Annotated in this window: 52 protein-coding genes and 1 pseudogene (2 of these 53 only partly in view); 23 read left to right on the plus strand and 30 right to left on the minus strand. The window is 70.3% G+C overall.

Going from position 1 to position 56312, the window contains the following annotated elements:
* Window positions 1–1576, plus strand: partial view of a thiamine pyrophosphate-binding protein gene (locus ACFYWX_RS03715; protein WP_389422321.1) — the 3' portion only. The gene continues 293 nt to the left of window position 1, outside the view; the window shows 1576 of its 1869 coding nt (coding positions 294–1869); its start codon lies off the left edge, out of view; the stop codon is at window positions 1574–1576.
* Window positions 1569–2078, plus strand: a complete 510-nt coding sequence (locus ACFYWX_RS03720) for an inclusion body family protein (protein ID WP_389422322.1) — start codon at window positions 1569–1571, stop codon at window positions 2076–2078. Before ACFYWX_RS03715 ends, ACFYWX_RS03720 begins: the two co-directional genes overlap by 8 nt.
* Before the next feature lie 151 nt (window positions 2079–2229).
* Here the strand turns inward: ACFYWX_RS03720 and ACFYWX_RS03725 are convergent, their stop codons facing one another.
* Window positions 2230–2937: an SDR family NAD(P)-dependent oxidoreductase gene (locus ACFYWX_RS03725; RefSeq protein WP_389422323.1), complete on the minus strand. Its 708-nt coding sequence runs from the start codon at window positions 2935–2937 to the stop codon at window positions 2230–2232.
* A 144-nt stretch (window positions 2938–3081) separates the two neighbouring features.
* Here ACFYWX_RS03725 and ACFYWX_RS03730 point away from each other — a divergent pair, with 144 nt between their 5' ends.
* Window positions 3082–3804, plus strand: coding sequence for a TetR/AcrR family transcriptional regulator (locus ACFYWX_RS03730; protein ID WP_389422324.1), 723 nt, complete (start codon window positions 3082–3084; stop codon window positions 3802–3804).
* A gap of 35 nt (window positions 3805–3839) precedes the next feature.
* Here the strand turns inward: ACFYWX_RS03730 and ACFYWX_RS03735 are convergent, their stop codons facing one another.
* Together ACFYWX_RS03735 and ACFYWX_RS03740 are read right to left on the minus strand one after the other, a co-directional pair.
* A complete protein-coding gene (locus ACFYWX_RS03735; protein ID WP_389422325.1) occupies window positions 3840–5372 on the minus strand; it encodes a DEAD/DEAH box helicase in 1533 nt (510 codons plus the stop codon).
* Window positions 5373–5463: 91 nt separating this feature from the next.
* Window positions 5464–5667 (minus strand): cold-shock protein, encoded by a 204-nt coding sequence (locus tag ACFYWX_RS03740; RefSeq protein ID WP_010032345.1) that lies wholly within the window; start codon window positions 5665–5667, stop codon window positions 5464–5466.
* 636 nt (window positions 5668–6303) lie between these two features.
* On the opposite strand from ACFYWX_RS03740, the gene ACFYWX_RS03745 reads away from it, so the two are divergent.
* The 3 genes from ACFYWX_RS03745 to ACFYWX_RS03755 all read left to right on the plus strand — a co-directional run bounded on the left by ACFYWX_RS03745 (window position 6304) and on the right by ACFYWX_RS03755 (window position 8504).
* Entirely contained in the window at window positions 6304–6582 is a 279-nt protein-coding gene (locus ACFYWX_RS03745) for an ATP-binding protein (RefSeq protein WP_389422633.1), read from the plus strand.
* Window positions 6583–6672: 90 nt separating this feature from the next.
* Window positions 6673–7713 carry an ATP-binding cassette domain-containing protein gene (locus ACFYWX_RS03750; protein WP_389422326.1) on the plus strand — a complete coding sequence of 347 codons (1041 nt, stop codon included), beginning with the start codon at window positions 6673–6675 and terminating at the stop codon, window positions 7711–7713.
* Window positions 7710–8504: an ABC transporter permease gene (locus tag ACFYWX_RS03755; RefSeq protein WP_389422327.1), complete on the plus strand. Its 795-nt coding sequence runs from the start codon at window positions 7710–7712 to the stop codon at window positions 8502–8504. The genes ACFYWX_RS03750 and ACFYWX_RS03755 overlap by 4 nt, the downstream gene beginning before the upstream one ends.
* On the opposite strand, the gene ACFYWX_RS03760 is transcribed toward ACFYWX_RS03755, so the two are convergent.
* From ACFYWX_RS03760 to ACFYWX_RS03785, 6 genes are all read right to left on the minus strand, one after another.
* Window positions 8482–11685 (minus strand): ATP-binding protein, encoded by a 3204-nt coding sequence (locus tag ACFYWX_RS03760; protein ID WP_389422328.1) that lies wholly within the window; start codon window positions 11683–11685, stop codon window positions 8482–8484. The genes ACFYWX_RS03755 and ACFYWX_RS03760 overlap by 23 nt on opposite strands.
* A 155-nt stretch (window positions 11686–11840) precedes the next feature.
* Window positions 11841–12179 carry a helix-turn-helix domain-containing protein gene (locus tag ACFYWX_RS03765; RefSeq protein WP_389422329.1) on the minus strand — a complete coding sequence of 113 codons (339 nt, stop codon included), beginning with the start codon at window positions 12177–12179 and terminating at the stop codon, window positions 11841–11843.
* A gap of 658 nt (window positions 12180–12837) precedes the next feature.
* Window positions 12838–13152: an SCO5918 family protein gene (locus ACFYWX_RS03770; RefSeq protein ID WP_389422330.1), complete on the minus strand. Its 315-nt coding sequence runs from the start codon at window positions 13150–13152 to the stop codon at window positions 12838–12840.
* A gap of 61 nt (window positions 13153–13213) precedes the next feature.
* Window positions 13214–13516, minus strand: coding sequence for a CBS domain-containing protein (locus ACFYWX_RS03775; protein ID WP_389422634.1), 303 nt, complete (start codon window positions 13514–13516; stop codon window positions 13214–13216).
* 125 nt (window positions 13517–13641) lie between these two features.
* The gene (locus ACFYWX_RS03780; RefSeq protein WP_389422331.1) at window positions 13642–15120 is read right to left on the minus strand and encodes a DEAD/DEAH box helicase; all 1479 of its coding nucleotides are present in this window, start codon (window positions 15118–15120) and stop codon (window positions 13642–13644) included.
* A gap of 178 nt (window positions 15121–15298) precedes the next feature.
* Window positions 15299–15502 (minus strand): cold-shock protein, encoded by a 204-nt coding sequence (locus ACFYWX_RS03785; RefSeq protein ID WP_192232086.1) that lies wholly within the window; start codon window positions 15500–15502, stop codon window positions 15299–15301.
* A gap of 530 nt (window positions 15503–16032) precedes the next feature.
* Between ACFYWX_RS03785 and ACFYWX_RS03790 the strand changes: the two genes are divergently transcribed.
* Window positions 16033–17379 (plus strand): hypothetical protein, encoded by a 1347-nt coding sequence (locus tag ACFYWX_RS03790; protein ID WP_389422332.1) that lies wholly within the window; start codon window positions 16033–16035, stop codon window positions 17377–17379.
* A 459-nt stretch (window positions 17380–17838) separates the two neighbouring features.
* Here ACFYWX_RS03790 and ACFYWX_RS03795 read toward each other — a convergent pair whose 3' ends face one another.
* Window positions 17839–18498, minus strand: a complete 660-nt coding sequence (locus ACFYWX_RS03795) for a response regulator (protein ID WP_389422333.1) — start codon at window positions 18496–18498, stop codon at window positions 17839–17841.
* Window positions 18477–18737, minus strand: a complete 261-nt coding sequence (locus tag ACFYWX_RS03800) for a sensor histidine kinase (RefSeq protein ID WP_389422334.1) — start codon at window positions 18735–18737, stop codon at window positions 18477–18479. Before ACFYWX_RS03800 ends, ACFYWX_RS03795 begins: the two co-directional genes overlap by 22 nt.
* 132 nt (window positions 18738–18869) lie before the next feature.
* Between ACFYWX_RS03800 and ACFYWX_RS03805 the strand changes: the two genes are divergently transcribed.
* Window positions 18870–19742 carry an FtsX-like permease family protein gene (locus tag ACFYWX_RS03805; RefSeq protein ID WP_389422335.1) on the plus strand — a complete coding sequence of 291 codons (873 nt, stop codon included), beginning with the start codon at window positions 18870–18872 and terminating at the stop codon, window positions 19740–19742.
* 197 nt (window positions 19743–19939) lie between these two features.
* On the opposite strand, the gene ACFYWX_RS03810 is transcribed toward ACFYWX_RS03805, so the two are convergent.
* Window positions 19940–20206, minus strand: a complete 267-nt coding sequence (locus ACFYWX_RS03810) for a hypothetical protein (protein WP_389422336.1) — start codon at window positions 20204–20206, stop codon at window positions 19940–19942.
* Between the two features lie 227 nt (window positions 20207–20433).
* On the opposite strand from ACFYWX_RS03810, the gene ACFYWX_RS03815 reads away from it, so the two are divergent.
* Together ACFYWX_RS03815 and ACFYWX_RS03820 are read left to right on the plus strand one after the other, a co-directional pair.
* Entirely contained in the window at window positions 20434–20964 is a 531-nt protein-coding gene (locus ACFYWX_RS03815; protein ID WP_389422337.1) for a DUF2182 domain-containing protein, read from the plus strand.
* Between the two features lie 157 nt (window positions 20965–21121).
* Window positions 21122–21856: a DUF899 domain-containing protein gene (locus ACFYWX_RS03820; protein WP_389422338.1), complete on the plus strand. Its 735-nt coding sequence runs from the start codon at window positions 21122–21124 to the stop codon at window positions 21854–21856.
* A 17-nt stretch (window positions 21857–21873) separates the two neighbouring features.
* Here ACFYWX_RS03820 and ACFYWX_RS03825 read toward each other — a convergent pair whose 3' ends face one another.
* Together ACFYWX_RS03825 and ACFYWX_RS03830 are read right to left on the minus strand one after the other, a co-directional pair.
* Window positions 21874–22647, minus strand: coding sequence for a polysaccharide deacetylase family protein (locus ACFYWX_RS03825; RefSeq protein ID WP_389422339.1), 774 nt, complete (start codon window positions 22645–22647; stop codon window positions 21874–21876).
* A gap of 216 nt (window positions 22648–22863) precedes the next feature.
* Window positions 22864–23409, minus strand: a complete 546-nt coding sequence (locus ACFYWX_RS03830) for a DUF4232 domain-containing protein (protein ID WP_389422340.1) — start codon at window positions 23407–23409, stop codon at window positions 22864–22866.
* A 245-nt stretch (window positions 23410–23654) separates the two neighbouring features.
* On the opposite strand from ACFYWX_RS03830, the gene ACFYWX_RS03835 reads away from it, so the two are divergent.
* Complete coding sequence (locus ACFYWX_RS03835) at window positions 23655–25010, plus strand: helix-turn-helix domain-containing protein (RefSeq protein ID WP_389422341.1); 1356 nt, start codon at window positions 23655–23657, stop codon at window positions 25008–25010.
* A 39-nt stretch (window positions 25011–25049) separates the two neighbouring features.
* On the opposite strand, the gene ACFYWX_RS03840 is transcribed toward ACFYWX_RS03835, so the two are convergent.
* Complete coding sequence (locus ACFYWX_RS03840) at window positions 25050–26384, minus strand: alpha/beta hydrolase (RefSeq protein WP_389422342.1); 1335 nt, start codon at window positions 26382–26384, stop codon at window positions 25050–25052.
* Window positions 26385–26451: 67 nt separating this feature from the next.
* Here ACFYWX_RS03840 and ACFYWX_RS03845 point away from each other — a divergent pair, with 67 nt between their 5' ends.
* Window positions 26452–27069 (plus strand): TetR-like C-terminal domain-containing protein, encoded by a 618-nt coding sequence (locus ACFYWX_RS03845; protein ID WP_389422343.1) that lies wholly within the window; start codon window positions 26452–26454, stop codon window positions 27067–27069.
* A gap of 148 nt (window positions 27070–27217) precedes the next feature.
* Here the strand turns inward: ACFYWX_RS03845 and ACFYWX_RS03850 are convergent, their stop codons facing one another.
* Complete coding sequence (locus ACFYWX_RS03850) at window positions 27218–27808, minus strand: TetR/AcrR family transcriptional regulator (RefSeq protein WP_389422344.1); 591 nt, start codon at window positions 27806–27808, stop codon at window positions 27218–27220.
* A 91-nt stretch (window positions 27809–27899) separates the two neighbouring features.
* On the opposite strand from ACFYWX_RS03850, the gene ACFYWX_RS03855 reads away from it, so the two are divergent.
* Window positions 27900–28346 (plus strand): anthrone oxygenase family protein, encoded by a 447-nt coding sequence (locus ACFYWX_RS03855; protein WP_389422345.1) that lies wholly within the window; start codon window positions 27900–27902, stop codon window positions 28344–28346.
* A 334-nt stretch (window positions 28347–28680) separates the two neighbouring features.
* On the plus strand, window positions 28681–29106 hold the full coding sequence (locus ACFYWX_RS03860; RefSeq protein WP_389422346.1) for a DUF4267 domain-containing protein: 426 nt from the start codon (window positions 28681–28683) through the stop codon (window positions 29104–29106).
* A 27-nt stretch (window positions 29107–29133) separates the two neighbouring features.
* On the opposite strand, the gene ACFYWX_RS03865 is transcribed toward ACFYWX_RS03860, so the two are convergent.
* The 9 genes from ACFYWX_RS03865 to ACFYWX_RS03905 all read right to left on the minus strand — a co-directional run bounded on the left by ACFYWX_RS03865 (window position 29134) and on the right by ACFYWX_RS03905 (window position 39290).
* Complete coding sequence (locus ACFYWX_RS03865) at window positions 29134–29484, minus strand: hypothetical protein (RefSeq protein ID WP_389422347.1); 351 nt, start codon at window positions 29482–29484, stop codon at window positions 29134–29136.
* A 246-nt stretch (window positions 29485–29730) separates the two neighbouring features.
* The gene (locus ACFYWX_RS03870; RefSeq protein ID WP_389422348.1) at window positions 29731–30588 is read right to left on the minus strand and encodes a hypothetical protein; all 858 of its coding nucleotides are present in this window, start codon (window positions 30586–30588) and stop codon (window positions 29731–29733) included.
* Window positions 30589–30822: 234 nt separating this feature from the next.
* Window positions 30823–31824: a hypothetical protein gene (locus ACFYWX_RS03875; RefSeq protein ID WP_389422349.1), complete on the minus strand. Its 1002-nt coding sequence runs from the start codon at window positions 31822–31824 to the stop codon at window positions 30823–30825.
* A 24-nt stretch (window positions 31825–31848) separates the two neighbouring features.
* On the minus strand, window positions 31849–33129 hold the full coding sequence (locus ACFYWX_RS03880) for a transporter (RefSeq protein ID WP_389422350.1): 1281 nt from the start codon (window positions 33127–33129) through the stop codon (window positions 31849–31851).
* A gap of 3 nt (window positions 33130–33132) precedes the next feature.
* Entirely contained in the window at window positions 33133–33741 is a 609-nt protein-coding gene (locus tag ACFYWX_RS03885) for a hypothetical protein (protein ID WP_389422351.1), read from the minus strand.
* Window positions 33738–35867, minus strand: a complete 2130-nt coding sequence (locus ACFYWX_RS03890; protein WP_389422635.1) for a hydantoinase/oxoprolinase family protein — start codon at window positions 35865–35867, stop codon at window positions 33738–33740. Before ACFYWX_RS03890 ends, ACFYWX_RS03885 begins: the two co-directional genes overlap by 4 nt.
* A 79-nt stretch (window positions 35868–35946) precedes the next feature.
* Window positions 35947–37545, minus strand: a complete 1599-nt coding sequence (locus tag ACFYWX_RS03895) for an FAD-dependent oxidoreductase (RefSeq protein WP_389422352.1) — start codon at window positions 37543–37545, stop codon at window positions 35947–35949.
* Window positions 37546–37606: 61 nt separating this feature from the next.
* Window positions 37607–38704, minus strand: coding sequence for a LacI family DNA-binding transcriptional regulator (locus ACFYWX_RS03900; RefSeq protein WP_389422353.1), 1098 nt, complete (start codon window positions 38702–38704; stop codon window positions 37607–37609).
* Between the two features lie 232 nt (window positions 38705–38936).
* On the minus strand, window positions 38937–39290 hold the full coding sequence (locus ACFYWX_RS03905) for a hypothetical protein (RefSeq protein ID WP_389422354.1): 354 nt from the start codon (window positions 39288–39290) through the stop codon (window positions 38937–38939).
* 497 nt (window positions 39291–39787) lie between these two features.
* Here ACFYWX_RS03905 and ACFYWX_RS03910 point away from each other — a divergent pair, with 497 nt between their 5' ends.
* A complete protein-coding gene (locus ACFYWX_RS03910; RefSeq protein WP_389422355.1) occupies window positions 39788–39940 on the plus strand; it encodes a hypothetical protein in 153 nt (50 codons plus the stop codon).
* Window positions 39941–40525: 585 nt separating this feature from the next.
* Entirely contained in the window at window positions 40526–41065 is a 540-nt protein-coding gene (locus ACFYWX_RS03915; protein ID WP_389422356.1) for a hypothetical protein, read from the plus strand.
* 43 nt (window positions 41066–41108) lie between these two features.
* On the opposite strand, the gene ACFYWX_RS03920 is transcribed toward ACFYWX_RS03915, so the two are convergent.
* On the minus strand, window positions 41109–42407 hold the full coding sequence (locus ACFYWX_RS03920; RefSeq protein ID WP_389422636.1) for a phosphatase PAP2 family protein: 1299 nt from the start codon (window positions 42405–42407) through the stop codon (window positions 41109–41111).
* Between the two features lie 462 nt (window positions 42408–42869).
* On the opposite strand from ACFYWX_RS03920, the gene ACFYWX_RS03925 reads away from it, so the two are divergent.
* From ACFYWX_RS03925 to ACFYWX_RS03945, 5 genes are all read left to right on the plus strand, one after another.
* On the plus strand, window positions 42870–43556 hold the full coding sequence (locus ACFYWX_RS03925) for a Crp/Fnr family transcriptional regulator (protein ID WP_389422357.1): 687 nt from the start codon (window positions 42870–42872) through the stop codon (window positions 43554–43556).
* Between the two features lie 128 nt (window positions 43557–43684).
* Window positions 43685–44620 (plus strand): hypothetical protein, encoded by a 936-nt coding sequence (locus ACFYWX_RS03930; RefSeq protein WP_389422358.1) that lies wholly within the window; start codon window positions 43685–43687, stop codon window positions 44618–44620.
* A complete protein-coding gene (locus ACFYWX_RS03935; RefSeq protein ID WP_389422359.1) occupies window positions 44617–46977 on the plus strand; it encodes a hypothetical protein in 2361 nt (786 codons plus the stop codon). The genes ACFYWX_RS03930 and ACFYWX_RS03935 overlap by 4 nt, the downstream gene beginning before the upstream one ends.
* Window positions 46974–47888, plus strand: coding sequence for a hypothetical protein (locus ACFYWX_RS03940; protein WP_389422360.1), 915 nt, complete (start codon window positions 46974–46976; stop codon window positions 47886–47888). Before ACFYWX_RS03935 ends, ACFYWX_RS03940 begins: the two co-directional genes overlap by 4 nt.
* 131 nt (window positions 47889–48019) lie before the next feature.
* Window positions 48020–48448 carry a Pycsar system effector family protein gene (locus ACFYWX_RS03945; protein ID WP_389422361.1) on the plus strand — a complete coding sequence of 143 codons (429 nt, stop codon included), beginning with the start codon at window positions 48020–48022 and terminating at the stop codon, window positions 48446–48448.
* Window positions 48449–48619: 171 nt separating this feature from the next.
* On the opposite strand, the pseudogene ACFYWX_RS03950 reads toward ACFYWX_RS03945, so the two are convergent.
* A pseudogene (locus ACFYWX_RS03950) lies at window positions 48620–48715 on the minus strand (VapC toxin family PIN domain ribonuclease); the annotation flags it as partial.
* A gap of 218 nt (window positions 48716–48933) precedes the next feature.
* Here ACFYWX_RS03950 and ACFYWX_RS03955 point away from each other — a divergent pair.
* Window positions 48934–51096, plus strand: coding sequence for a SpoIIE family protein phosphatase (locus ACFYWX_RS03955; protein WP_389422362.1), 2163 nt, complete (start codon window positions 48934–48936; stop codon window positions 51094–51096).
* Between the two features lie 79 nt (window positions 51097–51175).
* Here the strand turns inward: ACFYWX_RS03955 and ACFYWX_RS03960 are convergent, their stop codons facing one another.
* Window positions 51176–52360, minus strand: coding sequence for a type III polyketide synthase (locus tag ACFYWX_RS03960; protein WP_389422363.1), 1185 nt, complete (start codon window positions 52358–52360; stop codon window positions 51176–51178).
* Between the two features lie 435 nt (window positions 52361–52795).
* Window positions 52796–53131 (minus strand): hypothetical protein, encoded by a 336-nt coding sequence (locus tag ACFYWX_RS03965; protein WP_389422364.1) that lies wholly within the window; start codon window positions 53129–53131, stop codon window positions 52796–52798.
* A gap of 73 nt (window positions 53132–53204) precedes the next feature.
* Between ACFYWX_RS03965 and ACFYWX_RS03970 the strand changes: the two genes are divergently transcribed.
* Window positions 53205–55823: an FG-GAP-like repeat-containing protein gene (locus ACFYWX_RS03970; protein WP_389422365.1), complete on the plus strand. Its 2619-nt coding sequence runs from the start codon at window positions 53205–53207 to the stop codon at window positions 55821–55823.
* A 54-nt stretch (window positions 55824–55877) separates the two neighbouring features.
* On the opposite strand, the gene ACFYWX_RS03975 is transcribed toward ACFYWX_RS03970, so the two are convergent.
* Window positions 55878–56312, minus strand: partial view of a PQQ-binding-like beta-propeller repeat protein gene (locus tag ACFYWX_RS03975; RefSeq protein ID WP_389422366.1) — the final stretch only. 1728 nt of this gene lie beyond the right edge of the window; 435 of the gene's 2163 nt are visible here — the last part of the coding sequence; its start codon lies off the right edge, out of view — the gene reads right to left on this strand; the stop codon is at window positions 55878–55880.

Below are 56312 nucleotides of genomic sequence, written 5' to 3' on the forward strand. Positions count from 1 at the left end.
GCTGGTCGCCATCAACGCCTCCCCGCCCTACGAGCAGTGGCAGAACTACCGCGCCCTCGGGCTGCTCACCTCACACATGAGCCCCCGCCCGGAGAGCAACCTGGACGCCTACCGGCAGGTCACCGTGGACGCCCAGGTCATCTCCAACCCGGGCCTCGCCCCCGGCCAGATCGACGCCGCGCTCACCGCGTGCCTCTCCGAGCGCAGGCCGGTCTACCTGGAGGTCATGGAGGACCTGTGGGACGAGCCCTGCCCCGAGCCCGAGGTGCCGATCGTCCGTCGCGAGCGGCCGTTCAGCGAGCGCAACCAGCCCATGCTGGACCACGCCGTGAACGCGATCCTCACCCTGGTCGAGGAGCACCCCGGCCCGGACGGCAGGCCCCGACCGATCGTGTGGGCCGGCGAGGAGATCGACCGGTTCGGCCTCGGCGGGCGGCTCACCGACCTGGTGGAGGGCACCGGAGTGCCGTTCTGCACCACCGTCGGCGCGAAGGCCGTCGTGGACGAGGACCTGCCGCAGTTCCACGGCGTCTACAACGGCCACGCCAGCCATCCTGACGTGCACCGGATCTTCAAGGACTGGGCCACCTGCCGGATCGGCCTCGGCGCCTGGTCCACCTCGAAGAACCTCGGCGGCGAGCAGTGCGTCGGCGGCGACTGGGTGATGGCCGCGAACGGCGGCGTCAGCGTCGGCACCTCCTACTTCCCCGACGTCCAGCTCGAACAACTGCTGCCCGCCCTCCAGGACGCGCTGGTGAAGGCCTACGGCTCCGGAGGCCTGACCGCCGACTACTACGCCGAGGCCCACGCCCACCACGGAGCACTCGGCGACCTCCCCGCCGACGTGGAGCACCACCGCGCCTCGCTGCGCACCAGCGGCTCGCCGTCCCGGCACGCCGAACGGCTCACGTACGACGGCGTGTTCGACCGGATCAACCACTTCCTGGGCCACGAGACCCGGCAGGACTGGACGGTCGTCTCCGACGCCGCGTTCTCCCTCATCGGCTCGATGAACCTGTCCCTGCCCGCGGGCGGATTCCTGTCGCAGGTCAGCTGGCTGTCCATCGGCTGGTCGGTCGGCGCGGCCACCGGCGCCGCGCTCGCCCCCGAGCGCGGGCACGCCCGCCCGATGGTGTTCGTCGGCGACGGCGCCTTCCAGGAGACCTGTCAGGAGATCTCCACCCACACCAGGCTCGGGCTGCGGTCGGTGGTGTTCGTCATGGACAACGGACACTTCTACGGCATCGAGCAGATGCTGGTGCACCCGTCCTTCTACGCCGAGCGGGGCTCCGCCGGTGCCGCCGACCCGGACGGCGCGGACTTCTACAACGTCCTCCACCCCTGGCACTACGACCGCCTCGCGGCCGTCTTCGCCGGCAAGAAGACGCCGGCGAACGGGGTCAGCATCGCCGACACCTCCGAGCTGGACACCCTGCTGGCCCGCCTCACCGACCCGACCGACCCGGTCAACGCCGGACCGCTGCTCGTGCGCGTCCGCCTCCACCGGCACGACTACCCGCGAGCGATGGCGTACAAGGTGCCCAAAGAAGAAGAAAAGGAGCAGGGAAATGGCTGATATCAACGTAATGATCGCGTTCGACGCGGCCACGATCGTCGAGCAGAACCCCAACGCGTCGAGGAACCCCGACGCGCCGACGTACGTCGATCAAAGCCTGATCTACATGACCACGCGCCACGATCACATCGTCGACATGTCGTCGGGGGCCGAGTTGAACCTCCGGGCCGAACCCGGGGACGCCATCAAGTGGCGGGAGACGACGCTGTCGTTCAACACCGAGTACAAGGCATTGCTGTACAGGTACGTCAGCAGCAGCGACCACAAGCTCCTCAGGGCGCCGGAGATCGAGGTGATCGACGGCGTCTTCCCGATGCCCAGGGAGGGGACCGAGGGCAGCCCGGAGTTCGTGACGCAGAACTACCAGGATCATTACTGGCGGGCGGCCGTCAGGAGCGTCGGTAAGGTCACGTACCACTTCTACTTCCAGATCCTGGACCGCCACCGGCAATTGAAGGGGTACTTCCAGTGGGACCCCTTCATCACCATCGAAAACCCCTGACGGTCCCCGGCCGAGGCCGGCTCAGCCGGCCTCGGCCTGCCTTCGTATTGCCGTCGGGCGTGCTGTACATCAGCGCCGCGCCGCGGCAGAGCGAGCCGCGGCGCGATCAGGGTTCGGCGAGGGGGCCGAGTCGGCGGAGCCGGTGCGGTGTTCAGGGGCGGGGGGAGCCCTCGTCCCCGAGGCGGAAGACGAGCTCGGCCTCGTCGCGCTTGGTCGTGTGCAGCTCCCAGTAGAGGGGGGCGATCTGCTCGGGCTGGGCCGCCTCCACGCCGGGGATGACGGAGACGCCGATCGACGAGTCGATGCCGACGTGGGCGGCCTGGATACCGGTGCCGGCGTCGGCCAGCTCCTTGTGCAGGTTCATCACCCAGTTGCGCAGCGCCGCGGCGGCGGCGTTGACGTTGGCGACCCGCGGGTCGGGCCAGATCGAGCCGGCGCCGGTGGTGTAGAGCAGGGTGCCCGCGCCGGCCTCGCGCATCGCGGGCAGCACCGCCTTCGTGGCGGCGATGGCCCCGTAGAGCTGGAAGTTCATCTCGAACTCGACATGCGACGGTTCGGTCTCGGCCGGAGCGGTCAGCGCGGTGATTCCGAACGTCCCCACCGGGGAGTACTCCAGGACATCGATCCCGCCGAACCGGGCGGACGCGTCCTTGAGCGCCTGGGTGAGCCCGGCGCGGTCGAGCACGTTCGCAGGGAACGCGGCGGCGGTGATGCCCTCGGCGGCGAGCTTGCCGACGACACCGTCGAGCTTCTCGCGGTTACGGGAGATCAGGGCGACGTCGAAGCTCTGGGAGCCGAAGGTGCGGGCGATGGCCAGGCCCATCTGGGGGCCGGCTCCGACGATGGCGATGCTGGTCACAGCGATCCTTTCGTAAAACGTACGTCTCGGGCACTCGATTCGGATAGGCCTATCCGGTTCATGATCCGGATAGGGCTATCCGGTTCACGCCGTCGACAGTAGCACCAAAATGGATAGAGCGCTCCGATTGTTAGGGTGGGCGCCATGACCCCTGGCCCACAGCGCCCCGACGGCCCCGCCGCCCAGCCGCTGCGCAGCGACGCCGAGCGCAACCGTGAGCGGATCATCGCCGCCGCGCGCATGGTGTTCGGGCGCGACGGCCTGAGCGCTTCCATGGCGTCCGTGGCCCGTGAGGCGGGGGTGGGGATCGCCACCATGTTCCGACGCTTCCCCACGAAGGAGGAGCTGGTCGCCGCCGTCTTCGCCGACCGGATGGACGCCTACGCCGACGCGGTCGCGGTCGCCCTGGACGACCCGGACCCCTGGCGCGGTTTCACCGGCTACATCGAGGCGGCCTGCGCGATGCAGGCCGCCGACTACGGCTTCGCCGACGTCCTGACCATGACATTCCCCACCGCCAAGGACCTGGAGCAGCGCCGCAACGAGGCGTACGAGGCCATGGTGCAGCTCATCGACCGCGCCAAGGCCGCGGGCCGCCTGCGCGAGGACTTCGACCCCTCGGACCTGGTGCTGATCCACATGGCCAACGCCGGCGTCGTCAACGCCACCGGCGACGCCGCCCCCGAGGCCTGGCGACGCGTGGTCGCCCTGATGATCCAGTCCCTGGAGGCCCCGCCCGCGGCCCCCTGCCCGCCCCGCCCGAGCACGAGGCCCTCTACAAGGCCATGCTCCGCGACGGCCCGGCGGCCGTCACCGCGCCGGAGCCGGAGAAGAGCGGCTGACCTCGGGGCTCAGCTCGGGAAGTGATCGTCGCGGCCGCGCGCACACGCGGTGCGCATGTTTCAGCGGCCGTCTCCCTTGGCCGGGGAACGGCGGCGGCCCTGGCCCGGTCGGCCGCGGCGTCCGCGCCGAGCGGGACCCGTGCGCTCGGAGCGGTCCTCGGTGACAGGCGGAGTGAGGACGACGGGCACGCCCGACGGAGCCTGGGAGCCGGTGATCCGGTTCAGTTCGGCCCCGCCCGAGCGGACCCTGGTGGTCGTCGGGGTGATGCCGGCGTCGGTCATCAGCGTGGTCACCTCGCGGCGCTGGTGAGGCAGGACCAGGGTGACGACGGTGCCGGACTCGCCGGCGCGGGCGGTGCGGCCGCCACGGTGCAGGTAGTCCTTGGGGTCGCCGGGCGGGTCGACGTTGACGACGAGATCGAGGTCGTCCACGTGGATGCCGCGGGCCGCGACGTTGGTGGCGACCAGGGCCGTGATGTGACCGTCCTTGAACTGGGTCAGCGCCCGGGTGCGCTGGGACTGCGACTTGCCGCCGTGCAGGGCGGCGGCGCGCACCCCGACGGCCAGCAGCTTCTTGGCCAGCCGGTCCGCCGCGTGCTTGCTGTCCAGGAACATGATCACCCGTCCGTCACGGGCGGCGATCTCGGTCGTGGTGGCGTGCTTGTCGTCGTCCTCCACGTGCAGCACGTGGTGCTCCATCGTGGTGACGGCGCCCGCCGTCGGGTCGACCGAGTGGACCACGGGGTCGTGCAGGTAGTTGCGCACCAGCCGGTCGATGTTGCGGTCCAGGGTGGCCGAGAACAGCAGCCGCTGGCCGTCGGGGCGCACCTGGTCGAGCAGGGCGGTCACCTGCGGCATGAAGCCCATGTCGGCCATCTGGTCGGCCTCGTCCAGGACGGTGATGGCGACGCGGTCCAGGCGGCAGTCGTCCCGGTCGATGAGGTCCTTGAGCCGGCCGGGCGTCGCGACGACGACCTCGGCCCCGCCGCGCAGAGCGCTCGCCTGACGGCCGATCGACAGGCCGCCGACCACGGTGGCGAGCCGCAGGCGCAGCGCGCGGGCGTAGGGGGTGAGAGCGTCGGTGACCTGCTGGGCCAGTTCCCGGGTGGGTACGAGGACGAGTGCCAGCGGTTGCCGGGGCTCGGCCCGCTGCCCTGCGGTGCGGGCCAGCAGGGCGAGGCCGAAGGCGAGGGTCTTGCCCGAACCCGTGCGCCCCCGGCCCAGGACGTCCCGGCCGGCCAGCGAGTTCGGAAGCGTCGCGGCCTGGATCGGGAAGGGGACGCTCACCCCTTCGGCGAGGAGGGTGGCCAGCAGCCGCTCGGGCAGGTCGAGTTCGGTGAACGCCTCGACCGGTGGCAGCGCCGGTGTGACGGTGACCGGCAGCGCGAACTCCCCGCCGGACGCGGCGGCGCGGCCTCCGCCTCCGCCACGCCGAGTCTTGGAGGTGCCGGTTTTGGCCGAACGGGAAGGAGCACCCTGGCGGCCCTGGCCCGTCCCTTGCGAGCGGACGCGGTTGCCCCGGCCGGAACCGGCGGAGCCCTTGTCCGTACGGGTGCGGGAGGAGTTGCTGTTCGTGCGAGCTGGGCGGTTCATGCGGGACCTTCCTCGATGCGGCACCTGTCGCACATGAGCCGAGGCCCGCACCCCGAAGGTGCGGGCCCCGGCACATGCGTACGCGTAGGCGTCAGGCAGGAACGATGTTCTCGGCCTGCGGGCCCTTCTGGCCCTGCGTGACGTCGAACGTCACCTTCTGGCCCTCCTGCAGCTCACGGAAGCCGGAGGTGGCGATGTTCGAGTAGTGGGCGAACACGTCCGGGCCGCCACCCTCCTGCTCGATGAAGCCGAAGCCCTTTTCCGCGTTGAACCACTTCACGGTGCCGGATGCCATGCTGATTCTCCCTTGAGCAGTGACCGGAGTCCGCACCTTGCGGACCCGGCTTCGCGGCAACGAGGTGACCCGACGGGAAGTTCTGAAAAGTCCCGGTAAGCCCTGGAAACCAAAAAGAGTGCTCGTCGACGAAGGTCGAAGAGCACTCAGAAGCCTCTGGTAACCAAAATTGCCACTTTGCATCAACGTAGCACAGGTCGAGGGCTCGTGGGGTGCTTGGGACGTCGCCGAAAGAATGGCAGGCGTCAGTGGCTCGCGGAGTCCAGTGCCGACTGGAGTGACTGGCGGTAGCCCTCGCTGGTGGGGGTAGGTGAGGGCGGTGACGTCGGTGAGTTTTCCGTCCTTCAGGGTGACGCGGACCTGGACGGGGCCGTAGCGGGTCTGGACCGAGTCTCCGGTGAGGGTCTGGGTGCCCGTGGCAGAGCCGCTCGATCCGGTTGCTCCATTCGACGTGCTCGAGCTGCTGGACGGCGCGGGAGAGGCGGCCAAGCCGGCGACGGTCGGCGTGGTGTGCGGCTTCAGCGACAGCAGCAGCACCATCCCGGAGACGGTCGCGGCGCTCGCCAGCACGATGCGGCGCAGCGGGCGGTTCTTCCTCAACGTGTGCAAGACGCCTCACAGCTCGAAGGACTCGTGGTGGATGCGGCGGTCCGCGACCCCGGCGGTGGACCGTTGCCCAAGGTCTTCGAACGCTTCACGCGCGCGGACCGCCGCCGCACCGAGGGCGCGGACCGCCGTCGCACCGAGGGCGCGGGCGGTGGCACCGGCACCGGCCTCGGTCTGTCGATCGTGGCGGCGGTGGCGGAGGCCCACGGCGGAAGCGTCACACTCGACAGCAGCCCCGGATCGACCACGTTCACCGTCCGGCTCCCCACCGGCGCTCGTCCTGCCACAGACCGATCCCATAGCGCCTGAACTGCAAGTTTCAACGCTCTGAAGCTTCGTCCGGAGGGCTGAAATCGCGTTGAAACCGTTCTGAACCGCCCCGCCCGCAAGCTCTGCGCCATGACGACGACGAATCACGAAGCCGCGATCGCGGCCACCGGGCTGCGGAAGTCCTACGGGGACAAGAGGGTCCTCGACGGCATAGACATCCAGGTGCCCGCCGGCACGATCTTCTCCCTCCTCGGGCCGAACGGCGCGGGCAAGACCACGGTGGTCAACATCCTGTCGACGCTGATCTCCACCGACGGCGGACAGGCGCGGATCGCCGGACACGACGTCGCCGCCGAGGCCCAGGCCGTTCGGGCCGCCATCGGTGTCACCGGTCAGTTCTCCGCCGTGGACGGCCTGATCACCGGCGAGGAGAACATGCTCCTGATGGCCGACCTGCACCACCTCCCCCGCGCCGAGGGCCGACGGGTGACCGCCGGACTGCTGGAGCGCTTCGACCTGGTGGAGGCCGCGAAGAAGCCCGCCTCCACCTATTCCGGCGGCATGAAGCGCCGTCTCGACATCGCCATGACCCTGGTCGGCGACCCGCGGATCATCTTCCTCGACGAGCCGACCACCGGCCTCGACCCGCGCTCCCGCCACACCATGTGGCAGATCATCCGCGAGCTGGTCTCCGGCGGCACCACCGTCTTCCTGACCACCCAGTACCTGGAGGAGGCCGACCAGCTCGCCGACCGTATCGCGGTGCTCAACGGCGGCAGACTCGTCGCCCAGGGCAGCGCCGAGGAACTCAAGCGGCTCGTCCCCGGCGGCCACGTACGGCTGCGCTTCTCCGACCCGGCGGCGCACGCTCATGCGGCGACCGCACTGCGCGAGACGACCCGCGACGACGAGGCGCTCACCCTGCAGATCCCCAGCGACGGAAGCCAGCGCGAGCTGCGCGCCATCCTCGACTGGCTGGACGCCGCCGGCATCGAGGCCGACGAACTGTCCGTGCACACCCCGGACCTGGACGACGTGTTCTTCGCCCTGACCGGCAGCCCCGTCCCCGCCGCCGACGACACCGCCGCCGACGACACCGCCGCCGACGACACCGCCGCCGACGACACCGCCGCCAACGACACCGACAACGCCAAGGAGACCGTCCGATGAGCGCCGCCTCGCACGCCTACCGCGACAACCTGACCATGCTGCGGCGCAACCTCCTGCACGCCCGCCGCTACCCCTCCCTCACTCTGAACCTCCTGCTCACCCCGGTCATCCTGCTGCTGCTGTTCGTCTACGTCTTCGGCAACGTGATGAGCGCCGGCATCACCGGCGGCCCCGCGGACCGTGCCGACTACGTCGCCTACATCGTCCCCGGCATCCTTCTCCTGACGGTGGCCATGACCTCGCTCGGCACCGCGGTGGCCGTGTGCACCGACATGACCGAGGGCATCATGGCCCGGTTCCGCACCATGGCGATCTCCCGCGCCTCCGTACTGATCGGCCACGTGATCGGCAGCGTGCTCCAGACGCTGATGGCTCTGGTGCTGGTCCTGGGCATCGGACTGGCCATCGGCTTCCGGCCCGACGCGTCGCCGGTGGAGTGGATCGCGGCGGCCGCTCTGATGGCTCTGGTCAGCCTCGCGATGACCTGGCTCGCGGTCGGCATCGGCCTGGTCAGCCCCAACGCCGAGGGGGCCAGCAACATCGGGACGCCGCTGGTGATGCTGCCGTTCCTGTCCAGCGCTTTCGTGCCGGTGGACGCCATGCCGGGCTGGTTCCGCTATTTCGCCGAGTACCAGCCGTTCTCGCCGGCCATCGAGACCCTGCGCGGGCTGCTGCTGGGCAGCGAGATCGGCACCAAGAACGCGGTGCTGGCCGTCGCCTGGTGCCTGGGGCTGACGCTGCTGGGCTACCTGTGGTCCAAGGCGCGGTTCAACCGCGAGCCGCGGCACTGAGCTCGCGCAGTGCGGCCGCCCGCAGCTCCTCCCGTTTCAGGGTGGCGTACGCCGACCTCGCGTCGTCGTAGGCCGCCCTGTCGGCGTTCTCGGCAGCCTGCCGGGACCGGGCCAAGGACAGGGTGGGGAACTCCCGTACCGCCGGCATCCGCTCCGCCAGTGCCACCAGCCGTACGGCCGCCGGGTCGCCCCCGGCCAGCCCGGTGAAGCCGAGCGCCAGCAACACCGTGCCGTACACCGGCAGTTCCGCCGGAGAGTCGTCGCCCGAGGAGCCGCACAGCATCCCGAGGAGCCGTTCCCGCAGCTGCTCGGCCAGCCCGGCCACCGGCTCGAGTCGGTCGTGCTGCGCGTGCGCCGCCAGCGCGGCCGACTGAATCTGCAGTGACCACGGATCCACGAACGGATCGTCGGCATAGAGCAGGCTGCCCTCCCGTACCCGCTCCACCGCCTGGCGCCACAGTCCGAGCCCGACCTCGGTCAGCCCGCGGGCCAGTGCGACCTCCGCGCGGGCCGGCAGATCGGAGCCGAAGGTCTCGGCGGACTCCGGCTGCTGATCCAGGGCCGCGAGTCCCAGCCAGTGCTCCGCCTCGTCGACCTCCCCGCGCTGCAGACAGGCGAGCACCAGCCCCCAGCGGACGCCGATCGAGTCCGACCAGTCGCCGGTCTCGTCGAGTGCGCTCAGCGCGGCCCGCAGATGGTCGTACGCCTCCGCGCCCTGCCCGGACTTCAGGCACAACTCGCTGATCCGCCCATGACTGAGCAGCCGCATGGCCGGATTCTCGAGCGGCCCCAGCGCGTCGAGCATCCGGCGGGCGCACGCCAGCGCGCGCTCCGTCTCGTGCTCGGCTTCCCACAGGTAACTGGCGACGCCCGCCGCCATGCCCGCCAGCATCGGCGCGTCGGCGTCGCAGAGTTCCTGCAGCCGCGTGTACTGCGGCGGGTGCATCTCCGGGAAGGCGCACAGCACGATGGCCAGCGCCCGCGCCAGCGTGTCCGGCGGGGCGGGCGGCAGTCGGCGCAGCGTGACGAGATGGCGTACGGCGGAGGGGCCGCGGCCCATGAAAAGGCTGGCCGTGCACACCGTCGCCGCGCTGCGGGCCGTCTCGATGTCCACGGCGTTCTCGGGTTTCCCGGGGTCGGGCCGGAAATGGGACAGCGGCCCACCGGTCTCGTCGGCGAGGGCGGCGAGTCGGGCGTAGTTGGAGCCGGTGGCCCACAACGAGCCCAGCGCGGCGGTGAGAGCCGCGGTGGTGGGCCCGTCGGCGCGGGCCAGCGCGTACCGCAGGGCCAGGACAAGGTTGTCCTGCTCGGCCCGGATGCGGATCCACGGGCGCAGCGGGCCGCCGCCGAACAGCACGTCGTGGTGCGCCCGCCCGAAGTCCCGTGCCCAGAGAAGGAACCGGACGGTCACCGCCTCCTCCTCACCGGCCTCGGCGCGCCGCGCGGCACTGAACTCCCGCAGCGTCTCCAGCATGTGGAAGCGCACCCCGGAAGGACCTCCGGAAGGACCTCCGGAAGGACCTCCGGAAGGACCCCCGGAAGGACTTTCGCCCACCTTGACCAGGGACTGGCCCGCCAGCTGCTCCAGCAGCGTCAGCGCGTCCGCCCGCTCGCCGAGTACGCACTGCGCCGCGTCCTCGGTGAACCCTCCGGGGAACACCGACAACGCGCGCATCGCCGCCCGCCCGTCGGGCTCCAGCAGATTCCAGCTCCACTCGACCACGGCCTGCAGTGTGCGATGCCGCTCGGGCGCGTCGCGGGCGCCGCCGCGCAGCAGCGCGAAGCGGTCCCGGAGCCGGCGCGAGATGTCGTCCACGGACAGCACCCGGACCCGTGCCGCGGCGAGTTCGACGGCCAGCGGCAGCCCGTCCAGGTGGCGGCAGATCTCGGCCACCTTGTCGGCGGGCAGTTCCACGCCGGGCCTGGCGGCCCGCGCCCGCTGCCCGAAGAGCTCGACCGACGTCGCCGGCGAAAGCTCCGGCAGGGCGTACACCGACTCCGAGGTCAGCCCCAGCGGAGCCCGGCTGGTGGCCAGGACCCGCAGCTCCTTCGACCGTGACACCAGTGCCTGTACGAGATCCGCCGCGCCGGGGATCACCTGTTCGCAGTTGTCCAGCACCAGCAACACGGGCCCGGTGCCCAGCGCGGCGACGATGCCGCTCACCACATCCCCGCCCGCGGTGAACCGCCCGCTCTCCCCGGCACCGACGGCCGAGGCCACTTCACCGGCGACGTCGTCATCGGTGAGGACACCGGCCAGGGTGACGAAATGCACCACGGGCTGCTCGGCCGCCCGGCTCACCGCGTGGGAGAGACGGGTCTTGCCCAGCCCGCCGGGACCGACGACCGTGACCACCCGCACCTCGCGCAGCAGCCCGGCCACGGCGCCGACGTCGGCGTCCCGCCCCAGCAGCGGGTTCGGCTCGTGCGGCACACCGTGGCGGACGTGCGGCACATCCGCGCGCAGCAACTCCTGGTGAACGGACCGGAGTCCGGGCCCCGGATCGGTCCCCAGCTCGTCCCGCAGCCTGCGGCGATAGGCGTCGTACCGGGTCAGCGCCGCAGCCCGCCCGGCGGTCGCGGCCTCACACCGCAGCAGCTCCGCCAGTACCTCCTCGTCCCGCGGCAGCTCCCGGGCCAGCCCGGCCAGCGGCGCCGCCGCCTCCTCCCGCCGCCCCACCCGGGCGAGCGCGAGCGCCCGGGAGCGGACCAGCGACCGCAGGGCCCGGACCCGATCGGCGCGCAGCGCCACCACCGGATCGTGCAGGTCCTCGTCCGCACCGGCGCCCACGCTCCCGTCCCACAGAGCCAGGCCCGCCTCGGCCTGCGCCAGGACGCCTTCGTGATCCCCGGCCCGCGCGCATTCGGCGCTCGCCGCCTCGTACAGCAGCAGCGCGGAACTGTCGACCTGCGCCTCGTCCAGCGCCAGCCGGTACCCCGTCGGCGTGCTCACGATCAGCTCGGCACCCAGCTGCGCCCTGAGCCTCGACACCAGGACCTGCACCGCCTTGCCCGGCCGCTCCGGCAGCTCGTCCGGCCACAGGCCCTCCACCAGCCGACCGGCGCTGCAGCCGGTGCGCAGCTCCCCGGCGAGCAGAGCCAACAGCCCGCGCAGCCTGGGCGCGGTGATCTCCCGCCCCCGATAGGCGACTTGGGAGAGCAGGGCCAACTCGGTGGTCATGCCTGAAGGTTAGCCAGCAGAATGCCGGGCGGGTTCGCCGTGCGGCTCGCGGCACCGGTCGGCGCCGCGCGTTCGCCAGCGAGGCGGCGGCAGCGCACAACACCGCGCACGTCGAGAACCTCGGAGCCGAAGCGGTCATTCCGATGGCGACGCGATCAGCCGGAACTGCCGGCCGCCTCGTTCGCGGCACGGCGGTACTCGGCGTTGATGCGCTGAGCTTCCTCGAGCTGGTCCTCAAGGATGACGATGCGGCAGGCAGCCTCGATCGGAGTCCCCCTGTCGACGAGTTCGCGCGCGCGAGCGGCGATCCGCAGTTGGTAGCGGGAGTACCGGCGATGTCCTCCCTCCGAGCGGAGCGGAGTGATCAGACGGGCCTCACCGAGGGCTCGGAGAAAGCCTGGCGTGGTGCCGATCATCTCGGCTGCCCGGCCCATCGTGTACGCGGGGTAGTCGTCGTCGTCCAGACGATCGCTAAGAGGGTTATCCGTTGTCATGTCACCTCGTTGTACAACACGTCGAGGGGCCCTGGTGCCGTACGGCACCAGGGCCCCGAAGGAAATTCAACACCATCTGTCGGCCCTACTGCTGTGCCGACCTTCTGTTTCCGCTACCCGGCCCGACAAAGGGGGTGCGGGGATCGCGACTGCGTGACCGGGGACCACCATCCAATCCGGGGTCTTTGCGGCACCCGGGCCGAGAGCTTCTCGGGCCGGGCGATCCTGATGGCGTCTGCTCCTCCGTTCCTCTCTGAACCCATCACTGACTGAACCGGTACTGCTGTTGGCAGCTCCTCGACATGCGAGCCGCCCAGTGCGGCTCCCAGTCCCGTCACCGTTCTGGGAACACCTTGGCTCCGGAACTCGACAGCCGCACTGACCTGCGAACTTCGTGTACAGCCACCCGCCAGTTCGTGTCTGCCGGGTCTCGTTCGACCGTGTCTACGAGATGAAGCATAGCCACGACAGGAACAAAAATCTACTCCGGCAAAGACAGATCTCACCTCTCTGGCGGAAGAGGAATCCTGCCGCCTGCGACAGTGGCCCCGTTCTCCGACGTCTTCCGCCCGCGGACGGCGACACAGCGGTGGGGGCCCTGCCGACTCGCGTCGGCAGGGCCCCCACCAAGATCCTGAAGGCGGTTTCCCGCCCGTCCTCACACCTCCACGGGGCCGGTGCCGCCGAGCAGTGCCGACGCGGTCCGGAGCGGAGCGGGAACGCCCACGGGCGCGGCCTCGGGGCGGTCGTGGCAGGTGAAGCCGAGGCGCGCCATGGCCCGGGTGACCTCGCCGCCGGAGAAGTCACGGCGGTCCAGCCGCGTGATGACCTGGCCCACCTGTTTGACGGGGTAGCGGCGGCGGCCGATGGTCACGGACTCACCCGTGACGAGCTCGGGCTTGACGCCCTTCAGCGAGGCCAGCACCCCCGTCTTGGTCAGGTCGAACGGGTACCGGGCGATGACACAGCGCATGATGCCTCACAGGGGAGAACTCACAGGGAGAAGGAGAACGGACTGTCCGGGGCGAGGCGGATCAGTGGGCGCGGGCGAGTACGCCCGGAGTTCGGCCGTACTCAGCGACGCCGCCGGGTCGGGCGCCGGGCGAGGACAGCGATCCGTCCAGGACGTCCCGCAGACGGATCCGGTCCGTGTACGTGGAACTGCCGCGGAGAGCGGCGAGCCGGACCAGGGTGATCGAGCCTGTGCTCTGGTCGTCCCCGTCGCACACGGTCAGGTACTCGACACGGGCACCCGCCATGACGGCCAGAGCCACCTCGACGGTCATGTCGTCACAGACCCGAGGTCCGCACGCTTCGATGTCGTCGACCATGGTCATGAGGGCGGGGTCCGCCACGCGGTACTGCGTCTGAGCCGACTGCAAAGGTGCCTCCTGCGGTAAGGGTTGGCCGGCTTTGTGATCCACTGCGGCCTCAGGGAGACCACTGCGGCCCTGATGAGGCCCTAGGCAGCCGAGCCGAAGTCGGGCCGTCGCTGCGCCCCGCGGCGCACCGCTGCGCCGACGGGCCGGCCCTGGCCGGTGCGTCCCCGGCGGTCCCGGGACGGCGAAGACGCGCGGCGGGGGCGTTCCACGGCCGGCGCGGCGGTGATGACGACCGGGACACCGGAAGGAGTTCGGGCGCCGGTGATGCGGCTCAGCTCCGCCTCGCCCGACCGGACCGGGGTGATGCGCGGGGTGATGCCGGCCAGAGCCATCAGCCGGTTCATGTCGCGGCGCTGGTCGGGGGTCACGAGGGTGACGACGCTGCCGGACTCGCCGGCGCGGGCCGTACGGCCGCCGCGGTGCAGGTAGTCCTTGGGGTCGCTGGGCGGATCGACGTTGACGACCAGGTCGAGGTTGTCGACGTGGATGCCGCGGGCCGCGACGTTGGTGGCCACCAGGACCGAGACGTGGCCGTCCTTGAACTGCGCCAGCGTCCGGGTGCGCTGTGACTGGGACCTGCCGCCGTGCAGGGCGGCGGCGCGTACGCCGCTGCCGAGCAGGTGTTTGGTCAGCCGGTCCACCGCGTGCTTCGTGTCCAGGAACATGATCACCTTGCCGTCCCGCGCCGCGATCTCGGTCGTCGTCCGGTGCTTGTCCGCGTCATGGACGTGGAGTACGTGGTGCTCCATCGTGGTGACCGCACCGGCCGACGGGTCGACGGAGTGGACCACGGGGTCGATCAGGTAGCGGCGTACCAGCAGGTCGACGTTGCGGTCCAGGGTGGCCGAGAAGAGCATCCGCTGCCCGTCGCCGCGCACCTGGTCGAGCAGGGCGGTGACCTGGGGCATGAAACCCATGTCGGTCATCTGGTCGGCCTCGTCCAGGACGGTGACGGCGACGTCCCGCAGTCGGCAGTCGCCCCGGTCGATGAGGTCCTTGAGCCGCCCCGGTGTGGCGACGACGACCTCGGCTCCGCTCCGCAGCGCACCCGCCTGCCTGCCGATCGACATTCCGCCGACCACGGTGGCGAGCCGCAGCCGTACGGCGCGGGCGTACGGGGTGAGCGCATCGGTGACCTGCTGGGCGAGTTCACGGGTGGGGACGAGAACGAGGGCCAGCGGCTGTCGAGGTTCGGCACGCCGGCCCGCCGTACGGGCCAGCACGGCGAGGCCGAAGGCGAGGGTCTTGCCCGAACCGGTGCGGCCACGGCCGAGTACGTCACGGCCGGCCAGGGAGTTCGGCAGGGTCGCCGCCTGGATGGGGAAGGGTACGGTCACGCCTTCGTGACCGAGTGCGGCCAGCAACCGCGCCGGCAGGGCGAGTTCGGCGAACGACTCGACGGCCGGCAGCGCGGGCGTGATCGTCTTCGGCAGCGCGAACTCGGCCTGCGCGGCCAGTCGGCTTCCGTAACCGCCCGGACGGCGCGGAACACCGGAGCGGCCGGCGCCGGCGCTTCCTCCGAAGCGGCCAAATGTGCGAGTTGTGCGCGCACGACTCATGTGGAACCTTCCTCGACGTGGCCACGCATCAAGGAATTTCCGCAGCAAAGTGAACGGCGCAGAGAATCGCGAGAACGAGCCGGAAATGACAGGGTTGAATCGCCCTGAAAAAGAAGCGAGCTGGGGCCCGCACCCCAAGGTGCGGGCCCCAGCTGCGAAGTACGCGTGAGCGCCGGTGTCAGGCGACGACGATGTTCTCGGCCGTCGGGCCCTTCTGGCCCTGCGCGATGTCGAACGACACCTTCTGGCCTTCCAGCAGCTCACGGAAGCCCTGGGCGGCGATGTTCGAGTAGTGGGCGAAGACGTCGGGGCCGCCGCCGTCCTGCTCGATGAAGCCGAAGCCCTTTTCCGCGTTGAACCACTTGACGGTGCCAGTAGCCATTTTGTTTCTCCTTCGGAGACGGTGTCAGGAATACGCCCTGTGCGGATTCCGTGTCGCCGTGATGATCAGCCGTCGGAAAAACCTTCTGGCAACCACACCTGCAACTGGTGTCGACGGTAGCACGCCGTGATCGACCCTGCGCGGTGAACAATTCCGTGCCGTCTGCGGCCTCGGGAATATTCCTTGTGTGCCGCGTCGATTTCTCACTTCGCAAAGACAGATATTGCTCTCCCGGTCCGCAGTGTTGCCGTCGAGCTTTTCCGGTCGCAGCCCTGTGACCTCCTTCGACGCTTGTACGCGGCTGCCGTCGTCACCGGCGGAGGCGATGCCGGCGAACGCGCCAAGACCCCGCGAGCGAGACGAAGGCCACATGAGGGGCTTCCGGCCGCCTACGCGAGTGATCAAGAAAACGGTAAGAACCACGCGTCACGCGCCCCTCACCTACAACCCTTCGTCTCCGCAGGTCGTCCAATTCGCGCCCGGTGCCGGTCACTGTGCCGGGGTCTCTTCTGTCCCATTTGGGGGATGTCATGAGTTCTGTCTCCGTCGGGCGTGTGCTGCGTCGCGGGGCATGTGCCGGAGCCGTGGGGGCGTTGGTCGTCGCCGGTCTCGGGAGTGGGGTCGCCTTCGCCGACGACGAGGCGCAGAGCGATCAGCTGTGGATCCAGGCGCCGTACGAGCAGACGGTCACTGTCGCTCCGGACGGCGGTGCGGCGCAGTACCGGTCGCTGGCGCTCGGCCTCTACCACGACAACGACAACTTCACCGTGGCCGACGGGCGGCTGACCGTCGACGTCTCCGGGCTCGCCGGGGTCGCCGACGTGGCCTGGCCCGACAACTGCACGCCGAACGATGCGGGCACCGTCGCCGTGTGCGATACCGGGGACGTGCCGACCCGCTACAGCGCGCAGGTGCAGCTGAAGGTGCGGGCCGCCGCCGGCGCCGTGGGAGCGCAGGGTGCGATCGAGTACTCCGCCGAGGCCACCGGCGGACCCGACGGCACGCTCACCGCCCCGGAGGGCTCCGCGGAGACCTTCGTCACCGTCGGCTCGGGCCCGGACCTCGGCATCAGCGCCCCGCAGGACGTCAGCGACGTCGCGCTCGGCACCAGCCTCACCGTGCCGTTCTCCGTCACCAACACCGGCAACGAGACCGCCCACGGCTTCAGCGTGAAGATGTGGGCGACGTACGGCCTCGACGTCACCACCCGCTACCCGCAGTGCACCTACACCGAGCCGGACCCCAACGGCGAGTACACGCCCATGACGGACGTGACCTGCTCCTTCGACACCGACGTCGCGCCCGGCGCCACCGTGGAGCTGCCGGAGCCGCTGCGGCTCGCCGTCACCGACCACGCGCTGTACGAGCGGTTCGACTACGAGGTCGAGCCCGGCGGCGACGCCACCGACCTCGACCGCTCGGACAACGGCCGCTCCTGGCACGTCAATGCCGACAACACCGCCGACTTCGCGGTGCACGGCACCAAGGTGAGCGGCGCGGCCGGCGACACCGTCACCGCCGGCTTCCGCTTCGTCAACCGCGGCCCGGCCTGGGTCGGCAACGTCGCCTCCGGCGACCCGGTCGCCGTGATCGACTACTACCTCCCGGAGGGCACCACCGCCACGTCCGTGCCCGACACCTGCCACACCGCCTGGACGTCCGGCGACGACCCGGCCATCGGCCACTACGCCTGCACCCTTCCGCTGTGGGCCAAGCCGGACCTGAAGGTCGGCTTCCCGTTCCAGCTGCGCATCGACCGGGTCGTCCCCGACGCGACGGGCCACGTCATCGCCCACCCTCACTCCGACACGTCCGGCACCTTCGACCCGAACACCAAGAACAACTCGGCCAAGGTCATCGTCAACCCGTCCGTCTGACAGCGGTCAGGGGTGCGCAGGAGAAGACCTGCTCGTCGACTGAGACGGGGGTGCGGGGGAGGCTGCGTCAGTCCTCCTCGGTGCCGGCGGTGCGGATGCGGCTTCCGCTGGATCGGACGATCGCAGTAGGCGGATTCAGACCTCAGTCGGGCAGTCCCCAGAAAGATCAGATCCATGACGTAGCCGCGCTCTTGGCCCGTCTGCTGCAGCCAGGTGTCGACGCAGTCGGTGGAGCAGAACAGGCGCTGGTTGGCGCAGGTGTGCACGACATCGTCCCAGGCCCGGTCCATGGGGGTGAGGAAATGGGCCACCTGGTCGCCCTGCGGGGGCGTGTCCCGGCCGACCACTCAGGCATCCCACCGCCCGCCGCCGGCCGAGTGATCACCCACGGAGACGCATATCGCCTGCTCGACGCGCACACGGTAGCTCCGTAAGGCCTGCAAAGCCCCTTTGAGGGGCTCAGGCGCGCAGATAGGCCAGTACCGCCAGGACGCGTCGGTGGTCGTCGGGGGCCGCCGGGGGAAGGTCGAGCTTCATGAGGATGCTCGCGATGTGCTTGGCGACGGCGGCCTCCGTGACGACGAGCCGACGGGCGATCGCCGCGTTGGAGCGGCCCTCGGCCATGAGGGCGAGGACCTCGCGTTCGCGCGGGGTGAGCCGGTCGATCGGGTCGCGGCGGCGGGCGAGCAACTGGCGTACGACCTCGGGGTCGACGACCGTCGCTCCGGCGGCGACACGGGTGACGGCGTCGGCGAACTCCTCCACGTCGCCGATGCGTTCCTTGAGCAGGTAGCCCATTCCGGTACTGCCTCGGCGGTCGTCCAGGAGTTCCTCGGCGAAGGTCTGCTCCACGTACTGGCTGAGGACGAGGACCGCAAGTCCGGGTTGCTCGGACTGGAGCAGGCGGGCCGTGCGCAGCCCCTCGTCCGTCTGGCCGGGCGGCATACGGACGTCGGTGATCACCAGGTCCGGCCGGTGTTCCCGGGCGGCGGCGAGGAGAGAGGGGCCGTCGCCCACGCCGGCGATGACCTGGTGGCCGAAGCGCTGGAGCAGATGGACGAGACCTTCGCGCAGGAGGACCGCGTCCTCCGCGATCACTATGCGGAGGGACTGCCGCACGGGATCTCCGCTCTCAGGAGGGTGGGCCCGCCGTGCGGGCTGGACAGGAGCATTCTGCCGTCGGCGGCGGCGATCCGGTCGGCGAGGCCGACGAGGCCCGTACCGCGCGCGGGGTCGGCGTCGCCGGAGCCGTTGTCCACGATGTCGAGGCGGAGCACGCCGTCCCGGCAGCGGGCGGTGACGCGGCAGCGGTCGGCACCGCTGTGCCGGGCGATGTTGGTGAGCGCCTCGGCGGTCACGAAGTACGCCGTCTGCTCGACGGCGGCCGGCAGCCGGCCGGACAGGTCGATGTCCAGGTCCGCCGGGATCGGGCAGCGCCCGGCGATGTCCCTTACGGCGGCGGGCAGTCCACGTTCGGTCAGGATCTGCGGATGGATGCCACGGATCAGTTCACCTCCGCCACCGTCGCCCCGGTGCTGGCGACCGTCGCTTTCGCCGTACTGATCACCAGCGCCGTTCAGACCACCCAGAGCGCCGACACCGCCCGGCAGGCCGCGGCCGTACGGGCCGAGGCGGCGGTCGTGCCACGGGGGACACCGGGCCTGTCGGACGCCGTGGTCTCCCGGGTCGAGGGCGTGGCGCTGCTGTCGACGACCGTCTACGGCGGTGACGGCAAGGTGGCCTTGTCCGCGGCGGGGGTGGCGCCCGGTTTCGAGCAGGTGTACGCCGCGAAGGCGCCCCGCGCGAACACCGCCGTCGTCACCGCCGCGGTTGCCGCCGCGCACGGCTGGCAGGAAGGCCGTACCGCTGACCTCACCTTCGGGGACGGCCGTACGCGACGCTTCCGCGTGACCTCCGTGGTGGACGACTCGATGCCGTACCAGGTCTTCCTCCCCCGTGACCCGGTACGCGCCCACGACCCGTCGGCACTGGCCGACATCGCCTTCCGCACGACCCCCGGCCCCACGCGGATCCCTTCGCAACTCCGCGCCGACGAGACCTCGGTGGCGGCGTACGCGGCCTCGGACGACGCCGAGGAGGACCGGCTGGTACGGCTCTTCACCCTGATCCTGGTCGCCGTGTCGGCGGGCTACACCGCGATCGCCGTCGCCTCCACACTGCTGACGGCCACCGCGGGCCGCGTGCAGGACTTCCGCGTCCTGCGCCTTTCCGGTGCGACACCGCGCCAGATCCTGCTGACCCTCGCGGCGGAGACGTGCTGCCTCGTCACCCTGGGCGCCGCCCTCGGCCTGGCGGTGGCCGCCCCCGCCCTGTTCGGCACGGTCCACGGCCTGCGCGAATAACTGGGCGTGCCGGTGGAGTTGTCGGTGGCCTGGCCCTGGCTCGCGGGCGCGGTGACCGGCTGCCTGCTCCTCGGCACGACGGCCACCGTCCTCCCGGCCCGCACCGCTCTCCGTCGGCCAGTGCGTTCACGTTCAATTCATTGCAACGAGTGAGGGCCGGAGTTGTTGCATTGGATTCAAGGCCATTGCAACGGCCCTCACTTTGTCCGTCGTGAATGCCGGTTCGGGCGTCGACGCAGAGTAAAGACGCAGGCAATCATGCCGAGGCCCCAGGCGATCAGAAGGGCACCCCACAGCGGCATGGTCACCTCCGGGATGAGAAGGCGGATCTCGACGCTCTGGCGGTTCTCGAAGATGAAGATCAGAGCGATCGCGGTGATCACAGCGAACGGTGCGAGGCGGCGGACGCCGGGGCGGGAAAAGAACGGCGTGTGGGCCTTGTGGTCTGTGCTGGTCTCTGCCATGAAGTGTCTCTCCCTCATGCGCCCCTGAACCCAGGGTCCTCTTTCACCACGCGACGCGCCAACGAGAAGGGATGCGCGGGGGCGGCGGCTCCTCGTGCCGAGGCGCCCGACCGGCCGCTTCCCGGCCTCCGGTTTTGAGACCACCGATTCTGTGATCTGCTGGTCTTCGGGGTGCACTGCGCTTCTCGCCGCGTTCCGCAGCTGCGAGCATCCTTGCGAGGCACGCCATGCCGCATCTCCGGCTCGCCCCTCCGGTGCCCACCCGGCCCGGGGTCCTCCTGCCGAGGCGCGATCTGGCCCTGGGCTGGACCTTCCTCACGGCGATCGCCGCCCTGGCGTGGCTGCTCACCGTCGCCCGGTCCCATGACATCCAGTCCCATGACATGGGGATGGAGCCCGCAACGATGAGCCTGGCGCTCCCGCTCTTCCTTCTCCTGTGGGTGGTCATGACGGCGGCGATGATGCTGCCGTCGCTGGCGCCCGTCGCCCTGACCTGGGTACAGGCGATCCGCCGGAACGCCACGGGCCGCGCCCGCTCCCTGCGCGTCGCCGAGTTCGTCGGCGGCTACCTGCTCGCCTGGGCCGGGTTCGGGCTGCTGGCCCTACGGGGTGCTGGCCGCGACCGGACGTCTGGTCGACAGCCACCCCGACGCGGGCCGCTGGATCGGCGCGACCGCGTTCCTGCTCGCGGGACTGCAGCAGCTCGGGCCGCTGAAACGGGTCTGCCTGCGGGCTGGATACCTCGCACTGTCTCGTGAGGCGAGGCTCCTCGCCCGGTCGAGGGCCCGCCGCCGCGCGCGTAGCGTGGGACACGAGGCCGGCCCGGCACGTCGGTGCAGGCAACTGTCGGCAGCCGCTGCAGGCGACCGCCCGTCGCGAGGCGGTGTTCCGCTCCCACACCAGGAGGGAATGGCAATGCCCGAGCACAGAGTCGGCACGCAAGAGCAATTCGAGGCAGCCCGACAGGAGCTCCTCGCGGAGGAGAAGGCGCTCACCCGACGCAGCGACGAGCTCGCGCGGAAGCGGCGGGAGCTGCCCTGGGTGCCGGTCGAGAAGGACTACGGCTTCGAGACCGAGAACGGCACCAGGGCGCTCGCGGACCTCTTCGACGGGTGTTCCCAGCTGCTCGTCTACCACTTCATGTTCGGCCCGCCGTACGAGGCCGGATGCCCGGTCTGCTCCTCGATCGCGGACAACCTCGACCCCAACGCGGTCCATCTCAGGGCCCGGGACGTGACGCTGATCTGCTCCTCGCGGGCACCGCTGGACAAGCTCCTCGCCTATCGGGAGCGGATGGGCTGGAGCTTCGGCTGGGTCTCCACGGTCGGCAGCGACTTCCACCGGGACCTCGGCTTCCTGTACACCGAGGACGAGCTGAGGCCGTTTCTCGAGGGCGACATCCCGCCGACCGTGAGCCAGATGGCCGAGGCGACGGGCACGGACGTACTCGGATACGTCACCGAAGGGCCCGGGCTGAGCGCCTACGCGCTCTACGACGACACCGTCTACCGGACGTACGTCACCACCGCGCGCGGCCTCGAGCCGGCCATGGCCTACTACGGCCTCCTCGACCGGACCTCGTCGGGCCGCCACGAGGAGGGCGAGCAGACTCACTGGCTGCGCCGCCACGACGAGTACGGGAAATCCTGAACGGCCTCCTCAGGGCTTCAGCGCACCGGGAAGCCGCAGGAGTAGCCCTGCTCCTTGAGCCAGGGGAGGATCCGGCGCAGGGCCTCGACGGTCTGGGAACGGTCGCCGCCCGCGTCGTGGAAGAGGAGCGTCGGCCCGTTCGGCAGCTCCCGCTCGACGGTGGCGACCATGGCGTCCGTGCCCGGCCGCTCGAAGTCCTTGGAGTCCACGTTCCAGCCCAGCGGGCGCATGCCCCGGGAAGCGGCCAGCTTGCGGCTGTAGGGGGTGAAGGCGCCGCCGGGCGCCCGGTAGTACATCGGCCGTACGCCCCCGGACGCCTCGGTGATCATGCGTTCGGCGTCGAGGATCTGCCGCGACTGGTAGGCCTGGGACTTCTTGTCCATGGTGGTGTCGTGCGACACCGAGTGGTCGCACAGCCGGTGCCCGGCCGCGACCACCTTCTTCACGAGGTCAGGGTGGGCCTGCGCCTGCGTCCCCACCATGCAGAACGTGGCCTTCACCCCGTACTCCCGCAGCACGTCGAGCACTTGGGGGGTCCACATGGGGTCGGGACCGTCGTCGATGGTGATGTTGACGCCGCGCGCTCCCTTGTCCGAGGCGTGCGCGATGGTCACCGCGACCGGCTTGGCGTTACTGCCCGGCTTGGCCGACGCGGTCGCCTTCGGCGACGAGCCGCCCACGTCACCGGCCTGCGCGGTCCACACCGAGGCACCTGCGGCGAGCATCGTCACCCCGAGCGCCGCCCCGACCACCTTGCCGTACCAGCCCCGCCCGCCACCGTGCCGTGCCATGTCCGCCCCGCTCTCACGCAGTTACTCGCCGATGCCCGGTCACCCTCCGACCACCTGGCAGGACGAGGGGCGGCGCCCACGGGATGCGTCCGTTACCGATCACGGACAATCCCGGGGGAGTTCGCGGACAACTCCATCTACGTGGAAGGGGTGGGCGCCCGTCGCGCCCACCCCTTCCACGGTCTTCCTCTGTCTGCTGAGTGGACGCCAGGGCGGCTACCAGGCGAGGGCGTCCGCCGGGTTGTCCTGCCAGTAGGTGACGACGGCGGCGCTGTTGAAGAAGACACCGCCGTTCGGCAGCTTCAGGGTCTTCTCCGCGCTGGTCGGGTTGGCGTTCCTGTCGGCGAAGATCACGCCCAGGGTCGTCTCGTTGCTGCCCCCTTCGCCGTCGGGGGAGAACGTCGTGATGCCCGCGTACGCGGACTGACCCGGCTCGAGCGTCACCACGGACTGCGGCGTGGTCTCCTCGGCCCACGGCAGGACGGCCTGGGCGTCGGCACCGGCCCTCAGGTGGGGGGCGTTGTAGGCGAAGCAGGGCTTGGTGCCCGTGTTGGTGGCCTTGAGCAGCAGGTGGTTGATCGGGCGGGTCGCCTCGGTGACGGTCAGCTTGGTGTTCGCCGTGGTGCAGGTGACGACCGAGGCCTCCTTCGTGGCGGCGGAGGCGGTCTGCCCGGCGGCCTGGATGCCGACGAGCGCGAGGGCGGCGGCGACGACCATGGAGGAGGCGGCTGTGCGGGAGACGAAACGGGTGGCGCTACGCATGAATGAACTGCTTTCTCTGAACGTCAGGCAAGAGTGGGCGCGCCGGAAGCGCGGGCCGTGCAAGCGGAGTTGAGCGGGGCCGATCACCGTGTCCGGCGAGGCGCCGTGCTTGGATGGCCCAAGCCTGTGCCATGCGGCGTCCCATCTGCCATTCCATCGGGAGTTTCGGGACGCTGGGATGCGCGAACCGGCTCTGACCTGGGGGAACGTGACCTTCGTGGGATGTCGAACGGAATGGAGTACTGGTGGGGGCGGCTGAGGAGATTGCTGATTTCGCGGCGCTGCTGCGCGAGTTGAAGCAGCGATCCGGGCTGAGTTACGAGGCGCTGGCGAAGCGGGCGCACATGAGCACCTCGACGCTGCACCGGTACTGCAAGGGGGATGGGGTGCCGGCCGACAACGCCGCCGTCTCGCGCTTCGGCCGGGTGTGCAGGGCGACTCCCGAGGAACTGGTCGAGTTACACCGGCGCTGGGTCCTGGCGGACGCGGCACGGGAACGCGCCCGGCGGGCAGACCAACCCCAGCCGGAGGCCGGGTCGGACACCGTGCCCCCGCCCGCACCCGCGCCGCCGACCGCGTCCGCGACTGCGCCCACATCCATGAGCGAGCCCGGGGACCCTCCCGGGGCCGTCGCCGAGCCGTCGCCAAAGGCGGTTGTCCTCGCTCGCCGCACGCCGACGCTCATCCGGACCGCCCGCAGGCGGTGGGCCCTGATCGCGGCGAGCACCGCCGTCGTCGTCGCCGTGTCCACCGCGCTCACGGTCGACCTGAAGGGCGGGGGGACGGACCTGGCGGACAGTGGCCGGCCGGCCGGCACCGTGCCTTCCTCCGGACAACAGTCCTCCGCCTCCTCCCCGACGCACCCATCGGCGTCCACGTCCCCCTCCGGGCGTCCGAGCCGCTCCCCGGCCCCCGGAACGTCCGACGCCAAGACGTCGGCACGCAGCACCGACTCGTCGGCGCACAGTCCTGACACGGGCCGCGCCGGCGATGCGGTGCCGCTCACGGTGAGCACCCGCACCTATGCCTGGGACGACCCGCAGTGCGAGGGGAAGTACCTGATCAACCGGCCTCCCAGCGAAGTCTCGCCGCCGGTGATGGGGCAGGACCTGCCGGGCTGGGTGAAGTCGCACGGCGCCATCGCCGCCGGCGCGCAGCGGGTGGCGCTGACCGTCCAGGGCACCGGGGACGAAACCGTCGTCATCGAGTCCCTGCACGTCCGTGTGGTCGACTCGAGCGCGCCCCCGGCCTGGAACGCATACCTGGGGTCGTCGGGCTGCGGCGGAGGCGTGGAGACGAGGTCGTTCGACACGGACCTCGACGCCGGCCACCCCACCATCGTGCCGAAGGCCGGTCAGCGCGGTGTCCCCTACAAGGTCAGCCAGTCCGATCCCGAGGTGCTGTACATCACCGCCCATGCCAGTGCCCACGATGTGCACTGGTACGTGGAGTTGCAGTGGTCCAGCGGCGGTCGTCAGGGAACCACACGGATCGACGACCACGGAAAACCGTTCCGCACCAGCGGCAGCCAGGGCCGTCCCCTCTATGAGTTCCTGGTCGGCGGCACCGAATGGTTCAGGGTGGCGGAGAACACCGGCTGAAGGTCTGAACCAGGCGGAGGATCACGGGCTGCAGGCTCTTCACTCGCGGGCGCGCAGGAAGGCGGGGATGTCGTCGCGGGTCGGGTAGTTCGGCACGGGTGCCGGCCTGTCCTGAAGGAACGCGGTGATGACGGCGGCGGCTCGGTCGTCGTTGTCGTCCAGACCGTTCCACATGTGGTGCCCGACTCCGGGCATGTACTGCGTGCGCTGGATGGCGGGGTCATCGGCAAGGATTGCGGTCGCCCATTGACGGACCTGGGAGGAGCACTCGGCGATCATCAGCATCGTGGGAGTCCGGGAGCGCCTCAGTTCCGGGGAGATGGAAGGTGAGTCCTGCACCGTCTGCTGGACGCGGAGGCTGGCGGCGGGGCTGAAGGAGAAGTTCTGTGCGGTGTCCTCGGTCGGGATGCGGTGCGCATCGCGGGCGCAGTAGGCGGATGCGGTGTCGCTGCCGAGGTCGGCGGCGGTGAATGCGTTGTCCCCTTCGGCCTGTCCGACCAGCCCGGTGTCGGGGGTGAGGAGCCCGAGCCGCATGAGGCCGAATGCGACGGCGTACCGGGGGACATGCGTCGACCGCGGTCCGGTCATCGCCGGCGCGAGGCCGCGCGCGGATGACCGACCCTTGTGCCCGGCGATCCGCGCAGTCGGGCCGTCCATGGGGCCGGGCTCGGCGATGATCGCCCGGTGCAGGCGTGCGGCGACACGCGGGTCCGCCAGGGCCCGGGTGAGCACGAGCGCCCCCGAGGAGAATCCGAGGATGTCGACCCTGCCCCTGCCCAGGCGGTCGATGAAGGCGCCGAGGTCACGCACCGACCTGGAGACCGTGTACTGGTCCATGGGAAGCAGGTCACTTCGTCCGCCGCCGGCCTGCTCGTAGGCGTAGACGTCGTAGCCCTGTCGCGCCAGAAGTTGCAGGAACCGGTGGTCGAGCGTCGAGATGCCGCGGACCGGTCCGCCGTTGAGGTACACGAACGGAACGGGGTGTCGGGCGCCGGTGTTCGCGGGCGGGTAGTGGTACACCGCGACCCGGCTGCCTGTGGCCAGGCTCCAGTGCTGCGTGGCCACGAACGGCAGGGCAGGCGGGTACTGCCGGGCCGTGGGCGCGGTCGGGATGCAGACCGACGCCGTCAACGCTGCCGCGACAACCACCGGCAGGAACGGCACGAGCCGCGCCGCCCGGGTACGACGCCGGCCCCGCCACAGTGCGGCGGCAGTCCCGATTCCAAGGGCCGTCAGCCATGCGCCGAGCCCCGAGCCTGCCCCGTCCGTGAGGACGATCGCAACGAGAAAGACGACGACCAGCGTCGCGACGGCGGCCAGGGTCAGCAGTAAGCGTCCGGTGAGGCGGGCAAGGCGTATGGCGAACGTGGGCATCGCGGACCTCCGAAGTTTCCAAACAACGTTTCAAAACGACGTTATCAAAGGAGGTAGGCTTTGTGTCATGGGTAGGCCCAGAACAAACGACGCGACCGTCAAAGTGCGACTCGTGGAGTGCGCGACCGAGCTGCTCGCCACCCGTCCGCAGGAGTCGGTCACAGTCCGCGCCGTGGCCACGGCCGCCGAGACATCAACGGCGGCGGTGTACTCCCTGTTCGGCGACAAGAAAGGACTGATCGGAGCGGTACGCGACAGAGCCGTCGCCAGCCTGTTCCAGGCCGTGACGGTGGTGCCGACCTCCGAGGATCCCCTCGCCGACATCTACGCACTGGCCGCCGCATACCGACGATGGGGACGCGAACACAGCCACCTGTACTCGGTGCTGTTCGGTGGGGTGCAATCCTTCAAGCCGTCAGGGGCGGTCGGTACCAGTGACCCTGTCCGGCCGCTCATCGCGGCGATCGATCGTGCCGTGGCAGAGTCCGTCCTCGACGGCGAAGCGACGGCGATCGCCGTCTCGGTCTGGGTGACTCTGCATGGGCTTGTGACACTCGAACTCGCCGGGGCCTTCGACGCCCCCACAGCGGAGACCGCATTCCGATCGACGATCCACGCCACGCTGCGCGGCTGGACCACCTCCGCGGTGTTCCGCAGCCTTCGACGCGACGAACCCGCCTCCTGACGGAGAGCGCGACCAGCCTCCAGACAGTTGAGAGATGCGTGATCCGGCGGTCGCCGTTGATGTGCTGGGTGCCTTGGTCGAAGGGTTGTCCCATCGGCGACCGTCCACCTCGACGAGGACGACGAGGGCACCGGCGAATGACGCGGCGTCAGGGCTTGTATCGGACCACGGCGAGCCGGTCCACCAGCAGCTCCACCCTCGGCTCGGCGTCCTCGGGCAGCAGGCGGCCCGCGCGGGTCAGGGTCGCCAGGCCGTGCAGGGACGCCCAGAACGTCTCGGTGAACAGCCCCGGGGCGACGCCGTCCCCGGCGACCTCGCCCAGGCTCTCCAGCAGGGCGGCGAAGGCGTCCTTGAGAGGTTCCGGGGTGTCCTCCTGCGCGTACGCCAGGCCGCCGTCGAGCTGGAACAGGGCGTCGTAGACCGCCGGGTGGCGTGCGGCGAAGTCGAGGTAGGTACGGGCGAGCGCGGCGACCCGGGCGCGCGGGCCGTCCGCGGCGGAGGTCGCGGCCCGCACCGCTGTGGCCAGTTCGGCGGCGCCCTCCAGGGCGACGGCGCCGATGATCTCGCGTTTGCCGCGGAAGTGGCTGTAGAGGACGGGCTGGCTGTATTCGATGCGCTCGGCGAGCCGGCGGGTGGTGACTGCGTCCCAGCCCTGCTGCTCGGCGAGTTCGCGGGCTGTCGCCACGATGAGGCGCTCGCGCTCCGCCCGTTCGCGCTGCTTGCGTTCCTGTACCGACATGATTCGATCCTAGCACCGCTAGACAACCGAGCGGCAGTAGTACTAGCGTTGCCTCATCGCCTAGCAACGCTAGATTCCCGAAGGGGTCATCATGCTCGATGCACTTGAGGTCGTCACCACCGTGGTCGTCGGCGTGATGGTGGGGGTGGAGTTCTCCGTCGTCTTCGTCATGAACCGGATCCTCAACGCACTCCCCGAGGACAGTGGCCAACTCGGCCATGCGCACGGGGGCCGGATGCTCGGTGCCGTGATGCCGTTCTGGTACATCGGCTCGCTCGTCCTGAGCGCGGCCTGGGCCATCGCCGGATGGCACCACCCCGGCGCCGGCCTCGTCGTCACCGCCGCCGCGCTGCTGATCCTCAGCGTGATCATGTCGATTCTGCTGCTCGTCCCGATCAACAACCGGAACAAGACGTGGACCCCTGACAACCGGCCCGCCGACTGGAAGCAGCAGCTGAACCGCTGGGAACGCTTCCACTACGTCCGCGTCGCCGTCATCATCGCCGCCTTCACCCTGCTGGTCGCCGCCCTCACCTGATACCAAAGGCGCCCCGACAGCACTGATTCGCACCGTTGTATCGACAGCTTTCGCCCCGTCGGGGTGAGCCCGACAGGGCTTCGGATTACTGACCCCGCGGGCCGACCCCGCGGGCCGACGCCGCGCCGGTGGCGCACAATCCCCACTCCCCGGGCGGCAGCTGGCCACCGAAATCCCGACATCCGGGAATGCAGCTGCCGCTCAGATCCCACAACTGCGATCCCGACGAACCACGCCCCTCGATCAGCCGTCCGCGCGGCCTGATCAGGCCCCACACGACTCAGCAAGCTCCACGAGCTCACCAAGCCGACGAAGACTCGCAAGGAGAAGAACAATGTCGCTGAAGAAGATCAACACCGTCCTGGCCGGCGCCTTCATCCTCTTCATCCTCTGGTTCGGGACGGAGTACATCCTGAGCCCGGAGACGACGGCGCCGGGCTACGGCCTGCCGAGCTGGCCGCCCGGCGACGGCGACGGCTTCCTGATCATCAAGGGAATCCGCGACGTCGTCCTGGCCCTGGTCCTGGGCATCCTGCTGGTGACGGGTCACCGCCGGGCGCTGGGCTGGGTGCTGCTGGTGGAGGCCCTCGCCGCGTACGGCGACATGGCCAACGTGCTGGCCCACCACGGTTCCGTGGCCACCGCGCTCGGCGTCCATGGCCTGACCGCGACACTGATGGTGGTCAACGGCCTGCTGATAATGCGCGAGACCCGCAAGGTCGCGGCCGCTCCGGCAACGCTCGCCCCGCAGCCCGCCTGACGCCACCTTGGCGCGTGTCGACAGAATTCACAGCCACCGCTGTGCCGCCTCAACGCTGTCCCCGCCACTGGTGTTGAACGCGATGGCGGCCTGGGGTGCATGGCGGCGGATCAGGTTCACGACCTGCTCGAACAGCGGAAGCAGCTGCTCCGCCTTGCGGATCCCACCGCCGACGACCACTACATCCCATGGGCGCTTGGCCAGCGACGTGACGAGGGTGGACTCGGCCGATTCGTCGAACACGATCAGCGTCATGGCCGCATCCATGCCGTGCTCGCCAAACCGGGCCAACTCCGCATCGAGAGCCGCGCGAAGAGCCTTCCCGTCGACGCCGGGTATCGCTTGCGGGTCGTAACCAACAACAAGTGCAGAAGGCATGCGCCCAACCTACCGACCGAGCCCCGCCCTGGGAGGACCGCTGCGCCTTCACGGACATGTTGCTCGCCCGCCGACTTGGGGCGCGGTCTCTGGTGGACCTGGTACACAACAAGAGGGCCCAGGTCGCTGACCTGGGCCCTCGCGGTACGCGCATTCCGGCCGGCCTAAGGCCGGGTCACCTCCGAGGCGGTGGAGGCCCGCAGCAAGGCGCAGGGGCCGTCCACCGGCTCGCCGTGGGGGTGCGGCTCAGTGGTCGTCGGTGATGGAGGTCGCGATGCCGTTGCTGATCACGACCTCGGCGCTGAAGCCCTTCTTGGCGGCCTTCTCCAGGTCGGCCTCGGTGCACTCGGCGCCGCCCTCGCCGCCCGGGCCCGTGTTCACGGCGTCGCAGATGTCGTCGTAGCCCACGATCTTGGTGTCCTCGGCGACGAGGAACTGCTGCTCGGTGCCCTTCGAGTCGGAGACCGTGTACTTGCCCGGCGCCAGGTAGGAGACGTTGCCGAACCAGGTACCGTTGACACCCTTGCCCTCGTTGACGCCCTCGCCGGTGCCCGTGCCCGTGCCGGTGCCGGAGCCGGAGGAGGAGCCGGTGCCGGAGCCGGACGACGAGCCGGAGCCGGAGGACGAGCCGGAGGACCCGGACCCCGTCCCGGACCCGGAGCCCTGCTGGGCGGCACGCCGCTCGGTCACCAGGGTCGCGACACCGTTCTTCATCTCCACGTCGGCGCCCACGGCAGCCTTCTTGGCGGCCGCCTCCAGCTGGTCCAGCGTGCACGGCGCGTCCACCTTGGACCCCGCCTCGCCGCATATCGTGCCGACGCCGTAGACCTTGGTGTCGTCGGCGACCAGGAACTGCTGGTCGTCCTTGCCCTGCACGGACACGATGTACTTGCCCGGGGCGAGGTAGGTGACCTTGCCGTTGTTGAACGTACCGCTGACGCCCTTCGCGTTCTTGGAGCCCGACGCGTTCTCCGCGACTGCCGCAGAGCCCGTTCCGCTCTTGTCGGACGAGCTGTCGTCGGTGCCGTTCTGGCACGCCGTCATCAGCAGCCCGGCAGTGATCGCGGCAGTGGCGACAACAGCCTTGCGCAGGTGGCGGTTCATCACGGGGAGGTTCCTTCCGGGGGTGGGGGCAGCGCGGAGCCGGCGGCGTTTCCGCTGGTCTCCCGCGCTTTCACTAACTATGAGGTGTTCTGGAGCGCTCAGGTCACGTCCGTCTTTCCTCCAGGACACCGCTGTGGCACGGACGTGACACAGCAACACATCAGCTGTGGACGGCGGTTCGTCGACGCGCCGCCTTGCGGCACGGTCGTCACCGGGGTGTCGACCCGCTGCCGGTCAGCCGCGGGCCACCGCGATGGCTCCCGCGAGCCGCTCTCCCGCCTCGTAGATCATGTACGGGACGCCGCCATCGGTGCCGAAGGAAGGCGACGCGGAGCGCCCGTTCTCCGGCGCCGCGCTGCGCGAGTTGTAGAAGACACCGAGGTGGTTGCGCTTGCTGAAGTCGTTGCCGACTTCGGTGATCATGATGTCGCCGCCGCTGCTCTTGTCCTTGTTGTAGACGACGTAGGTGCTGTTGTTGCGGTGGAGAAGGTGCGGGCCGCCGACGTTGACGGCGCCGACGTCGCCGTGCCGGATCAGCGGCTCCTGGTCGTAGGTCCAGGTGCGGCCGTCGGCGGACCAACCCCAGTGGATGTCACGGTGGTTGGTGGTGTTGTTGAGCATGAAGACCATCACGTAACGGGCGCCGCGTGAGGGCAGGTCGTGGCGGAAGACCCGGGCGTACGACGTCTCGTTGGTGCCTGCCGGGAGCATGGACGCCGACAGCACGACCTTGTCGTACGTGAAGTGGATCCCGTCGGCCGAGCGGGCGAGGCGGGTCGTGGTGTTCTCTCCGTGGAAGTACAGCCAGAACTCCTTCTCGTCCTGGTTCCACAGCACATGGGGCGACGAGACATGGGTGACGGAGTAGTGCCCTGACCACTTGTTGGAGACGATCGGGTTCGACGGGTACTCCGTGAACGGACCCTCCAGCGAGTCGCCGTACGCCAGGCAGATCCCACCGGGCGGGTCGTGCGGCGCGTAGTACAGGTAGTAGCGGCCGAGGGGGGAGCTCAGCTTGTCGTAGACGCCCCGGACGCAGGGAAAGATGATCTCGTTGGTGGGGTTGTACTTCAGCTGGGAGGCCTGCAACAGGGTGCGGACGTAGGTGTAGTCGGGGAATCCGCCGGGCGCCGCGGCCGCGGGCTCGGCACCCACGGTCGTCCCGACGGCGAGAGCGGCTCCGGTGGCGGCGCCGGCGCGCAGGAAGAGACGCCGGTCGAGGTGGTGGTCGTGCATGGGGGGCTCCAATGACGGAAGGACTCAGAGGTAGGTGGCGGCCGTGACGCACAGGCCGCCGAGGGCGACCACCCAGACGTACGGCAGCGTGCGCACCATGACCTGTTGCGGAGTGACGCCCGCGTACTGCGCGCTCCACACGGTCTGTGTGCTGGTGGGGTCGGCGACGCCGAAGACCTGGTTGTACGAGGTGGCCATGCCGAGGACGGCGGCCGCCGGGTAGATGCCGGTGGCGATGAGGACGCCGGCGATGCCCGCGCCGAGCCCGAACACGTTGAGGGGGCCGCGGTAGAGGCACAGCGGGACGAGGAGCGTGAAGACGAGGACGAACAGCACCGGGTTCTGCGGACTGACGGCCTTGACGAGCGGTTCGAGCGCGTCCACGGCGCCCGGCAGTTTCACGGCCGCGAGCAGGATGCCGATGGCGATGAACAGGGCGATCGGCGGGGCGGCCACCTCGAAGCCGCCGTACAGGGTGCGCAGCAGCCGCTTGTTCATCTCGCCGGGCCGGGTCGTGGTGACCAGCGCGTACAGGACGCCCGCCAACAGCGAGGGAATGATGGCGAGTTCGAAGCCCAGGGCGAGGACGAGCGGGACGGCGGGGGCGAGCAGCGCGTACCAGGGCGCGTCGCCCAGCTCCTGGCGTCGTGAACGAGGCTTCGTATCAACGGACTTGAGAGACCAGGCGTGCTCGGTGCCACGCCGTCGTGTCTCGACGAGGACAAAGGCCAGGGCGGCGACCAGGGCGAACGGGAAGAGCTTCACCATGAAGCCGCGTACGGTCGGGATCGGCAGATCCAGCGCGGTGGAGAAGAACTGCCACACCGGCAGCTCGAAGGGGATGCCCACGGCGATGCCCATCAGCACCGTGCCCGCGGCGGTCACCTTGGGCACACCGACGGCGATCATGGCGGGGATGCCGATGATGCCGGCGAGCATGGCGGCGGGTGCCGAGCCGGTCACCGTACCGACGAGGGCGGACACGGCGAGGACGCCGAGGGCCACCACGGTCGGGCGGTCACCGCCGAACTCGACGATCTTGCGGACGAGCGTGCCCGCGATACCGGTCTCGTCGAGGAGCTTGCCCAGCCAGGAGCCCAGAATGATCGCGATCATGGTGGCGGCCAGGGTCGGCGCGCCTTCCTGGAGCACGGTGTCCAGCACGCTGTTCTCGCCGGTGAGCGGTGCCCCGGCGAGGAAGGCGATGACGACGGCGAGCAGCACCAGCGCGAAGGCGGTGGGGAGCCTGCGGGTGAGCATCAGGCCGACGCCGACGGCCATGACGAGGAGGATCACGACACCCATGGGTCAGTTCTCTCTTCTCGGAGCGGGAGTCCCGGGCCGGGCGAGCGCCGCACGCAGCGCGGCGGTGAGGAGCAGGGGGCTGCGGCCGAGCTCGCAGACGGTTCTGGCGTAGGCGTGGGCGGCGACCTCTTCGGCACCGGCGACATGGCCGGCCACGCGGTGGCGTCCGAGGCGCAGCACGGTGTGGCCGAGCGCCTGCTTGAGCGCGGCCTTCGCCGGGCCGTGGTGCAGGTGGGCGTGCACGGCCTCGTGGGCGAGCGCGGCCGCGCGCACCGAGCCCGGCGGGTACCAGGCACGCCAGCCGCGGGCGTCGACCAGCTCCTCGGCGAGGGTGAGCGTGTCGGTGTAGAGCTCGACCGTCGGGGGCCGTGACGTGTAGCGGGCGAGCAGCATCCGCTCCAGGCCGTCGTCCCGCTCGACCACGCGCGCGGTGGACGGGACGGGGGCCAGCCGGGACCCGAACTCGTCGGCTCTACGGGCCCATTGGCGCAGCAGCTCGCGGTCGCGGCCCTCGTGGGTGGGCGTGGCGGCCAGCAGCCGGACGGCCCATTCGATGTCGTCGATGGACGCGAGATCCGTCGACTCCCGATCCTGGAAGGCGAGTTCAGTCATGACCGAACCTCCAGGACCGCGACCACCGGCTCGTCGGCCGCGCGGGCCCGCAACTCGCTGTGGGCCAGAGCGAGCAGAGGCTGAGGATCGAGGACGCCGGACAGGTCGGCGATGCGGGAGCCGAGCAGCAGCCGCAGGGCGGGAGCGCGTACCCCGCCGTCGCCGTACGAGGTGGACTCGCCCACCAGCCGGGCGAGCACCTCCGGGGCGCCGGCCACGGTGGTGGTCTCCACGCGGGCGTCGGCGGCGTGGTGGCGTACGACGCCGTCCATGTCGACGATCCGTACGGGCCGACGGGTCGGCCGCAGGCGGCGGTGCGTCTGCGTGCCGTACACGGTGTGGGCGGCGGTGCCCGCCAGGACGTGGACGTCCGCGGGGTCGGTCCTGAGACTGGCCGCCGCGGCACGGAGTCGCTCGGTGTCGTCGGCGCGGTGGGACCGGTCCTGGGTGCGCAGTTCGCTGGCGCCGGTCGCGACCGCGCGCACGGTGCTGGTCTGCGGGTCGACGGTGACCTCGACCTCGACGCCTTCGGCGGCGGCGCCCTGGGCGACGACCGCCCGCTCCGCCTCGGCGCGGACGGCGAGGATCTGCTCCTGCGAGGCGCCGGGCACGATCCGCTCGACCTGTTCCCGTACGAGCGCGAGGGCGACGCCGATGGGGCTGATGACCTCGTTGTGGCGGGCGATCCGGCCCTCCATGCCGCTGGTGTGGGCGAGGTGCGGGGTGACGGTCGCGGCACCGCCGCCTCCGCCGACGAGGACAGCCGTGTCCTTGTCGAGGCGGTAGTCGCGGATCATGGCGTCCACCACCGTCTTCACCTGGGCGACGCCCGCGTCGAGGATCCGCGTGGCCGCGGTCGCGACGTCGGTGCCGAGCACGGCGGCCAGCGGCGCGATCGCGGCGCGCGCACTCGACGGGTCGCAGCGGGCGAAGTCCCCCTCCGGGACCCTGCCGAGGGCGTTGGCGGCACAGGTCATGGTGAGGGCGAACCGCCCGCCCGCCGCGTCGATCACGGCGTAGTCGGCGGGGTCGCCGTCCATGGGCCGGACGGTGTCGACACGCGCGTCGCGCAGTTGGTCGGGGGAGGCGAAGCAGGCGTACGGCAGTCCCGCGATGTGGGCGCTGCGCGGTCCCACGCCCGTCACCCGGCCGTCGCCGATCCGCACCATGGAGCCGCCGCCCACGCCGACCGTGCGCACGTCGAGGGCGTTCAGATACGAGGTCTTGCCGAGGATGGTGGCGTGCCGGACGGCGACCTTGCCGCGGCGTACGACGCTGATGTCGGTCGACGTGCCCCCGGTCTCCAGGAACGCGCCCTCGCTCACCCGCTCCTGCATCAGAGCGCCCGCGACTCCGGCGGCCGGCCCCGACAGGACCGTGAGGAGCGGCCGGCGGCGCATCTCGTCGAGGGCCATCACGCCGCCGTCGCAGCGCATCACCATCAGGGGCGCGGTCACGCCCGCCTTGGTGATGGAGGCGTCGACGAGGCCGGCGGTGGCCAGCATGCGGGGCAGGATCGCCGCGTTGACCACGGCGGTGCGGGTGCGCTTGTGCAGCCCGTACAGCGAGGTGATCTCGTGCGCGGCGGTCATCGGCAGTCCGTACGGCCGTGCCGCGTCCAGGACGGCCTGCTCGCCCTCGGGGCGGTCGACGCTGAACGGCTGGCTGGCGACGAGGACCTGGGCCCCTTCGTCCTTCAGTTGCTCGACGGCACGGCGGACGGCCGACGCGTCCTGGGGGTCGGTGACGTGCGCGTAGGCCAGTGGGAGTCTTCTGCCGGGGGCGAGTTCGAGCTTGCCGAACGAGGCGAGGCGCCGGGTGAACACCGCTGAGGGGCCGGTCCCGATGCCGATCAGTCCGACGGTCGCCACGTCGCCCTCCAGGAGGGCGTTGGTGGCCTGGGTCGTGCCGTGCGCCAGGAAGGCGACGTCGGTCGGGGCACAGCCGGTCTGTTCAAGGAGCCGGTCGAGCGCCTCGACGATGCCGTGTGCGACGCCGTCCTCGTGGTGGTGGCTGGTGGGGACCTTGACCTGCCCCAGGAGTTCGAGGGTCGTGGCATCCACGGCCACCGCGTCGGTGAAGGTTCCGCCCACGTCGATGCCGACGCGAATGCGGGGTGTGTTCATGTCAGGGTTCATGTCGGGGCACCTCCTTACCGTCCGTACCGTCCGTGTGCGGGGGCGTTCAGCAGCCGCGTAGGCGTCCTCAGTAGCCGCGTACGTCCGGCCAGTGGCGTTGCACTCCGTCGCGGTCGAGCAGCCGCGCGAAGTCCTCGAACCGCTTGTCCTCGGCCTGCACCTGGTGCGGCTCGACTTCCTCGGCCAGGCAGTGCGCGGCCAGTGCGCCGGCGACCTCGCCGACGTTCCACTCCACCGGGTGGAGCCGGTAGCAGCCGTTGGTGATGTGCGTGGTGCCGATGTTCTTGCCCGCGGGCAGCAGGTTGCGGACCCGCCGCGGCACCAGCGCCCCAAGGGGGATCTCGAAGGGCACCGAGCCGATGTCGACGTAGTTGTCGCCGCCGGTCGAGGGATGCAGGTCGATGCGGTACCCGCCCACGCCGACGGAGTCCCGGTGCCGGGTGCCGCCGTGCGGGCCGACGATGTCGATCGCCACGTCGTGCTCGGTGACCGTGGTGACGGCCTTGATACGGCGGGACTCGCGGACGTACGCCGCCTTGGCCAGGCCGTCCGCCGTGCCGGTCACGTCCGGGCGGATCCGCAGACCCGGGAAGCCGGTGCCGCCGTCCGGGCGCGGCGCCTCGGTCTGCAGCCAGTACAGCAGTGACAGCGACAACTGCCGTGCCTCACGCAGCGCTTCGGCCTCCTGGCCGATGTACGGCTTGAGCCAGTAGTCGTTGAGCGGCCAGTTGACGAGGGTGATGTCGGAATCGAAGGCGCCCGGCGTGTGCAGCTTGCGGGCGAGGATGCGGCGAAAGCCCCACAGTTCCTTGTCGCCGGCGTCGGCGCTCTGGTCGGCGGAGACACCGAGCGGGTCGAGATCGGGATTCGGTGCGAAGGTCCGCGGCACCGGCTCCAGCGTGCGCGGGTCGGGCGCCTCGAAGCCGAGCAGCGGGCCGGGCCAGAACGGGGGCCGGTACGTGCGCCAGAAGTCGTAGTCCTGCGGGCGGTCGATCGTGTGGTCCTGGCCCTCGTGGTGGGAGAGCGCGAAGCAGACCGTGATGCCCTGCTGGTTGTCGGGCTGGGCCTCGTCCGGGGCGTGCGGCTCGTCGAACTCGGCGCGCGCCTCGGCCCCGTTCGCGTGCTCGACGCCCGCGAGATGGAGGAGTTCGCCCGTCTCGGTGGCGTCCAGGACGTAGCGCGCGGTGAGGGTGCGACGCGTTCCGTCGCGGAGGTCCTTCAGGGTCACCGACCGTAAGACGTCGTTGTCCGACTCGGCGGAGACCGGCCGGTGCTCGGTGAGTACCGTCAGCCGGCCCGCCGCACGGTGGGGCGCGAGCATGCCCTCCAGGACGGCGAGGGCGACCCTCGGCTCGTGGCAGAGCTTGCTGACGCGGCCCGCCCCCGGGTTGAGGTCGGTGAGCGCCAGGGCCTCGGCCCGCAGCGGGTACCAGTGGCGGTAGTACCGCCGGATCTCCTCACGCAGCCGCCGGTACGAGGCGGTCGTGCCGAACTGCTCCACCCACGGGTGCTCGTCGGGCGGTACGGCCTGACTGGTGAGCTGGCCGCCGATCCAGTCCGTCTCCTCGGTGAGCACGACACTGCGTCCCGCCCGGCAGGCGGCGAGTGCCGCGGCCACGCCACCGAGACCGCCGCCCACGACGAGGATGTCTGCTTCGGTTATCACGCTTCTCCTTGCCCGCTGGATCAGGTTCATGGGGGTGAGGCCGATTTGGACCGGGTGGTGCTCAGGGACGGGCAGGCGGCGGTCCGGTCGTCGGGCCCGGGCGGAAGACACAGCCGACGAGCGGCTCCCGAGCTTCCTCGCCCGCGACGAGCGCGGCCAGCAGACGTACGGCCGCGGCGCCCAACTGCGGCCGGGGGATGTCGAATCCGGTCGGTACGGGCTCGCTCGCCAGATCGGAGGGCGGGCTGCCGAGCAGGGCGAGGGACACCTGAGCGGGGCAGTCGAGGCCCGCCTCGCGCACGGCGGAGAGCAGGCCCCGCCAGGCCGCCCCGGTGTCGGTCTCCTCCGCGACGAAGGCCGTCACCCCCTCGTCGGCCCAAGCACGCAGCCGTTCGGGCGTGAGGTCCCGCTGCGGATCCGCCGACCGGAAGACGGCCGTGGGCCCGGAGGGCAGACCTGCCGCTTCCAGCCCTTCCAGGAAGCCGCGCTGACGGTCCGCCGAGGCGGGCGCGTCGTCGTCCTCGCGGACGAGGACGATCCGCCGGTGCCCCAAATCGGCCAGATGGCCCACGACGTCACGGGTGGCCTCGACATAGTCCACGCCCACCCATGCCACACCCTCCAACTCCTCGCGGCGGCCCAGGTGCACGACCGGGAAGCCGTCATCGACCAGCCGCTTGAGCTCCGCCCTGGGTGTGTGCCGGCCCATGAACAGACAGCCGTCCGCGAGCCGGACCCGGCTCAGGGCGTCGGGAACCGCGGCCCCCGCGCCGCCGGTGCTCGACCCGGTGAACAGCACCAGGTCGTAGCCGAGCGCCGCCGCCTCGCGCTCCACGCCGACCAGGAAGGGGTAGTACGAGTGCTGCACATCGGTGGGGAACGTGGCGGTGAAGCTGAAGACGCCGAGGAGGTTGTTGCGGGCCGCTGCCAGCCGCCGGGCGGCCGGGTCGGGCACGTAGCCGAGACTGCGGGCCGCCTCCAGGACCCGCCGGCGGGTCTCCTCGGAGATGACGGGCCCCTTGCCGTCCGGCTTCGGAGAGAGCACCAGGGACACGGTCGCCTGCGACACTCCCGCGAGCCGGGCCACCTCGGCCTGCCGGGGCCGCGACGTACGTCCGGCCGGAGCGGGCGTACGTCCGGGCCGCTTCCTGGGTTCCACAGTGGCTTCTCTCTCACTAATGCGTATTACCTAATGCGCATTACTGGAGACTGTACCTCCCCGCCCAGCGGGTCAAGGCTTGGGCCAGAAGTGCCGCGGAACAGAGCGACACCGGTCAGGCCGCACGACGTCAGGGTCTGAGGTATCCGCCCTCGGCAGCCCTCACCGTCCGTGTGTGAAGGCGCTGGTTGCAACTGTTCAGGGCGGACTTTTGTGAAGGCCCGGTGTGCCGTCAGGCTCGGTTGAGCCGTGCGGCGATCCCATGACCGATCAGCAAATACATGACGGCCGGGAGACCGTAATTAAGGACAACGCGTAGGCCTTCTGTGTCCATCGTGAAAATGTCCTGCGACCACCAGGCCAGCAAGTCCGCCGTTCCTCGCACGAACTCGACGAATACATTCGCCCGGTTCGCATCGAGCAGGAACAGCAGGATCCACAGGCCAAGCAAACCTGCCGCAATGTCGGCGATCGTGCAGACCGTCAGGGCCGTGCGTCGTGCGGTGTCCCGCTGGCGTACGGGGCGTTCCGGGCCCGAGGGCTGGTGGTACGTCTGATATCCGGGAGCCGGGTCGATGTTGCTCACAAGAAATCCGATCTGACGCGTTGTCCTGTCGGCACGCTCGTTCCGGACGCGGAAATGTAAGCCCGGTTCGCCGCCCCGCTTCTGTCTACTCCTGCGTCCAGCAGGCGCTGCCGTGTTACACCCTCGTCCGCGATGGCCCAAATATGGCTTCCTCATCAGACACATGCCCACATGTTTGCGTGCAAGAGTTTATTTGCTGATGAAATGGCGCTGCGCGGCGTCCTGTCCACGGCGAAGGCGGCTGCTGCCAGGCCCCGGAGCCCCAGGCCTGCGCGAGCGGCCCCGCCCGCGCCGCCTCCTCCAGGGGGCTTCGCCGAGGGCTGATGGAGGACGCGTATCGGGGTACCTGCGTCGACATGGCACCGGAAACTGATCACGCTGAATCCGTACGAGCCCTGCGGCAGCTGCGCAGGATCCGCACCTTTTACGTCGCGGGAGCCGTCTTGTGGGCTGCTTCGGCTGCGTCGACGGGATGGAACGACCCTGGAAGCCGACAGATGTGGACATCGGTGGTGTTCCTCGCGGTCTTCACCGCTCTGCTGTCCATGACGTCCCTGTGGCTGTGGCGTCGGCAGACTGCCCGTTCGGCTGAGCCCGTGCACCATGCCGCTCCGCGGAAGACGGCCTGGCGCCGCCAGGCCAACGCCTAGGACTTCATTGCATTTGGGCGAGTCTGCTGCGGCAGACGAGCCCTTCTGCCCTGTTCCCCGAAGGCGCCGGCTGACCAGGCCCTTCCCCGGACGCAACCACGGCGCCGCTGTCTGTACGGCCCGGAACCTGTGGGGCAGACTGCAGACATGGGGGATGTGCTCAGCAGTGGCCCGGACCGACCGCCCTGGAGACCCCCGCGTCGGCTGATCGCTGCGGCCGCAGTCGTGGCTCTGTCCGCGGCGCTCGTGGTGGGCGTCGTGGCCGTGAGCGGGCCCGATGCGCAGGCACCGGCAGCACCCGTGACCTCATCGCCGGCGTCCCCTTCGGGCAGTGCCTTTCCTCGTGGCCCGGACACGACCGTCAGGGCGGGGCAGACCCCCGGCATGGTGATCACAGGGTTACCACTGCCTCGGAGTGCCACGCTGATCAAGCGTGACCGCACAGCGAACGCAGGCCCGTTGACAGTGGTCGTACGACGCTCGGACGGGTCTCTGGGACGACACGGCGCGGTGGTCACGTTCCCCGTACCGGCGCCAACGAGGGGACGCCCGGTCCAGGTCGGCCGCGTCTCGGGAAGGGCCCTCGTGCGGGAGGTCGTCTGGCCGGTCGGGGGCTCGTACGCACGAGTGAGAGGGGATCTGCCACGGTCCGAGCTGATCGCTGTCGCCGCCGCTACCGGCGTCGTCTCGGGCCGCCCCGAGGTCGCATCACCGCCCGGACTTTCCGTAACGGCCACGGGCACCTCACGCCCGCCCTACATCCACGAGGCCCGGTACAGCTCGGCCGAGACCGGGGAGTCCGACGAGCTCTCAGGCGGCCTGACCTTCACCGGCGTCGCTCGGTGCGGCGGCCTCGAAGACCAGTTGTACGCCACCCGTGTTCAGACGGCAGGGACCGTCAACGGCAAGCCCGCGGTCATCACGTCTGCGTTCGGCGGCAACGGCGCGCTGGCCTGGGAGCCCGCGCCCGGTGTCGTGGCGTACATCGGCTACAGCGGGGCACAACTCGACGACGGCGCCGTCGCGGCCCTGCGCCGTCTGGCCGCGCGGACACGCCTGCTGAGCCCCGAGCAGTGGCAGGCCACCAGCCCTGCAACGAGCGACCAGACCAACGACTTCGGCTGATCGACCGCGATCCAAGGTCGTGGAGTCGATCGCCCCGGCACACTTAAGCCGGCTCGGGTTGCGGTTCTGGCTGCCGCGCTGGTGCGGCCTTCGGTTCCCAGAGTTTGGTGGTTTCTGCGTAGCCGTAGATCACTGAGGCCATCGCCAGAATGAGAAGTGGTCCGAAAGCCCACGGATGGGTGGCCATCTCCATCGGCAGATAGCGATAGCACACCAAGAGCGCAGCGAAGACCATGGTGCCGTGGGTGACCAGCTTGATTCCTGACCGATCCCAGCCGCGTTCGTGCGAGCGCAGCGCTGCCTCGATCGTGAGCGCGAAGACCACGCCGGCCACGAGATCCACGCCGTAGTGGTAGCCGAAGCCCAGCGTTGCGCTGAGCGTGGCGATCAGCCAGAACGTGCCGGCGAATCGCAGCAGCCGGGGGCCCTTGCGGGAATGAATGAAGATCGCGGTGGCCCACGCTGTGTGCAGGCTGGGCATGCAGTTGCGGGGGGTGATCCCGTCGTACGGCATCGGGTGCGGGGTGTTGATCGGCGGCAGTGTGTGGGGCCACAGGTTGGCCAGCGCCCATTGCACGCCGCCGGTGCCGGAGGCGCCCGGGCCGTAGGCGAAGACCGGTCCGACCACCGGGAAGATCATGTAGAAGGCCGGTCCGATGAGGCCGATCGTCAGAAAGGTGTGCACCAGGTGATGGCGCGGGAAGCGGCGCTCGGCCGCCACGTTGCGCAGCTGGTACAGCGCGACGACGACCGCGGCCACCGCAAGCTGTGCGTAGACGTACTGGAGGACATGGGTGCCGATCGGGGCGGTGGCGTTGACGATCCGGCCTGCCAGCCATGACGGGTCGCCCAGTGCGTGATCGGCGGTTGCCACGTACTGGTCGAGCACCGCCGGGCGTGTCTTCGATGTGATGAGCAGCCAGGTGTCGCCGATCTTGCGGCCGGCCACCAGCAGCAGGCCCAGACCGACGCCCTTCAGCAGCAGGACACGTTCCTCGCCGGTGCGGCGCGTGACAGCGATGACCCCACAACCCAACATCACCCACAACGCGCCGCTGCCGAAGAAAGGGCCGTCGGGCACCTTGCCGTCGACCGCCCACCGTGCCAGCAAGAAGACGACGTCGATGCCGATCGCGACACCAGCCGCGACGAACCGTTGCCGCCAGGTGAGCACCACCATCATCAACGCCATGCCGGCGTACAGCGGTCCCGGCTTGGGGGCGAATATCAGGTCTGTTGCCTGATTGGTCATCGGCCCCGGTACGCCGCCGTAGCGACGCGCGGCGATCTCCAGCGTGATGAGGAGGCCGAGCGCCGCCACACCCGCCGTGGCCCACAGGATCGCCCGTGGTCGACGCCGTACGGCGTGCGTAATTCTGCCGCTTATTCGGGAGAACACCCGCGATGCTATAGATATCAACTGTCTGGCCGATTTGTTATTAGTTGACCAGGCCACTTTTCGCGCTGGATGGCATGGTTTTCCGGTGAAGGGTGGAGGGGCGAGCCGTGAGTTCGAACATGCTAGCGGAGTGGTGTGGGCGGGTTTCGCCGGCCGCGGATGGCGCGAAGGCCAGTCGACGCTGCGCTCGGGTGCCGCGGCGCACTCGGCGTATCGATCGCGGTCGTTGACGGCCGCATGAGCGCCCTCGTGAGCGGACGCAGGCAGATGCAGCATGATGAAGAACATGACGCTGCATCAGCGGAATGAGAAGGTGCGCAGGCGCGGTCCTCGAGGCGGGCCTGCTTCTCTCACCTCCAGCGCACGGACCAGTGCCGAGTCCGGTGCGGCGGCTGAGGTCGTGGCGTGACCGAGCGCAAAGTACGGGAGTCGATGCCATTACAGCGAAGCCTTCGTGACTTCACCGGAGAAAAAGTCTGGGCCGATCTGTTGGAGCATTCCTTCGAACGGCGGCATCCGGCGGGCAGCGTACTGCTGCGGCAGGGTGAGCCCGGTACGCACGTGCTTGGCGTTGTCACGGGCGTGGCCAAGGTCATCCGCCAGGAGCGGAACGGCGATCTGTCGCTGCTCGCCTTCCGAGGTCCTGGTGAACTGCTGGGTGAGGTGGCCGTGCTGGACGATGGGGTCCGCTCGGCGAACGTCGAGTCCATCTCTCCATGCGTCGTGGGGGTCATGGGCAAGGCGGACTTCCTGGCATTCGTCAACAGGCATGGTCTGTTTCCCCTGCTCGTGAGGTACGCCCTCACGCGGTTGAGGGAGTCGGACGAGGCTCGCGGCGGTGGTGACGTCCGCGCCCGGCTGGCCGCCGCGCTGGTGCACCTGATCGACATCTCGGCACAGCCTCATGGCGCGGGCGGCCCTGTGGAGCTTGCGCTGACCCGCCACGAGCTGGCCCAGCACCTGGGGACGTCCCGGAACACCGTCACCGCCGCCCTGAACGCCCTCGCGCCCTGTGGCGTACGCGCGGGACGGAGACGGATCATCGTCGATGACTTGCAGGCTCTGCGACTCACCGTCGTCCGGGAGGCGTAGGGAGAACGGCCCGCGGTGAGTGTGGCATGCGTCACGCCGCTTCTGCACTCGTCGGGCACACGGTCACCCCTCTTCCCGGCAGGCTCGAGGTCGTCCACGACGTAAGACGGCCCACGCGAGGAGTTTCTGTGTCGCACACCGACCAGCCCTACACCCACAGTCGCCCGCTTCCTCCCTACCGGGGGATCCTGGCCGTCGACGCCAAGGACTTCACCGGGTATCCGGCCGTTCAGCACGGGTCGATCAGCCGGGCCATCCCCCAGCTTCTGGACGCGTCGTTAGAACGCGCCGGGATCGCGGAGGTGTGGAAGGACCGGCGGTTCCCCGACTCCACGGGCGACGGTTACGTGTTCGGGTTCGATCCGGCGGTCATGCCGTTCGTCGTCCATCCTTGGCTGGCCGCCCTCCAGGACGTACTGACGGAGTTCAACATGCACTCGGCGGGAGTTGTACGTATCCGCCTGCGGGCCAGCCTCCACATCGGACCGTTGCCCGACACGGGCGACGAGTTCGACGGCAACGGCACACCGCGCAACGACACTCACCGGCTGCTGGACTCCCGCCCCGTCAAGGCCGTACTGGCGGCCTCAAGCGCCAACGTCACGCAGGTCGCGGCGATTCTCTCGGACCGGTGTTACCAGGACGTGGTGGCGAGCGGGTACACCGGGCGTCATCCGGACCACTTCATCGAGGTGCCGGCGACGGTCGAAGGCAAACCGTTCGCCCAGCGGGCCTGGCTCTACGTGCCCATGCCGTCCGGCAACCTGTACGACCGTCGCGTCCTCGGCGACCAGGTCATCGACGACCAGGAGCAGCCTCGTTCGGACGGCGGTTCCCGCCGACGCGCGGCCGGCCGAGGAGCAGCCGCGGCACCCCGGTCGGTGGTCAGGGCCGACCGCAGCAACGTCAACAGCGGGACGGTGCACGGCGGTCAGAGCGTCAGCAACATCGACGTGGGCCGCGACCACATCGGCGGTGACTACGTCCGGGGCAACAAGGCAGGCACGGTCCACGGCAACCAGGGCGACACCGTCCACGGCGACAAGCACGAGGGCGACCGGTGAGTACGGGCACCGATGAGCCGACCCCGCCCGGCCTGCGGCCCGCGCCCCCCTCCTCCGGGGTGAGCCCCGGGCCGCCAGAGGCCGGCTCCGGGACCGCGGATGCCGCCCGTCCTGAGGACAGCGGGCAGGACTCCGAGCACGACGAGGAATTCGGCGACGAGACGTTCGACGACGGCTTCGACGACGGCTTCGACGACGGACCGCTCGGTGCTCCGGGCGCCGACGGCCTGAGGCACACGTACAACATCACCTATGCGTGGAACAGCAACATCAACGCCGGCTCCGTCCGCGGCGGTCAGCGCGTGGACAACGGCGCGGGCCCTGCCGGGGACGGTGGCAGCGGCCCGCGGTTCGTGGCCCACGAGGGCCCTGTCTCGGCGACGGAGATCCTGGACGCGGTGACCGGGTTCGCCGAGCCCGAGTGGTTTCCCACGGCCATGGCGGAACTTGACGGGCGTGTGCTGTTCCTGTCCGGCGAGCCGGGAACCGGCCGCCGGACGGCCGCGCTGAACCTGCTGTACCGCCATACGGGACGCAGCATGGACCTGCGGGCGGTCGACAGCGACGAGGACCTCGCGGCCTGGCGCCCCACCGACACCGACACCCGCGGTTACCTGGTGGACGGCCTGTTCCCCGCGCGTCCGCTGAAGCCCGGGACGGTAGGCAACCTTCGGCGCCTGCTGAACGACGCCGACGCACGCATGGTGATCGTGCTGCCCGATGACCCGGTCATCGTACGGAGCCTGGCGCGCGATCTCCATGTCACACCTGTGCGATGTGCTTCGCCTCCGCCGCGGGCCGTGTTCGAGGCACGCCTGGAGGCCGAGGTGCCGAGCCGGACGGAGCGCACCCGACTGCTTGCCAACCTGGAGCCCGGCCTGCTGGACGAACTGCTCGCGGGCCGGCTGGTGCCTGCGCAGGTCCGCGAACTGGTGGACGCGGTCATCGGGACTGCTGACGGGGGCATGACGTCCGGCGATATTCGCGACCGTCTGAGCTACCTCGCGGAGGAGGAGATCCCCGACCTTCTGAGAAGCCTCCGCGATGACCCCGACGGCCTCGCCTTCCTCCTGGCGACCTGCGTGTTCGAGGGCCTCGATCACCGCATCGTGCGCGAACAGGCGGAGCGCCTCGTCGACCTGGCCGACGGCCAACTGCACTCCGTCCTTTTGGAGAGCACCGGCGACCGGACCGACGCCGGCGCGGGCAGGGGAGCCAGGCAGCCGGGCGCGCAGGGGCCCGACGGGGCAGAAAGCCCGCAGAGGCCGCTGCCCAACCCGCGGTTCGTCTTCCGGCGCTCGCTGGAGGACCTGCTGCACACGGTACGTGCGGAGTACGGGACCAAGGAGTATCACTCGACGCACGGCTACACCTACGTGGTGGAACCGGTGAGGTTCACCCGCCACCGGCAGGGGGAGGCAGTGCTGCGGCACGTATGGCGGGAGTACGGCCGGCTCTCCGGACTCCTGACGAGCTGGATGGGCGAGGTCAACGGAGAGAGCGACCTGACTCAGCCGGTCGGTCGGGTCATGGGTATGGCAGCCCGGTGGGGCGGTGGGCGCAGGGCTCTGCTGCACATCCGTGAACTGGCCGAGTCCGACCGGGCCACCGGCAGGGCTGTCGCCGCGTACGCGCTGGGCATGGCCGCCGAGGATCCCGTCCTCGCCGGCGAGGTCAAGTACCGCCTCGCCCAGTGGAGCGGCCAGTCGAGCTGGCAGGTCCGCTGGACGGTCGCGCACGCATGTGGGACGGGCTTCGGTGCGGCCCGGCCGGACCAGGCGATGCGGCTGCTGCGCAACCTCTCCCGAGTCAAGGGGAGCCGGCAGGAGGCGGCGGTCGGAAAGGCGGTCCGCCGTGCCCTGGTGAACCTCTTCGCGACGGGCAATCAGCCGACGGTGTTCCGGCACCTCACGGTATGGGCCGACACAGGGGGCACCGGCGTCGCCCGCCTTTCGCTGGAGATCTTCCCCCACCTGCTGGCCTCGGGCACCTGGTGCCAGGAACAGCTCCTCACCGACGGCGAGTTCGCCGGCCCCATCGTGGATCTGACCCGTCGGCTCATCAACGACGACGAGCTGTCCGACCCAACGTGCCAGGCCCTGCTCCTGTGGTGTCGAGCGGCCGCTTGGGACGACCGGCAGAAGACAGCCGTCGAGACCCTTCTGACGACGCTCGCCCAGGACATGCGCCATGGCGTCCTGCGCCTCTTCGTCATGATCGACCGGGACGGAGATCCCGGCATCGCCGGACAGCACATCGCTCGCCAGGCTCTGAACGCATGGCGCAACGGTGCGCCGCCGGCGCCGTTCCCGGGGCACGCGAACCGCCCCACGCACCCCTACGGGAGGACACCGTGACCACCGAGAGAAACCCCAACGTATGCACCCGGGCCCCCCACGCCCCCTGGCGGGAGATCCTTCGGCAGCGCTGGTCAGGACGCCGGGACCGGGCCCTGGTCCTCGTGGCCGCGAACGGTGTCCATCACGTCCTGGGCTCCGGCGAGCGCGGCGCGGGGACTGCGGGTGACGCCCCGGCGCCGACTCTGTTCGGCGGGTACAACGGCGCCTTCCATGTCGATCTGGCGGAGCGGTCGGCGACCCAGGCCGTCACCCTGGCGACTCCGTACGGGACCGAACCGGTGGACGTGCGCCTGCTGTGGTGGGTACACGATCCGGCGCAAGTCGTACGGACCCGGCCGACAGACGGCTGGGACGCCGTGCGCAGGGACCTCAACCGGCGCCTGTACCAACTGGAGGAAGCCTGCGAGGCCGACGGCCAAGGGCTCAGTGCCTCTGCGATGATGCAGCACCTGGCAGCGCCGTATGTGCTCGACGATGCCGGCCTCACCTACCGCGTCACGGACGTCCAGGCCCGGGACGAGGAAGGCGAACTGCGGCTGGGCCGGGCGGGTGCCTCTGAAGCACCCTTCGCCTGGACCGCCGATCGCCGGGAGGAATATCGGTTCTGCCTCGAGGCCGTACGCAACGGGCCGGTCTCCCTCGCGGCGCTGTGGCTTCTCAGACACCCGGACCAGGTCAGCCAGGTACTGGACTGGTCCGTGCGCAACCAGAGCCTGATCCGGCAGGAGACCACATGGCAGGACGAGATGGCCGGGCTGTTGGGCAAGCTCTCCGACGAGGAGCGCCGGGAGCTGTCCGAACTGTTGCGTGACCGTCTCCACGCACTCGGACGGCGCGTTCCCATGCAGCAGGACGCGTGGACCTACGGCGGCGGGCTGGACGGGGCGGCGAACGGGAAGGCGCTGTGAGTACCGCCCCACACCCTCTGCCGCAGCGTCATCGACAGCTGCACCGGACGCTCCGGCACCGGCGTCGGCGGACCGAGACAAGCGCCCCGTATGCCGGCGGCCCGGAGACCGTGGCGGCGATGGAGCGTTTCATGACGGCAAACCGGGCGGAGATCGGGCGGGCGGACACGAAGGCTGCCGTCCTGCTCGGGGTGACGGGAGCGGTGCTCGGCGCCTTCATCGGTGCCTCCCCGACCCCCGAGATCCTGCGGTGGAGCGCGGTCGTCACCTCGCTCCTGGCCGTCCTCTGCTTCGTGTGCGCCATCATGCCGCGCCACCGGGCCGGTGGACGGCACGAGGCCGTCGGCCCCGGGTACTTCGGACACATCACGGCGGGAATGGGCAGCCAGAGACTGGGCCGCGCCTTCGAGCGTGCCTCGCGTGATCCTTCCGGGCCGCTGCTCGCCTCCCTGCTGGTCACCAGCGAGATCATCCGCAGGAAGTACCGCTGGGTGGAGCGGGGCACCTTCATACTGGTCGCGGCTCTCCCGCAGTTCGCAGTCGCCCTGTATGCCGCGTGACGCCTACCGCGTGTCCGTCAAGTTCCAGAACCGTGCACACGACGCTTCGACAAGTGACCCTGTCCCGGTCTGCACAGGGGTGATTCCGTGCACCCGGAGGATGGTGATCGCCGGCCCTTCGTCGACGGCGTGGACCAGGCGGACGCGGGCCAGGGGATGGCGGCGCTCGGCTCACTTGCCTGCTTGCGGGCCGTACCACTGCAGTGCCTGTTCGGTGACGGCGGCGATGCACGCGAAGTCCCGGTCGCGGTGCAGGAGGGGCAGGCCGTAGTTCGGCGGGGGTGACGGGAGCCGTCGCCCAGCGTCGTCACGCCGGGCATCAGTCATCACTGTCCGCGCTCACTGTGCGATCCGCTGGTGTAGGCGAAGCGGTCCCGGGTGTTATTGAATGAGGTGTGCGGTCAGGAATCCCGGGACCCTGTCGCCCGGGTTCTGGTACGGCCCCGGCGCTGTGCCGGGGTTGGCGAGCGAGCTGAGAGAGCCGCATGGACTCCACCCCCTCCCCCTCGTCTGCGTCGCCGTTCGACATGGTCAGCGGCGCTTTGGGGCAATACATCCCTCGCGGCGGAGCGGCAGCGGCCGCCGGTTCTGCCGACCCGCGGGGCGACAGCGCTGCCCGCCCACGCGTACACGCCGATCCGGACCCCGGCCGTCAGGAGCAAATCCTCGGCGCGGTCAACCTGGACCGGGATCTGAGAATCACCCTCTGCAATCTGGACGCCCCCGTTTTCGCGGGGGTGGAGGCCGTGACCGGGAGCCCTTTCGTCGATCTTCTGCCTCCCTGGGACGTACCGACGGTCACTCGGCGGTTGCGGCAGGTCCTCGAGACCGGTGAGCCGCACGTCGCCCGGGTCCAGCGCCTGCGGCGCGGTGACGGGTCGGAGCTGGTGGTCTCGATGAGCATCCTGGCCGCCGCGGCGCCCCAGGAGGGCCTGACCGTCACTCTGATCGCCATGGCCAGGAGGCTGCACCTGTACGCCGCCGAGACCGCGATCGGCACCTCGTTGGACATCGGCGAGACCGCGCAGTCGCTGGCGGAGTCCCTGCTGGCCTGGGGAGACGTGGCCGCCATCGACCTCGACTTCGACGTGTGGACGGGCGAGATGCTCACCGAGCAGCCGCAGGGGCGCATCCATCTGCGGCGGGCAGCCCTGGTGCCGGACCGGGCGTGGCCCGACGGCTACGTGGCTCCGGGCGACGATCTTCCCGGCGATGCGAGTCGCTTGCTGTCGCAGGCGATACGGCGTGACGATGCCGCGCAGGCCATCGTCATACCCGACCGGGAGGCGATCGAGCGGGTGCTCGGCAGTCCCCGGCTGGTACGAGCCCTGGTGCCCGGTGACCGGGCGGCGGGTGTGGCGTGCATACCGCTGGTCCTGGACGGCGCGCCGCCCGTCGTTCTGGGTGTGGCGGAGGTCTGGCGGCGGGCGGACCGCCCCTTCGACGACAGCGAGCTGTTCGACCTGCAGGAGCTGGTGGCCAGGACCTCTCATCACGTCGACCTGGCCCGTCAGCACCAGCGCGAGCACACGCAGGTGCTGGCGTTGCAGCGCCGACTGCTGCCACGGTCCGGCGGCGACACCATCGAGACCGCCAGCGTCTACCAGCCCGCCACCCCCGACAGCGCGGGCGTCGGCGGTGACTGGGTGAACAGCTTTCCGCTGCCGGACGGCCGTACCGCGCTGGTGGTCGGTGACGTCGTCGGGCACGGCCTGGGAGCCGCGGCGACCATGGGACAGCTGAGCATGGAGGCCCGCGCGCTGCTGTCCGCGGGGCTGGCGCCCGACGAGGTGCTGGAGCACCTGGACGAGACCGTGACGCTGCTGGACGACGCGGAGTCCGGGCTGGCGGCCGGTTACAGCGCCCTCGGGTCGACCTGCTGCATCGCCGTCTACGACCCGGTCAGCCACCACGTGGCGCTGTCCAGCGCCGGCCACCTCCCCCCGGTTCTGGTGCCCCCGGACGGGCCCGCCGGCCCGATCGCAGTACGCCCCCACCCCGGGCTGGGCGCCGAGTTCGCGTTGCGGGAACCGTTCGACGTGTACACGTTCGCCGCACCCCCGGGCTCGCTGCTCGCCCTCTACACCGACGGCCTGGTGGAGGATCGCGCCCTGTCGATCGACGAGGGCATCGACAGGCTGGCGGATGCCGTATCCACGGTGCACCCCTGGGATGCCCTGCAGCAGGCCGCGCGGCGCGTGGTCTCCGCGCTGGCGCCTGTGCGCCGGCGCGACGACGTGACCCTGCTGCTCGCGCGCATGATCGGCTACCGCAAGGGGGACACCGCGACCTGGCGGCTGCCCGCCCGCGGCGACGCGGCCTCCCGGGCCCGCACACTGGTCTCCGCGCTGCTGGGGCAGTGGCACATCAGAGACGACACCCGGGACAGCGTGCTGCTGGTGGTCAGCGAACTGGTCGCCAACGCGGTCCGCTTCGCCGACGGACCCCTCACGGTACGGCTGATCAGGACCGGTCACGGGCTGCTGTGCGAGGTGGGCGACACCGGCAACGGCAGGCCGCGGCTGGGCCCGGGCGGGCTCCTCGACGACGGTGGTCGTGGCTTGCACGTCGTGCATGGCCTCACCAGCCGGTGGGGGGTGCGGTGGACAGACACCGGCAAGGTGGTCTGGGCGTCGGTCGAGGGGTGACGCGGCCGCGGGCGGGTCGGGCGGCGTGCGCTCGTCAGGCGGCGCCACCGGCGGTACGGGCGGCGACCACTGGTACGGGTTACAGCCACTGCCCTTCCAGAGCGGTGGCCGTGAGGCCCGGGGCCGCCGCGTACAGGACGGCACGGCTGCCCGGTTCCTGCCCGGCGTCGTGCGCTCTCCGCAGGATGTCGAACACGGCGGCGCCTCCGCGGTTGCCGCTGGTGTAGCTGTCCCGGCTGTAGTCCAGCAGCCCCGACGGCCACCCGTCGGGCATCGTCTGCTCCATGTACTCCAGCACGCGCGTCCCGCCGGGGTGCGCGAGCAGAACGTCGGGGTGCCAGGAGCCGGGGTCGTCCTGGTAACGGAGGCGCAACCACTCCCACATCGCGGTGACCGTCTCCTGTACGGCGCGCGGCCCGCGCCGGTCCATCACGAAGTGGGTGCCGTCCTCCCGTGTCTCCAGGCGGTGCAGGTCCTGGGTGCCGGGCAGAGTGTGGTGCCAGGCGGCGTCCAGCCGCAGCACCGACTCGGGTCTCGGGCGGCCCGTGACCACCGCGGCGACCGCGGTGTCCGCGAACAGCAACCGGACGATCAAGGACTCCAGAGTGTCGTCCGCGGGCTGGTAGGTCGTGCTCAGTGCCTCCGCGATCACGACCAGGACCACCCGGTCGGGGTCCGCGGCCACGAGATCCGCCGCCAGCGCCAGGGAGCGGGTCCCGGCGACGCAGGCCCACTGCGTGGCCGGCAGCAGCATCACGTCGCTCCGGAGCGGGAGCTTGTTGGCCAGGGCGACGTCCAGCCCCGGCAGCGCCGGGGTGGTGGAGTGGCTGGTGATCACGCAGTCGACGTCTGCGGTGTCCAGCCCGGCGATCTGCAGGGCCCCGCGCGCCGCACGCTCCCCGCAGGACCGCACGGCCGCCCAGGCCGGCGCGGTGCGCTCCTGGACGGTCTGCGGCGCGGGTATCGCCTCAAGGGCGGCGATCACGCGATCCACGTCCTGTTCGGTGAACCCGTCGCCGGCCAGCGCCTCCCGGGCCGGTGCGATGCCGGCAGCCGGCAGGCCGCTCCCGTTGCCGGGCGCGACGGCGGTCTCCAGCGGCAGCATCCACCCGCGGGTTTCGATGCCCGTACTGGCCGCGATGCCGTCGATCCGCGACGCCCACGCCGCGTGCGGGTGCCGGCCGCGCACTTCCGCCACGATCTGGCTGGTCTCCACGGTGTGTTCGCCGTGTATCACGGCAGGAGGGCACAGGTAAGCAGCCATGAGTAGCACCTTTCTGAGGAAAACGGGGGAAATAGCACTAATGCCGTGCTGCAGATCACTTCGGCAGGTCGCGTCCAAGTCGATGCCGGTCTGCTGCACTTCGGGCGTCGGCGTCGGGTTCGAGCATGGACGCTAAATGGACATTTGCGCTGTGATCTGAGCAACTTGGGCAGTTCTCAAAATGCGTGACACAGCGCACATTGCCGCACAAGGGCCCCGGTGCTGTGCCGGCGGTGTCGCGCGCCTGCCTGACATACCGTCAGTCGAAAATCGGGTGCCCAGCTCTCGGCAGTGCGATCGTCGACGCCCTCGGGGGCGATGTCACCGATCCCGACGCGGCGCTCCGCGCCCGAGCGGCGGTCGGAGGCTGCCTGGCGGACGTCGCGGACCGCAGCCGCCGGCTCCGCGTCGAGGCCCCCGCCCGACACGGCTGGGTCATCGGAAGTAGTGGAATCCGCCTTCCGCGGCGACGCGTTCGGCGGACTCGAAGCCCACGGTGACGGCGGACGCGTTCGGCCACCCGACCTCCTCGAACGCCTGGACCACCAGTCGGCGTAGGTCCTGGAAGTCTTCTCCGGCCTCCTCCTCGCTGGAGGAGAGATGCCACGTGGGGATGTGTTCGGCCGGTCCGTTGAGCAGAACCCAGACGACCAGATGGCCGGGGTCGAGGTCGACCGCGCCGTACCAGAGGAGGCCGGCGAAGCGGTCGGGGTGACGCAGGGTGAGCTCCCTGCGTGCGTGAGCGGCTGCTGCCGAAGCCTCATCCAACATGCTTCTGATAATACGTATTAGCAAATAGCGTCGGCTGCTGCTGCCGCGTCAACTACTCCAGAAAGTTGGGACGATGCCCCCTGGGCGAAGAGGCTTAACCGCTCTGCTGCTCGCCGTCGTCATGGCGTTGTCGATCGTGCTGGTGGGTGGCCCCCTCAGCACGGACGCGGCCGCCAAGCCGGACCCGTGTCACCCGGCAGGACCGGGTGTCCCCGCTTCCCCGGACTGGCCGGACTGTCTGCCGAGCGAGGCGGAGATGACCGCCGCCGTGCGTACCGAGCGCAACCGCGCCTTCTTCTGGACCGGCCGGATCCGGGACGAGGCCGGCCGGATCGCCCGGTCCTTCGGCGGCACCACCTTGGAGATGGCACTGGAGGACCACAACCTCCGCATGCCGGACATCCTGGAGCCGACTTCCGACGAAGGCACGCGGGCCTGGGTGCACGCGTCACGGGAACTGGCGCGGCAGGCGTCCGGCATTGTGTACGTCGTCCTGGGACGACCGGAGAACATCCGACCCGGCAACGTCTGGGAGACGGAGGAGCGCGGCCGGGTCATGGCGAACCCGGACGTCACGGCGATCATCGAGATCATCGAGCAAACCGGCGACGAGCGCGTCTACTGGCGCCGGGACACTGTCTCCGAGCAGTCCATCGCGGCCGAGCGGGCTCGTATGCACGCCAGACGGGTCTGCACGGTGTGGCAGCAGGCGGGCTGGCCCGCCACGTCCAGCACCACGACGAGCACGGAGATCCCGGCCCGGACGCTGTCACCGACCCGTCCCGACGAAGTCCTCATCGGCGGATCGTCGAACCCTCATGACGGCTGGCGGACCACATCGCGGTACTACGGCATCATCCCGACCCACACCATGCCGCCGTCACAGCGTCAGGTTCACGCCGAGTCGACGCCGCTCCTCGAGGCCGTCTTCGAACCGCGAGCGACCAGACCCAGCTACCTCTACCTCCATATGAACACCTGGAGCGCCGCGGTCGACCGCTTCACTCCTGAGCGACTCGGCTGCCAGGAAGGCGACGGCGGGCACGATCCGGACAACCTCAAGAAGCGGGACATCCGGCTGATGCCGCTCGGTGACTCGATCACCTACGGCGTGGAGAGCTCCGACCGGACCGGTTACCGCGACGAGCTGTACGACTACCTGGAGGCCGACGCGCGCAGCGTCGACTTCGTCGGTTCGGTGCGGGCCGGCTCGATGAGCGACCCGGACAACGAGGGCCACCCGGGGGACCGGATCGACGAGATCGCGCCCTTCGCCGCCTGCCACGTCAAGCGGTACCAGCCCAACGTCATCACGCTGCACGCCGGCACCAACGACATGAACCAGGACTACCAGCTGGCCTCCGCACCCGACCGGCTGAAGAAGCTGATCAACCGCGCGCTGACGGACTCGCCCGAGGCCACGGTGCTGGTGGCCCGGCTCATCCCGACCGCCAAGGCCGGACTGCAGCCGCGCATCGACGCCTACAACGCGGCCCTGCCCGCCATGGTCAAGGACCTCCAGCGCGAGGGCAAGCACGTGGTCCTCGTCGACATGGGCCAGGTGTCGGTCAGCGACGGACTGGAGAACGACGCCCATCCCACGGACGAGGGTTACGCCAAGATGGCCGACGCCTGGCACCGCGGCCTGATGGAGGCGGACGCCGAGGGCTGGATCCAGCCCCCGCTGCCGCAGAAGACCGGTGAGGACTGCGACTCGGTCGGCACGGGCGACCCGGGCGGCTCCGGGACCGCCCCCGGCGAGACGGCTCTGGGGGAGGGCTGGCGCAAGCTGGGGGTGATCGCTCCGGGCTACGGCGGCGAACCCGGCCGCACCGTCATCGCCGAACTCAACGGCGACCAGCGGGCCGACTACCTCCAGGTCCGCGACAGCGGCAACTTCCGCGCGTCGGCGAACACCGTCGGCACACCGGGACAGCCCGACTGGGTGGAGCTGGGCACCTACGGTCCGGGCGGCCTCGTCCCCGGGAACCAGGTGCGCTTCGCCGACCTCGACGGGGACGGACGCGACGACTACCTCGTGGTCAGCTCCGACAGCGAGATCCAGGCCTACCTGAACAAGCCGGGTGAGAACGGCAAGCTGAGGTTCGTCCCCGCGGGAACCGTGTTCGACGAGGAGTCCTTCAGCCGCGACAACCTCCGCTTCGCGGACCTCACCGGCGACGGGAAGGACGACATCCTGCGGGTCGGCGCCGAGGGCGCGGTCCACGTCTACCGCAACGAGTGGAGCCCCTCCGACCCCAACACGGGGAGCGGGCCGCGGCCCGTCAGCTGGCCGCTGTGGCTGAACTGGGCCGGAGGAACCAAGGGCTCGTCGCTGGCGGCCGTCCGGTTCGCCGACGTCGACGCGGACCGGCGCGCCGACTACCTCCAGGTCGGCGCCGAGGGGGCGGTGCACGCCTTCCTGAACCGCGGCGGCGGGGGGAACGGCAGCTTCGAGGCCCACCACCTTTGGGCTCGTGAGTCCAACTACCCCCGGAAGTACGTGCAGTTCGCGGACATCAGCGGTGACGGCAAGGCCGACTACCTCGTCGTCTACGAGGGCGGAGCGGTCCGCGCCTGGCTGAACCGCGGCGGCAACCTGCAACCGCCCACTGGGCCGAGTACCGGCTCCGGAGAGCCGCAACCGCCCACTGGGCCGAGTACCGGCTCCGGAGAGCCCCCGCAGGGCTGAACGCACGGCCTGGCAGCGAGACCCCTCGGCCTCGCTGCCAGGCCGACCGCATGCTCAGCCGGGCCCGTTTGGGCTCCGGGAGAAGGCCGTGTCGCCGGCCGTCGCCACGATCGCGTCCTTGACGAGCAGCACGCGCGGCGGGGTGTCCTGCGCCTTGTTCCCGGGGTCGTCCAGTGCGGAGGTGCGCCAGACCTCCGCTCCGGTGCGGCTGTCCAGTGCCAGCAGGCGGCCGAAGCGGTTGGAGAAGTAGACCCGCTTGTACGTCGCTGACACCGCGGGCGCGGACAGACTCTCCACGTCCGTCGCCTTCTGCCAGAGCTGTCTGCCGCTGTCCGCGGACACCGCGGTGACCGACCCGTTGGACCGGACGAAGTAGACGACGCCGTCCACAAGGGTGGCCGCGCCCGTCAGCGGACGTGCCAGTGGTATCCGTCTGACCTGCCCGGTTTCCAGGTCCACTCGCAGCAGCGCGTTGTACGGCCGCTCGTA

It is taken from the genome of Streptomyces sp. NPDC002888 (assembly GCF_042888465.1).
Classification (GTDB): domain Bacteria; phylum Actinomycetota; class Actinomycetes; order Streptomycetales; family Streptomycetaceae; genus Streptomyces.

Bases quoted from the DNA above. Each gene is read 5' to 3' on its own strand.
- ACFYWX_RS03720 (WP_389422322.1), top strand. From the start codon at position 1,569: ATGGCTGATATCAACGTAATGATCGCGTTCGACGCGGCCACGATCGTC.
- ACFYWX_RS03730 (WP_389422324.1), top strand. From the start codon at position 3,082: ATGACCCCTGGCCCACAGCGCCCCGACGGCCCCGCCGCCCAGCCGCTG.
- ACFYWX_RS03735 (WP_389422325.1), bottom strand. From the start codon at position 5,372: ATGAACCGCCCAGCTCGCACGAACAGCAACTCCTCCCGCACCCGTACG.
- ACFYWX_RS03740 (WP_010032345.1), bottom strand. From the start codon at position 5,667: ATGGCATCCGGCACCGTGAAGTGGTTCAACGCGGAAAAGGGCTTCGGC.
- ACFYWX_RS03750 (WP_389422326.1), top strand. From the start codon at position 6,673: ATGACGACGACGAATCACGAAGCCGCGATCGCGGCCACCGGGCTGCGG.
- ACFYWX_RS03755 (WP_389422327.1), top strand. From the start codon at position 7,710: ATGAGCGCCGCCTCGCACGCCTACCGCGACAACCTGACCATGCTGCGG.
- ACFYWX_RS03760 (WP_389422328.1), bottom strand. From the start codon at position 11,685: ATGACCACCGAGTTGGCCCTGCTCTCCCAAGTCGCCTATCGGGGGCGG.
- ACFYWX_RS03765 (WP_389422329.1), bottom strand. From the start codon at position 12,179: ATGACAACGGATAACCCTCTTAGCGATCGTCTGGACGACGACGACTAC.
- ACFYWX_RS03770 (WP_389422330.1), bottom strand. From the start codon at position 13,152: ATGCGCTGTGTCATCGCCCGGTACCCGTTCGACCTGACCAAGACGGGG.
- ACFYWX_RS03775 (WP_389422634.1), bottom strand. From the start codon at position 13,516: ATGACCATGGTCGACGACATCGAAGCGTGCGGACCTCGGGTCTGTGAC.
- ACFYWX_RS03780 (WP_389422331.1), bottom strand. From the start codon at position 15,120: ATGAGTCGTGCGCGCACAACTCGCACATTTGGCCGCTTCGGAGGAAGC.
- ACFYWX_RS03785 (WP_192232086.1), bottom strand. From the start codon at position 15,502: ATGGCTACTGGCACCGTCAAGTGGTTCAACGCGGAAAAGGGCTTCGGC.
- ACFYWX_RS03790 (WP_389422332.1), top strand. From the start codon at position 16,033: ATGAGTTCTGTCTCCGTCGGGCGTGTGCTGCGTCGCGGGGCATGTGCC.
- ACFYWX_RS03805 (WP_389422335.1), top strand. From the start codon at position 18,870: ATGGATGCCACGGATCAGTTCACCTCCGCCACCGTCGCCCCGGTGCTG.
- ACFYWX_RS03810 (WP_389422336.1), bottom strand. From the start codon at position 20,206: ATGGCAGAGACCAGCACAGACCACAAGGCCCACACGCCGTTCTTTTCC.
- ACFYWX_RS03815 (WP_389422337.1), top strand. From the start codon at position 20,434: ATGCCGCATCTCCGGCTCGCCCCTCCGGTGCCCACCCGGCCCGGGGTC.
- ACFYWX_RS03820 (WP_389422338.1), top strand. From the start codon at position 21,122: ATGCCCGAGCACAGAGTCGGCACGCAAGAGCAATTCGAGGCAGCCCGA.
- ACFYWX_RS03825 (WP_389422339.1), bottom strand. From the start codon at position 22,647: ATGGCACGGCACGGTGGCGGGCGGGGCTGGTACGGCAAGGTGGTCGGG.
- ACFYWX_RS03830 (WP_389422340.1), bottom strand. From the start codon at position 23,409: ATGCGTAGCGCCACCCGTTTCGTCTCCCGCACAGCCGCCTCCTCCATG.
- ACFYWX_RS03840 (WP_389422342.1), bottom strand. From the start codon at position 26,384: ATGCCCACGTTCGCCATACGCCTTGCCCGCCTCACCGGACGCTTACTG.
- ACFYWX_RS03845 (WP_389422343.1), top strand. From the start codon at position 26,452: ATGGGTAGGCCCAGAACAAACGACGCGACCGTCAAAGTGCGACTCGTG.
- ACFYWX_RS03850 (WP_389422344.1), bottom strand. From the start codon at position 27,808: ATGTCGGTACAGGAACGCAAGCAGCGCGAACGGGCGGAGCGCGAGCGC.
- ACFYWX_RS03855 (WP_389422345.1), top strand. From the start codon at position 27,900: ATGCTCGATGCACTTGAGGTCGTCACCACCGTGGTCGTCGGCGTGATG.
- ACFYWX_RS03860 (WP_389422346.1), top strand. From the start codon at position 28,681: ATGTCGCTGAAGAAGATCAACACCGTCCTGGCCGGCGCCTTCATCCTC.
- ACFYWX_RS03865 (WP_389422347.1), bottom strand. From the start codon at position 29,484: ATGCCTTCTGCACTTGTTGTTGGTTACGACCCGCAAGCGATACCCGGC.
- ACFYWX_RS03870 (WP_389422348.1), bottom strand. From the start codon at position 30,588: ATGAACCGCCACCTGCGCAAGGCTGTTGTCGCCACTGCCGCGATCACT.
- ACFYWX_RS03875 (WP_389422349.1), bottom strand. From the start codon at position 31,824: ATGCACGACCACCACCTCGACCGGCGTCTCTTCCTGCGCGCCGGCGCC.
- ACFYWX_RS03880 (WP_389422350.1), bottom strand. From the start codon at position 33,129: ATGGGTGTCGTGATCCTCCTCGTCATGGCCGTCGGCGTCGGCCTGATG.
- ACFYWX_RS03885 (WP_389422351.1), bottom strand. From the start codon at position 33,741: ATGACTGAACTCGCCTTCCAGGATCGGGAGTCGACGGATCTCGCGTCC.
- ACFYWX_RS03890 (WP_389422635.1), bottom strand. From the start codon at position 35,867: ATGAACACACCCCGCATTCGCGTCGGCATCGACGTGGGCGGAACCTTC.
- ACFYWX_RS03910 (WP_389422355.1), top strand. From the start codon at position 39,788: ATGTGGACATCGGTGGTGTTCCTCGCGGTCTTCACCGCTCTGCTGTCC.
- ACFYWX_RS03945 (WP_389422361.1), top strand. From the start codon at position 48,020: ATGACGGCAAACCGGGCGGAGATCGGGCGGGCGGACACGAAGGCTGCC.
- ACFYWX_RS03955 (WP_389422362.1), top strand. From the start codon at position 48,934: ATGGACTCCACCCCCTCCCCCTCGTCTGCGTCGCCGTTCGACATGGTC.
- ACFYWX_RS03960 (WP_389422363.1), bottom strand. From the start codon at position 52,360: ATGGCTGCTTACCTGTGCCCTCCTGCCGTGATACACGGCGAACACACC.
- ACFYWX_RS03965 (WP_389422364.1), bottom strand. From the start codon at position 53,131: ATGTTGGATGAGGCTTCGGCAGCAGCCGCTCACGCACGCAGGGAGCTC.
- ACFYWX_RS03970 (WP_389422365.1), top strand. From the start codon at position 53,205: ATGCCCCCTGGGCGAAGAGGCTTAACCGCTCTGCTGCTCGCCGTCGTC.